The following is a 57671-nucleotide window of genomic DNA, read 5'->3' as shown; positions in this document are numbered from 1 at the left end:
CACGAAAGTGAACTAGAGGAAAAAAGTGAAAGTACAAATGAAACGGCGGCATTGGATTCTAGTGAGTTAATCGAAAATGATGAAAAGTGACCCTTTGATGTAGGGAGATGAAAGCTGTAGGAGGATTTGTTGATGGATGGTGAGATAACATGTGGGGGTTGAGAAGCTATATAAAGCCGTATTGGAAATCTGCTTTAATTGCTCCGTTATTTATGATTTTTGAAGTGTTTTTTGATTTGCTTCAGCCAAAATATGCGGCTGATATTGTTAATCTTGGTTTAGTAAAACATGATATCCATACGATTGAACAGACTGGTGCTTTAATGGTTTTGGTAGCTGTATTGGGGTTACTAGCGGGCGTAGGGTGTAATTACTTTGCAATTCGAGCATCTCAAAATTTTGGTGCAGATTTAAGAGATGGACTATTTACGAAAGTTCAAGCATTCTCTTTTGAAAATCTTGATTCGTATAAGACGGGATCGTTAATTACTCGAATGACAAATGATGTTGTGCAAGTTCAAAACCTATTAAGAATTGCATTGCAATCGCTTGTGCGTACACCGGGCTTATTAATCGGTAGTGTTATTATGGCGATATGGATCAACTCACGTTTAGGATTAATCCTTATGGGAACTTTATTTGTGTTAGTCATACTGTTAGTCATTTTAATTCGATTTTCTTACCCCCTATTTTCGAATGTCCAAGCAAAGCTTGATGCTGTTAATAGTCGCTTACAAGAAAATTTGGCCGGAATTCGAGTTGTAAAAGCTTTTGTGCGTTCTGATTACGAAACGAAACAATTTAAAATTGCAAATAAAGATTATTCGCAAAGTGCTATAAAAGCTGCGCGTGTGATTGCGATGAATACACCGATTGTTACATTTATTATGAATATGTGTCTCGTAGGAATTCTTTTGTATGGTGGAAATCTAGTTCGAATGAATTCAGTTCAAGTTGGAGATTTAATTGCATTTATAAATTATGTAACGCAGGTTCTTTCATCTTTACTGATGGTCAGCACAATTCTTGTAAATATTTCGCAATCTAGCGTGTCTGCAAAACGTATTCAAGAAGTACTTACAACAAGACCTACAATTGAAAATGCTCTAGAGCAAGATCACACTTCTGTCTCAGGTAATATGATTGAATTTCATCAAGTAGGATTTTCTTATGGAAGTTTATCAAATGAGGATGAAGCAATTTTGAAAGACGTGAACTTTGAGGCAAAGCAAGGTGAAACAATCGCAATTATTGGTTCAACTGGTTCTGGAAAAACTTCATTAGTTCAGTTAATCCCAAGACTATATGATGTTACAGTGGGATCGATTTTAATGGATGGAGTAAATATTCAAAGACTTCCTCTTTTAGAACTTAGGAAGAAAATTGGAATGGTACTACAAGAGTCATTTTTATTTACTGGTTCAATAAGAGATAATATTGCATTTGGAAAATCGGATGCGACTCAAGAGGAAATTGAAGCAGCTGCAACAGTCGCACAGGCTCATGATTTTATTTCCAAATTACCAGATGGTTATGAAACGAAAATCGGACAAAGGGGCGTCAACTTGTCTGGAGGACAAAAACAGCGAATTTCAATCGCCCGTGCATTACTAATTAAACCACCTGTTTTAATTTTAGATGACAGCACGAGTGCTTTAGACCTTAATACGGAAAAGAGGCTACGTGATTCTTTAAGTCATTTAATGAATGATAGCATTACTTTCTTAATTGCTCAGAAAATTTCTTCTGTCGTAAATGCAGAGAAAATACTTGTGATGGAGGATGGGGCCATTGTAGGAAGCGGAACTCATAAAGAATTAATGAAGACATGTGTGGTTTACCAAGAAATTTATAAATCGCAATATGGTGAGAGGGAGGTTTACAATGTCCAATAACAACAATTCGAATATGAAAAATTCACCAAACCTCTTTCAAAATAGTTTTCGCCCAGGACAACACCATCAGGGAATCCCTAAAGTAAGGTCTAAGAATGCAAAGACAACAGTATTTAGAATATGGAGTTATTTAAAGAAGCAGCGCCAAGGATTATGGATTGTCATTATTGCTACTGCTTTAACTTCTTGTTTTATGCTCTTAGCACCTTATTTAATAGGAAAAATCATTGATCTCTATATTGTTCCTCAAAAGTATAAAGGAGCACTTTTATTGAGTTTTGTATTACTTGTTGTCTATTTATTAGGCTCAGCTTCTACATGGCTTCAGCAATATGTCGCTTCAAGTGTATCGCAAAATACAGTGCGAGATATGAGGCAGGATTTATTTGAAAAATATCAAAGTTTACCAATTCCGTTTTTTGATCAAAAGACACATGGTGAATTAATGAGCCGAACGACGAATGACCTTGAAAATGTATCGAATACATTAAATCAAATAGTAGTCCAGTTAATTTCAAGTATATTTATACTAGTCGGCAGTGTTGCCATGATGCTCAGTTTGAGTGTTTGGATGACTTTGATTACACTTTTAACTGTACCGTTAATCACGTTTATTACGAAAAAAATTACGAAATATACTCGTCATTACTTTTCAGAGCAACAGAAGAGTTTAGGAGAAGTAAATGGGTTTGTCCAAGAAAGCATTTCAGGCTTAAGAGTAACGAAAGTTTTTGGACGTGAAACGAAATCAATCGAAGAATTTAAAGAGATGAATGAAAGACTACGAGTGGTAGGTTTAAAAGCTTTAAGTATTTCGGGCTCAATGGGACCAATCATGAATGCGATGCGAAATTTAAGTTTCGTTATTATTGCCGTAGTTGGTGGCGTATTTGCATATCATCACGTGATTACAATTGGAGTGATTGTTAGTTTTCTTAATTATTCAAGCCAATTTAGCCAGCCACTTAATCAGCTCGCTAATCAATATAATTTACTTCAATCAGCCATTGCTGGAGCCGAACGTGTATTTGAAATACTAGACTTGAAGTCTGAAACATTTGAAGAAACGAATCAAATCGTTGATAAAAAATTAACCGGTGAAGTTATATTTGATCACGTTCAATTTGGCTATACAAAAAATGTATCTGTTTTAAAAGACCTTTCCTTCCAAGCTTCTCCAGGTCAGATGATCGCTTTAGTCGGTCCAACCGGAGCGGGAAAAACAACAATTATTAATTTGTTGACGCGGTTTTACGATATCCAATCAGGTAGAATTTTAATTGACGGTGAAGAAATTAACAAATATGATAAACACTTTTTAAGAAAGCAAATCGGTTTAGTGCTACAGGATGCATATGTTTTTTCAGGAGCAATCCGAGATAATATACGATATGGTCGTTTAGATGCGTCAGATAAAGAAGTAGAAAATGCAGCTCGTTTAGCTAATGCGGACACGTTTATTAGAAAACTTCCTAAAGGATATGATACGCAATTAAATGCGGAAGGAAGTAACTTGAGCCAAGGTCAAAAACAGCTTTTGACAATAGCTAGGGCAGTACTTGCTAATCCATCAATTCTTATTTTAGATGAAGCAACAAGTAGCGTTGATACAAGAACGGAATTCCATATTCAAGAGGCAATGAAAACATTAATGAATGGAAGAACTTCATTTGTGATTGCTCATCGACTTAGCACCATTCGAGAGGCTGACGCAATCCTAGTCATTAACGATGGTCAAATTATTGAAAAAGGATCGCACGAAGAGCTCTTGAAGAAAAATGGCTTTTATTCAAATCTATATAATACTCAACTTGCAGAAGGACATGTGAGCTGAGGGTAGATGAATTTATAAAGATGATCTTCGATATAAAAAGGGGGTCATCTTTTTTCACAATAAATAAGCATGGCGGCAAAAAAATCGACGTATTTTCTTCCTCGGCTGCAACGTATGAGATACACCAGGTATTCGTGTAGCTGAAATTCCTAGTTTACTAAAGACTTAATTCATTCAAGCGAGGAGTTCTTTTACCCTGCTATCAGATTTATTAAAATAGTATAATTATTATTTTCAGAATAATCTAAATAGTGTATAATTCGGGATATATTTGCAGCTTGTATGTAAAACGAATATTTGAATCAAGGGGGAAATGAATGTGAATGTTGAAAAACGGACTTTAGATTTTATACCAGAGAATGAAAGACACGGAAATGCTCGAAGTTTGTTTTCAATTTGGTTTAGTGCAAATATGCAAATTACAACACTTGTAACTGGAGCTTTAGCAGTTGTATTTGGACTGAATTTTTTCTGGGGCGTATCAGCCATTGTAATCGGTAATCTATTAGGAGCAATTTTTATGGCCTCACATTCAGTTCAAGGACCAAAATTAGGGATTCCACAAATGATTCAAAGCCGTGCACAATTTGGTGTAATTGGAGCAGTTGTACCTCTTGTTATTGTGATCCTTATGTATATGGGATTCTTTGCTAGTAGTGGGGTTTTAGGAGCTCAAGCGATTAGCAGTGCATTTTCTTTACCAGTTAATGCTGGAATTGTTTTACTTGGTATTGTTACACTACTAATTACATTATTTGGCTATGACTTAATTCATAAAATGGAAAAGTATTTTGCAATTATTTTTACGATTGTTTTTTTAATAGTAACGTATAAGGCTCTAAGTCTACCTATGCCTTCAAAAATGTTCTCAATTGGACATGTTGAAATTGGTCCTTTTTTATTAATGGTTAGTATTGCAGCAACTTGGCAGTTAACATATGCACCTTATGTGGCAGATTATTCAAGATATTTACCAACGAATACTTCATCAGCAAAAACCTTTTTTTATACTTATGCGGGTACAGTAATCGGAACTGTTTGGATGATGTCATTAGGTGTTTTGTTAAGTCTTGCGATTCCTAAGTTTTTAGATAACTCAAGTACAGGGCTTGCTAATTTAGTTGGAAACCGATTCTCATTAATCATTTATATCGTTATTGTTTTAGGAGTTTTAGCTGTAAATGTACTGAATTTATATGGAGCGTTTATGTCCATTACAACAACTCTTGAAGCATTTACAAGATTAAAAGGTACAGAAAAAACACGTTTTTGGTTGGTGTTTATAACAGTAATTATAGGCACATCACTTTCTATTTGGGGTCAAGGGAACTTCTTACATAATTTTGAAAGCTTTATTTTATTGTTATCCTATTTTATGGTGCCATGGACTGCAATTAATTTAATTGATTATTATTTATTGAGCATGGGTGAATTTAACATACAGGACGTTTTTAATGTAAACGGTCAATATGGGAGATTTAATTGGACAGCTATTATTTCTTATTTCATTGCGGTGATTCTCGAAATTCCTTTCGTAAATGCTGAAATGTATGAGGGACCTATCGCTAAAGCATTAAACGGTACAGATATTGCTTGGGTGGTCGGTTTATTAATCCCTGTATTATTTTATTATTTACCTTCAAAACGAAGAAGAAAATCTTCAATTAATAGTAAGAAAATAAATGAAACGATATAAATAGTAAAGAAGGCTCCTCAAAAAATGAGGAGCTTTTTGTTACATATTAAGAAAGTATAAAATTGGTAACGATGAAAAAATGTCGGCTTAAGTGCAATTACGCCTCTGTATTCACCTGACGGCTCGCCAATCGGCGAGTTTTCTTTATGTGGAAATAACAAAATAAGAATGATCTCTTCTAATGGGAATTTTATTACTTTATTTTTCAACGTCAGTATGGCACTAAATTAAATTATTTTTGGCGAGGGAAAAAATTGTAAATCTAATAGTCTTGTAAACTGTATAATCAAAATGTACTATTTTAATATAGGACTGGGGGACGTCATGGAAGAAAAGAAATGGTCGATTATTTTAAGCGTACTTTTTTTATTGTTTGTTTATGTACTTATTCATTTTGAAATAAATGCTCGAAATATTGAAAACTCAGTTCAAAAATTACAGGATCGAGAAGTAGAGCCGAAGAAGAAACTTCATTTTGTCCTTATTTCACAAGAGTTCGATAATCCGTACTGGAGGAAAGTACAAGAAGGAGCAGATGTTGCCGCAGAAAAGTACGGCGTAAATGTTGAATACATTGGTCCTTTACGTACAAGTCCGGAAGAGCAAATTAAATTATTAGAAAAAGCAATTGCTTCTCAGGTCGATGGAATTATCGTACAAAGTCTTGATGAGAATACGTTTTCGCCCGTAATTAATAAAGCGGTTTCACAACATATACCGGTTATTACAATCGATACAGATGCGCCAAAAAGTAAGCGTATTGCTTATGTCGGTACTAATAATTTTAACGCTGGGGAGCAATTAGGAAGAGTTGTTGTAGAGGAAACAGGCGGAGTTGGGAAAATTGGCGTGATCATTGGGAGTGAAAAATCAGAAAGTCAGCAGGCGAGACTTAATGGTTTTTTAAATGTTGTTAACAAAAATCCGAATTTAGTAGTAAAGGAAATTGAGTCCTCTAATATATCAATCATTCAAGCAAAACTCCAAGCTGAAAATATGATGAGAAATAATAAAGATATTTCTATTATGGTTGGTACAAGTGCACTAGATGCAATTGGAATTTTAAATGCGTCAAAAAATTTAAAGCTAAATCAAGTTGAGATATTTGGATTTGATAATATTGAAGGTACACTTCAAGCAGTTCAAGATGATTCAATTAAAGCAACTGTCATTCAAAAGCCATATGAAATGGGCTATCAATCTGTTGGATTATTGATCGATTCATTACATGGAAAAGCTATTCATAAAGAAAATTTTACACCAACCGAGGTGGTGACGAAAGAAACGTTGATCAGGAGGAGAAACGTTGAAAATTAGAACGAAATTATTTATTTTTATCCCCATTCTCGTTATTTTATTGAATCTAGTTTCGTTTTTTGTTTTTGAAAATGGAAAGAAGGTTCAAGAGAGTTATAATTTAATGATTAATAAAATATTTTTATATAAGCAAATCTCTTTAGAAACCCAAGAAAATTTAAGCTTAGTTAGTAGTTATATTATAAATCCACAACCTAAGAACTATCGTTCAATTATCCAGCATAGAAGCAATCTGCAAAAATTAAAAAAGGAATTGTTAACGCATAATGCTACAAAAAATAATCAGCTCGTACTAGAGAATTTTACTCATATGATTGATTCATTTTTAGCGTTAGAATCTTCAATTACAGACAATCTTGTCTCTCAAAATTTTTCAAGCTATACAGATCAATACCGCGATATAGAGAAAATAGCAGGATTTATTAGAGAGGATAGTCAAAATTTAGTTGATTTAGAGCTTAGTAATTATCAGCCTATTTTTCGAAAGATTATTGCAAATACTCAGTCTATGAACCAATTAGGTGTACAGCTGTTTGTTATTACGACAGTCATTAGCATTGTTTTTGCGATTTGGCTCTCAAGAAGTATTGTTATTCCGATTAATCGTCTAGTTTATATGGCCAAGCAAATAGGAAAGGGAAATTTTAATGTAGCTCCTCCTACTTTGTATCAAAATAATGAAATTGGTATTCTTGGGAAAATCCTCAATGAAATGTCAAAGAATTTAAGTAATTTAATGATTAAAAATATTGAAATTGTAGAGAAGGATCGACTTGTGAAGGAGCTTGAATTAAAGGCCTTACAAAGTCAGATTAACCCGCACTTTTTGTTTAATACATTAAACGTTATCTCTAAGCTAGCTTATATCGAAGGGGCTGAACAAACGAGTGATCTAACTGTATCGACCTCGAATTTGTTGCGCTATAATTTACGAAAATTAGACGAGCCTGTAACTCTTTTGGATGAAGTAAGAAATGCAGAAGAATATTTTTCAATTCAAAAAGCAAGATTTAGAGATCGTGTACGTTTCGAATTGAATATTGAGGAATCTTGCTTAGGGCATAAAGTTCCTTGTTTAACATTGCAACCACTTCTTGAAAACGCATTTATACATGGTATTGAAGGGATGGAACAAGGTGCTGTAATAGGGATTACGATCAAGAATCTTGATAAGTATATTTTCATCGAGATTTATGACAATGGTGCTGGTATGAAGGAAGAAACTAGAGAAGCGCTATTAAGTTCATCTATGCCGATTATCTCTCAAAAAAGCTCAACAGGTTTAGGTACAACAAATGTTTTTAAACGCTGGCGCTTATTTTATGAAGAAGAAGATATTGTTGATATTAAAAGTGAAGTAAATAAAGGGACAACCATTATTTTAAAACTACCTGTCACATCATAATTTTATAATTGAAGGAGGTAACCTATGTATCGGTTATTAATTGTGGATGATGAACCATTAGAGCGTGAGGGACTTGAATTGATGATTAATCGCTCAATGCCTAATCAGTTTCAATTTGAACAAGCTAGTAATGGAAGAATAGCAATCGAAAAATCAATTGAATACCAGCCCCATATTATCTTTATGGATATAAAAATGCCAGGTATTCAAGGACTTGAAGCCGTTTCAGTAATCAAACAAAAACTGCCGGACACAAAAATATTCATTGTCACTGCATATGACTATTTTACATATGCACAAGAAGCAATCTCATTAGGTGTGAAGGATTATATTTTAAAGCCTGCTAAAAAGGACCATATCATCTCTTTATTGCAAAAGATGATCGATGAAATTGAAGATGATCATAAAAAGAGATTACAAGAATTAGAGGCTATTGAAAATTTATCACTTATACGACCTTTAACTGAAAATGAATATACATTAATGTTAATGTTTAATACTGTTCAAGAACTGAATGTGAATCAATTGTCTGGGATTCTAGGATTTGAGATGGAGTACGGTTATGCGAGTGTCATTAAATTGCCAAAAGAAATCATTCAAAATGATAAAGAACAAAGACGTGTTTATGAATGTGTTAGGCATTTTATAAAATCTTCGAGAGATTGTTTAATTAGTCCAGTTGTCGATGGTCAATTAGCTATATTTATACCAGTTCAACCGAAGCGTGAAGACAATCTCCAAAAGCTAGTATTCTATCAAGATGCTTTAAAAACGATTGAGTATATTGAAAATCAAACTGGTCATAAAACGGTAATTGGTATAGGGTCCTTAAATCAAGGAATTGAAGGATTTAAGAAATCATATAATGAGGCAATGCAAGCAAGCTTAGATTGCAATGAACTAGCGCGGGTTAGTCAATATTCAGAGAGAGTGTCTTTAAGTATATCAGATGATGAAAAGCAAATTCTTATCGATTCTTTTAGAAAAGCTGATTTAGAAGATGTGATGAACCAATTCAATCATTTATATGAAAGATTCGTTAATTATCATGTTTTAAAGGTGAGAACAGAATTAAATTCTCTTTTTAATCAAATTTTTCAATCTCTCCGCAATTCATCGATTGATGTTGAGAAATTCCATATCCCAGATATAGACGATCTCAATCAGTTGAAGATGATCGTGGAGCAACAAATCATTAATTTAATTACAAAAATCGATCGTGAAAAAGAAATTAAAACGAATCATATGATGGTATTGGCTAGAGAATACATGGCTCAACATTTCATAGAGGATATCTCGCTAGAGCAAGTGGCCAACTATTTAAAATTAAATCCAGTTTATTTTAGTAAATTATTTAAAAAGCAAACGGCTGAGACTTTCAGTGATTATTTAATGAACTTAAGAATTAATAAAGCAAAACAATTAATGGAAAATAGAGAATTGAACTTAAAAGAAATTTGCTACCAAGTTGGCTATAATGATCCGAATTATTTTAGCCGAGTGTTTAAAAAATGTACGAATGAATCTCCGAAAGAATATAGGAAGAAAGTTTTAATGAATATTTGAAGAATTACTGATAAATGTACTCATATATAATCTAAAAAGAGGGACAAACTTTCAATATGATGAAGTTTGTCCGATTATAAATACAATAAATTTATACTAGTAGAAGAGTAAGTTGCGACCTTTTCTTGACGTTATGTCGAGGAAAGGTTTTTTTATGGAGATGAAAACTCTAGGGTAGGCCAAGAATTCTAAAAAGCTTACAGCGTGGAGGTGCTAAACTATTTTTGGTCCGCCAACGCCGACCAAAATAGCAGCAGCTCACCACTTTATGAACCAAACTCCCACATTTATGAACAAATCCAGCTGCTTTAACCGACCGCTTGATCACAAGTGGTTATGTTTAATTTTTTCTAGTTTCTAGTATTTTTTAGTGTTTACAATCAGTCTATTACTTAATTAGAATTGAAAGTTTCTGCACTAATATGTCCTAAAGTTTAAAAAGTGCTAGTTTTAATATTCTGAATGTAACCGTTTTCTGTCATGAGGTAAATTAGTACAGGTAATAGACAAAAGAGTGAAGGAAATGGGTAAGCGTTTCCAATTGAAAACATGATAATCTTAATTTGTAAGCGTAACCAGAAAAAAAGGGGGAAATACTTTGAAAAAGTTAACAAGGATTTTTTCAATAATTTCAGTAATTTTAGTAATGACTCTTCTTGCTGCTGGATGTGGAACTTCTTCAACATCAGGTGATAGTAGTTCTGCTGGTAAGAAAAGCAAAAATGGTAAAGTTGATATCGGTATCGTTTTACCTACAAAAGATGAGCCTCGTTGGACTCAAGATGAAACTCGTTTTAAAAATGCTTTAAAAGATACAGATTATTCAGTTGAAATTTTATTCTCACAAGGTGACTCTGCTAAAGAAAAAGCAAACGTTGATTCTTTAATCGCAAAAGGCATCAAAGTTTTAATTATTTGTCCTCAGGACGGCGCTGCTGCTGCTGCTTCAGCTGAAGCTGCAAAAGCTGCTGGTGTTAAAGTTATTTCTTATGACCGTTTAATTACAGGTACTGACGCTGTTGATTACTATGTTTCATTTGATAGTGTTGCTGTAGGTGCTGCACAAGCACAATATCTTGTAGACCATGCTTCAGGTAAATCAGGTCAACCTTTATACCTATACGCAGGTGCTGCATCTGATAACAATGCATTCTTATTCTTCCAAGGTGCTTGGAAAGTTCTTCAACCAAAAATTGCTGATGGTACATTCAAAGTTGAAAACTCTGCTGCTGCAAATAGCTTAAAAGCTAAAGCTGATTTAACTCGTGATGAGCAAGCTAAAATTATCGGTCAAGTTACGACTAACTGGGACTTTAACGTTGCTAAAAACTTAACTTCATCTAACTTAACAAAAGCTACAAAAGCTGACAAAGGTGATGTATTAGTTCTAGCTCCAAATGATGGAACTGCTCGTTCAATCGCTGATACGTTTAAATCTGATAAAGATGTATCTTCATATATTATTACTGGTCAAGATGCTGAAAAAGCTTCTGTACAATACATCATTGATGGCAAACAATCTATGACTGTGTTCAAAGATGTTCGTACTTTAGTTACTGATGCAATCTCAACTGCAACTTCAATCTTAAAAAATGAAACACCTGATGCTTCAGGCGTTACAAACAATGGTAAAGCTGATATTAAAACAAAACAAACAGATATTATTGTTGTTGATCAAAGCACAGTGAAGAAAGACTTAGTTGATTCTGGATACTATAGTGCTTCAGACTTCACTGGATTGAAGTAATTAATATAAGAGACAATGCAAAATAGTGATGGTCTAACCGTCACTATTTTGTTAATTATTCAATTTAATCAAGACTGGATAGATGGCAAATTCGGGAGACGGATCATATGAGTGAATATATTTTGGAGATGAGAAATATCTCAAAAGAGTTTCCAGGCGTTAAAGCATTAAGCGATGTTAACTTCAAAGTTAAAAAAGGTGAAATACATTGCTTAGTTGGTGAAAACGGTGCTGGAAAATCAACCTTAATGAAAGTATTAAGTGGTATTTATCCTTTTGGAACATATACAGGTGATATTGTTTTTGGAGACGAAGTTCAAAAGTTTTCAAAAATAAGTGATAGTGAAAAAAAGGGAATTGGAATTATCTATCAGGAATTATCTCTTTTTCCGGAGTTGTCCGTTTACGAAAATATTTTTATCGGACATGAAATTAAAAAGGGAATCACTGTAGATTTCAATGAAACGATTGTAAAAGCAATCGAAATGCTAAAAAAAGTAAAATTGGATGTAAATCCAGACGTGCAAATAAAAGAATTAGGTGTAGGGAAACAGCAACTTGTTGAGATTGCTAAAGCACTTTGTAAAGATGTTAAATTGCTTATTCTTGACGAACCTACAGCTGCTTTAAATGAAGATGATAGTGAAAATCTACTTTTCTTAATGGAAGAGTTAAAGAATCAAGGCATTTCTTGTATTATGATTTCGCATAAGCTTAAAGAAGTAATTGCTATTGCAGATACTGTTACAGTACTTCGCGATGGGAAAACAATTTGTTCTTTAAATAAAGAAGAAATCACCGAAAACACAATTATTAAACATATGGTTGGTCGTGAGATTGACGATATTTATCCGAAACGTCCGAACCAGAAGTTTGGTGAAGTTTCATTAGAATTAAAAGACTGGAATGTATACGATCCAAAATTAGGTCGAAAGATTCTTCATGATATCAATCTAAATGTTCGAAAAGGTGAAATTATAGGGATTGCTGGATTGATGGGGTCTGGACGAACAGAATTAGCGAAAAGTATTTTTGGAAATCCAACAAAATTCAAACTTGATGGTTCTGTATTAGTAAAAGGTGAAGCGAAGCGCTTTAAACATCCAAAAGATGCAATAAAATCTGGTATAGCCTATGTAACAGAGGATCGTAAAGGCGATGGATTAATCCTTGAACAAGATATTAAAAACAATATTTCAATTACGAATTTATTCGAAATTTCCAAATCAAGTGTGATTAATCAACATGAAGAAATTGTCGTTGCTAATGATTACTTAAATAAGCTAAACATTAAAGCTCCTTCAATCACTTCAATCGTCGGAAAATTAAGTGGTGGTAATCAGCAAAAAGTATCATTGAGTAAATGGTTATTTACAAATCCGAATGTACTTATTCTAGATGAACCAACACGTGGAATAGACGTAGGTGCAAAATTTGAAATCTATAGCTTTATGAATCTACTGGTTGAGCAAGGCATGAGCATTATCATGATTTCCTCTGAACTTCCAGAAGTCCTTGGTATGAGTGACCGAATTTATGTTATGGCAGAAGGTAAAATAACCGGGGAATTATCAAGAGAAGAAGCAACTCAAGAGAGCGTTATGGCTCTAGCTACCGTTTAAGAGAGGTTGAATAAAATGAACTTTTTTCAAGAAGCAGGCATGTTATTAAGAAAAAACATCCGTGAATATGGAATGTATATTGCTCTTGCAGTAATAATGTTAGTATTTACTTTAAATACAGATGGACTATTTATGTCATCTCGTAACTTAAGTGACTTAATCAATATGACAGGTTATGTAGCAGTCCTTGCTGTAGGGATGACACTAGTAATCGTCATCCGTCATATTGACCTTTCAGTTGGATTCGTTGCAGGTTTTCTAGGAGCAGTAGTTGCTCTATTTCTAACACACGGCTTGCCAGTCTGGATCTCAATCATCGCAGTTCTAGTATTTGGTGCTGTTATTGGCTTAATTAATGGATTCTTTGTTGCTAATTTAGGAATACCATCATTCGTAGTTTCACTAGCTGGAATGTTAATATTCAAGGGACTGTTACTAATGTCTCTTGTTAAAACTGGTACGATCATCGTAGCTAACGAAAGCTTTAAAGCGATTGGAAATGGCTATATTCCTAGTTTAGGAGATTTGAACGGCTTACACTTATCAACACTATTAATTGGTGCGATCTCTATTATTCTTTTCATATGGAGTGACTTTAAAAAGCGAAGTGTAAACATAAAATATGGTTTTGAAGTACTTTCAATGTCAATGCAAATCATAAAATTATTATTTATTTCCGGTATCATTGGTTACATTTCCTATATTCTTGCAGGCTATCAAGGAATTTCTTGGACTGCTGTCATCATGCTTATTGTTGTAGCAGTTTATCATTTTATTACAACAAGAACTCCTTTAGGACGTCACATCTATGCAGTTGGTGGGAACCCTGAAGCTGCACAGCTAAGTGGTATTAGCGTAAAGAAAATCACTTACATCGTATTTGGTTCAATGAGTATGCTTGCGGCATTATCAGGCGTATTATTTACAGCTCGACTTGCATCTGCTTCTCCCCAGGCAGGTACAATGTTTGAGTTAGACGCGATTGCTGCAGCTTATGTAGGTGGTGTTTCTGCTGCAGGTGGTGTTGGTAAAGTAACAGGTACAATCATTGGTGCATTCGTTATGGCTTCATTAACAAGCGGTATGAACTTAATGGGTATCGATATTTCATACCAATACGTCATCCGAGGCGCAGTTCTTGTTCTTGCAGTTGTGTTTGACGTAATGACACGAAATAAAGGGAAATAATGATGAGAAACAGAAACGGTCTATGACTTGTTTCTGTTTTTTTATTTTATGGTTCTGTTAAGTTTGATGTTGATTTTGAGTTGGAAAAATGTTGAGTAATTAGAATTGGACTAAAGCATGCTTGAGCTACATATTTTTTTTGATTTAGACTCTATACTTGCCACTAAATCCTCTATTGTACCGAAGCATTTTTCGATTTCAGGCAAATGGTAAAATGTACTCGTAGTTTCAAAGTTATCTACTTCTTTGTTTGGTGAATATAAATAGACTTTTTTGCCACTTCCAAGAGCTATACCTAATTCAATATGGCTTCCTTTTCCTGCTGGAAATAAAACAACTACAAAATCAGCTTTCATTACAGCTTCCTTCTCTTCTTGACCTATTACTTTTAGTTCTTCAAGTGTTGCAACGTTTTCATTTGTTGTCCAATCATATGTATTAATGAATCCTTTTTCTATTAAAATTTTACTAACATACCTAACCAATTCAATATTTTTAAGACTTGATGCAAGATAAAACTTCATTATTTCCCCTCCATTTTATTCTAAATTTTATCATAAATTCGAATGACTCTTATTAAACAACCTGCCATTTTATTGAATAACAAAAGCGATCTTCTTATTGAAGAATCGCATTTGTTAGTTGGACAGCCAGTAAAATAATAATGAAACGATTATGTTTGGAAATCCTATTAAAGCTAATCTTATAGTTGTTTCAAGTCGCCCACGTCTATCTTCTTTTGATTCAGATGAATAATTTGCACGCATTCGATCACCACTAACCAGTGAACCTGAAAATAACATTGATAACACAATAAACACAACTCCAGTTGCTCCTGTAATTAGTGATGCGTTATTAATTCCAAATATGAATAAAGAGACCAAAACCCCAATTATTGAAAGTATGATACCAAAATAGAAATATTTCATAGATTTCTCCTCTTCCAATTTAATCCATATATAATTTTATTCAATGTTTATTAATAAAGTCCTTTTCTTATTAAACTATACTGGCGTTTACTTAAATAAAAAAAAGCTACCGAAGCAGCTTAAACGTTGTTTACTATAGCATGTGTTTCAATTACCTATTTCAAGAATAATTCTCCATAAAAAGGATAAAGGGTATCCAAATGCTATTAAAAATACAGTCGTAATAACCCATCTATATTTTTGGTTTTTTAGTTTTAAGTTTAAAACAACTAAACCGATTATGTATAATAATGTAATTCCATATGTTTCAACCATTTAATTTCTCCTTTTTAACTAAACAGCTTTTTATTCAATTATCAAATTAACTTCCCATGATAATCCGTATTGAACTAGCGCAATGCTTTAGTTGAATAAGAGTATATGTGTCAATTAAACATTTTGATAATTAAAGGGATCATGATATAAGAAACTAATGGACCAACCAATCCAAAACCAAGAAAAATTGCAACAAACTTGCCAAAAGTCGATAAACCTTTATTTCGTTCATCATTTAAACTTTCAAGTTTAGAATTCAGCGCTTTTAATTCTTTTAGAATTTCTTTATTTAGCTCTTCAGACATTATAATGATCTCCTTTAAATTAGTAATTTCTAATTTTAGTATAAAATAAATTGGAATATTTTGTAATTAATATTTTCTAGAAGTTTAGTTTTTTATTAAACTAGACTGTCATTTAGATGCTTAAGAATTTCAACAATCTACGCTAACAGAGCCTATTTTTAAAATTGGATTGTCTTTTGCAAAGGGTGAATGTATAGCGAAAAGAGGAAAAACAATTGTTTTCTAGAATAGTTAAGAAATGAATAAATTGTTAAATTTTGTAAAAAGGAGTGGGGTGCATGAAAGGCAATTCAGCAATTATAGGAGCATCAATTATTATTGGTTGTGCGATTTTAGGATTTTTCATACAGTTGACATTTTCAAATAATAAAAACGAACCATCCAAAATTTCGAAAGAATACAAATTTGAAATGATTCCAGTTAACGATAATAATGTGATTATTTTTAATAAAGAAACTGGAGAATATTGGAGAAAGTTTTTACCGAAAAATGAAGGACCTACAAACTGGGAAAAAGAAAAATCCCCGATTACAAATTAGTTTTTGGTATGGTTGGAAAAGGAGTAAAGCAACATGTTCTTTGGGAAAGTATTACTTACAATTGGAACAATATTTTTCATTTTAGCATTACCTGTGGCTTACTTTATTGGAGGCATGTCAACAGATGATCCAAGTTCCCCATGGTGGGCTTTTTGGGCTGGATTCTTTATTATTGAAGGAATACCAACATTAATCATCTTAAGTAGTCTAGTAATCATAAAGATTGTTAAGAGTGATGAGAAGAAATATAAGGAATCTCATTTGAAAGAGAAATAGTTGTAAAGATAGAATATAAGTTTACTAAGAATGTCTAATTAGGCATTCTTTTTTTATTTCAAAACAATATTTTAATTTTAAATTTTAATTATTTGAATATCAAAATATAAAAGCATGAGCTTCCTCCTTCACCTAATATAATAGAATATCTTTCGATTAATCCTTCTTGAATGGAGTGAGTTTTATGCTTGAAGTTAAAGGGTTGGCTTCTTATTCACCTTTAGGGCATTTGAATGAATTTCGGAAAAATCCTCTACAGTTTTTAATTGATCTTTATACAAACCATGAAACGATTGTTTCTTTTCGATTTGCTCATCGTAAAATGAATTTGCTATTAGATCCAGATCTCATAAGAGAAGTATTAGTAACGAAACAAAATTCCTTTCATAAATCAAAACCATTTCAGGAGATGAAAACCTTACTTGGAGAGGGTTTATTAACAAGTGAGGATGAAGTACATATGCGCCAGCGTCGTTTAATTCAACCTTCGTTTACGAAGCAACATATACAATCCTATGCAGAGGATATGACGATGATCACCGAGGAGTTTATTCGTTCTTGGAATGACGGAGAAGAGCGTCTAATTAGTAGAGATATGATGGAGCTTACATTAGCGATTATTGCTAAAACGATGTTTAGTATGGATATGAAACAAGGGCATGACCGAGTTGGGCGGCATTTCGATATTATTATGGATATAGCGACGAAGAGAATCCGGTCTGTATTAAAAACGCCTCTTTTGTTGAACACACCAAAAAATAAATCCTTAACGGAGGCTATTAAAGCGATAGATAAGGTACTATATGAAATTATTGAAAAAAGAAATAACTCGGATACTAAGGATGATTTACTTGGACTGTTAATGCGAGCAAGAGACGAAGAGTCAAAACAGGGAATGACTAATCAACAATTAAGAGATGAAGCAATGACAATATTCCTAGCAGGTCATGAAACAACAGCAAATGCATTATCATGGTGTCTTTATCTATTAACTCAGCATCCAAATAAGGCTAAATTATTATATGAAGAAGTAGATCGCGTTCTTGGAAAAAGACGTGCAAATTATCATTCGATGAAAGATTTAATTTATACGCAGCAAATTATTTGGGAAAGTATGCGTCTTTATCCGCCTGCATGGCTTATAAGTAGGAAAGCAGTAGAGGATGTTAGTATTGGGGAATACAGAATTCATAAAGGGGAAACCGTTATGATGAGCTCATATATTATGCAACATTCCGAAAAGTATTTCCAAAATGCAGGGGAGTTTATCCCAGAGCGCTTTAAAAATGGAAAGGTAGAAGGTGTACCTGAGTTTGCGTACTTTCCTTTTGGTGGTGGACCACGTGTTTGTATCGGGAATCATTTTGCAATAATGGAAGCAACTTTAGTATTAGCAACCATTGTGCAGCATTTTTTTATTGAACTAGCACCAAATCATCATAAAGTAGAGACAGAACCGCTTATTACACTTCGTCCGAAAAATGGACTTCGAATGATTGTAAAAAAGAGAAAATAAGCAGAATAAAGTACCTATAGCTATGTAAGTGTCTTTTCCTAGGTTTTCTCATAGAATATAACATTCTCTATACCGTATTTTTGGAAGGGGTTATATTACTTGGAAAAGACAAGACTTACTGGCCGGATTGTTACACAGGATGATGCGGACTATGAACAGGCCAGAACAAACAATACTTTAAACAATCCAAAATTTCCTAAAATTATCGTATTTTGTCAAAATAAGCATGATGTATTAAATGCTTTGAATTGGGTGAAGGAAAATAATATGCCATTTAGAGTCAGAAGCGGCAGGCATAGCTATGAAAATTTTTCACTCGTAAATGGTGGGCTTGTAATAGATGTTAGCGAGATGAATACAGTTACTGTTGATTGCAAAAAAATGACGGCTAAAATACAAGCCGGGGCTGATTTAGGGAAAGTTTATAATATACTTTGGGAAAATGGTACGACAATTCCAGCAGGAACAGAAAGCAGTGTTGGTCTTGTTGGTCTTACACTTGGTGGGGGCATTGGAATGCTGTCACGATTGTATGGACTTACATGTGATAATTTGCTTGAAGTAGAAATAGCTGTATCGAATGGAAAGGGAAAAGCTAAAATCATTAAGGCAAATAAGAAACAAAATAGTGATCTATTTTGGGCTTGTCGTGGCGGTGGCGGAGGGAATTTTGGCATCGTAACGTCTCTTAAATTTAAAGTGCATCCAATTTCAAACGTATCAATCTTTTCAATTATATGGGAGTGGGAAGATTTTGAAGCTGTTTTTGAAGCATGGCAAAATTTGGCAATTAGTACGGACAACAAATTAACTTCAGAAATTGAATTTAAATCAAAGGAAGTAAATCAAATTATTGCTCAAGGTGAATTTGTAGGCCCGGTATCGAAATTAAGAGAACTGCTCCAACCACTAACAGAAACCGGATCACCTATAAAAGTGGATATAAAGGAAGTTCCTTATATTGAAGCTGTTCACTTCTTTGACGATCCAAGTGGTAACATACCTGCTCTTAAAAAGAGATCAGGATCTTTTCTTAATAAAACTTTTCCAAAGAGAGCAATCTTAATAATGAAAAGTTTTCTAGAAAATACACCAAATGAAACATCTAGCATTTGGCATCAATCTCTTGGTGGAGCAGTAAAACGGATAAGACCAGATGAAACGGCGTACTATTACAGGGATGCCATTATTGCTCAAGAGTATCTTTCTAATTGGAGCACACCTGAAGAAGAAAGAAGTCATATTCGATGGGTAGAAGAGTTAAGGAGTGCTTTATCAAGTTACACTACTGGTGACTATGTGAATTGGCCTGATCGATTTATTAGAAACTGGCCAACGGCATATTATGGTGGAAATTTACAGCGTCTTAGAATCGTGAAACGAGAATATGATCCATACAATCTATTTAATTTTCCACAAAGCATTCCACCATTAAATTTTTGGTTTTGAACTGAACACATGCAAATGCATAACCGACCGATAAGATTTGTTAATTTGGTCGGTTATTATTTATGTCTAATTCTGTTTCTTATTTCCATTAATAAAGATAATATAATTCAATATTCCTGCTAAAAATAAGTACCCAAAACCGAATATAACGATTTGATAGTTTTTATCTACATAACCAAAATAACAACACGCCAAAGTTATAGGTAAAACCATTATAATAATGCAAAACTTAAGCACAAAACTAGGATAATCCATATGTTTTTCACCTTACAAAAGTATTTTTTATTTTAATTAGTTTTTCTTATTTATCATTAGATATTCTTTTTTATACAAAAATGAAATTCTCTTTTATGACTTATACTAAATTAAGAAGTAAAACTATTAAATAGAAGGTGTCAAAATGAATGATAAACAAATTGTAGGTGAAAAGGCAGTAGAGTATGTAAAAGATGGTATGATCGTTGGATTGGGTACGGGATCGACCGTTTTTTATACGATAAAAAAGCTAGGGCAATTAGTTAAAGACGGACTAAATATAAAGGGTATTGCAACCTCTGTTCAGACGGAAAAGCTTGCTAAAGAGGTTGGAATCCAACTCACAAGTTTTAGTGAAATTGAGCAAATTGATATTGCGATAGATGGGGCAGATGAAATTAATCCAGACTTGGAGCTAATTAAAGGAGGAGGAGGCGCGCTTTTAAGAGAGAAAATCATTGCGAAGGCAGCTAAAACATTTTTAGTAGTTGCCGATCCAAATAAGATGGTAGAGAAATTAGGTAAGTTCCGACTTCCGGTAGAAGTTATTCCATATGGCATGGAAATGACTATGAAACAGATTAGAGCAATTGGTTTATGCCCTGAAATTCGTTTAAATGGAACGACACCGTTTATTACGGATAATGGAAACTATATTTTTGACTGCAATATACCTAATAACGTTCAATCTGAAATAATAGAAAGAGAGCTTAACTTAATACCTGGTGTGGTAGAAAATGGATTATTTGTTGGTATGACCGATCTTGTTATTACCTTGGACAAAGATAAGAATGTAATATTATTAAGTAAATAGTACATAGTAAATTATCGCACTCAATGAAATGAAAAAGTATATACTTGCCCCTTCTTTCTATTTACCTAATAATAGGATTAAAAGAATAAATAGGAAGAGGGGGATTCCATGCAATTGAGAGTTTCGGCTGTTCAATATCATCTTCACACAATTAACTCCTTTGAAGAGTTTGAAAATCAAGTAGAGCATTATATTAAAACTGCAGAGGAATTTGAAGCGGATTTTATCATTTTTCCGGAATTTTTTACGACTCAGCTTATGTCTATTGGCAATGAAAAAGGTGAAGCGTTAACGATTCAAGATTTACCTAGCTTTACGGAGCAATATCGCTCTTTATTTATTAAGATGGCTAAACAATACAATGTCCATATTATTGGAGGAACTCATGTAATCCGTAAAGGTGATAGACTATTAAATGTTGCACATTTGTTTTATCCAGATGGTCGTATTGGTGAGCAGGCAAAGCTTCATATGACGCCAACTGAGGTTAATGAATGGAATATGAGTACAGGGGATGGCTTAGAGGTTTTCGAGACAGATAAGGGTACGGTTGCTATGCTAACTTGCTATGATATTGAGTTTCCGGAAATCGTTCGAATGGCAAAGGCAAAAGGTGCAGATGTTATTTTCTGTCCATCGTGCACAGATGATCGTCATGGATTCCATCGAGTTCGTTATACATGTCATGCAAGAGCAATTGAAAATCAAGTATATGTCGTCAATACGGGTACGGTCGGTTCACTTCCAACCGTTGATTTTATGCGTGCAAATTTTGGTCAGGCAGCAGTGATTACTCCTAATGATATTCCGTTTCCTCCGAAAGGCATTATGGTGGAAGGTGAAATTAATCAGGATATGATTGTGACAGCTGATCTTAATTTAGATTTATTATATAAAGTTCGTGAAAAGGGATCTGTTACAACATGGCGTGACAGACGAACAGATCTTTATCCAGATTGGTAATTTGAATAAGTTTACTCTTAAAGAGAAAAGAGGATTCAACATGTATCGAAAAGAATTTTTTGTTTTCGAACAAGACAAACCAGTCCCAGTAGTAATCCGAAATTATAATGAGAATGACTTTGCAGATTTAATTCGCATTCAACAAGAAAGCTTTCCACCGCCATTTCCATCAGAGTTATGGTGGAATGAAGAACAGCTAAAAAATCATGTGACTCTCTTTTCGCAAGGCGCGTTATGCATCGAAGTAAATGGTCAAATGGCAGGTTCCATGACTGGTTTGCGCGTCGATTTTAATCCTCAAAAACCGGACCATTCATGGGAAGAGGTTACAGATAATGGCTATATTCGTACCCATAATCCGAATGGGAATACCTTATATGTTGTTGATATAGGCGTCAGACCAACTTACCGGAAATTAGGTTTAGGCAAGTGGCTAATGTTTGCAATGTATGAAGTTGTCGTTCACCTAGGTTTGGAAAGATTACTAGGTGGAGGAAGAATGCCAGGCTACCATAAAGTCGCAAATAATCTGTCACCAGAACAATATGTAGATGCTGTAGTTAAAGGTGATTTAAAAGATCCTGTGATTAGCTTTTTACTACGATGCGGTCGCATGCCAGTTAAGGTTGTAGCTAATTATTTAGAAGATAATGAATCATGTAATTATGGGACTCTAATGGAATGGAGAAATCCATTTATACATTCTAATTAAAAGGAGATTATGAAAATGGAATATAGAAGAATTACGAATATTAATGACCCATTATTTAAACAAATGCATCAGCTAATGCAAGATGTATTTCCTCCAGAAGAAGTATTAGAATTCGATCTTTGGAAAGAACCCTTGGAGGATCCAGGAATTCGTGTTTTTGTTGCAGTCCATGAAGATAAAGTTGTTGGCGCTACAGAATATCGCTATTATGAGGATTTTAATGTTGCCATGACTGATTTTACAATAATTGGACAAGCCGGTTTAGGAATCGGTCCATATTTAGCACAAAATAGATTAGTAGATTTACAAACGTTAGCAGCTGAGAATAATAAGAAGTTATCTGGCATGTTTGCTGAAATATATAATCCTTATAAAGTAGAACACTATGAGTTTGGCGGCGTTAAACCAATGGACCCGTATGTAAGACGTGAAGTATTAGCTCACCTAGGCTATAAGCGACTAGATTTTGATTATGTTCACCCATCATGGAATAACGATGGTGAGGCTGTCACAGGACTTGATTTATGTTTCCTTCCGATGAACGAAGAAATAAATGAACTGCCATCAAGCTTAATCGTAAAATTTCTGAAGCGTTATTACACAGTATTATCAAATAGACCAGATTCATGGTATTCAATGATTGAAAACTTAGAAAAAAAAGAAAAAACTGCATTAGTGTATTTCTAATAACATTTAGCCACCAAAAAAAAGCTTGTCGATCAAGTCTATACATAGACATGTCGAGAAGCTTTTTTAATGTTCTATTTAGTAGACTTAATAAATGTCGAACAATGCTTTTATCGTAATCTTTAATCTGACTGTTTTTGTTTTTCTTTTTCCTCTTTTTTATTATTCACTGAAGTAGTATAGGTTTTGTTTTTTTCGGAACCTTTTATTAGCTTGTAAATATAATCAGAAGTGAGTTTATAGCTATCTTCAATCTTTGTCGTTAAATAACTTGCTCGTTCAAATATAATAGAACGGATATTGTTGAGTTGGTGAGAGACTCTTTCCAGTAACGCCTCTTGTGTATCAAGTCGATCTAAAACCCCATGTTGAAATTCTTCTTGCTGAAGTAAACTATGAGCCACTTCATTCTGTTTTTCGATTAACTGATTTAATTGTAAGGAAAGAGTTTGGTTATCAGATTCACTTTTTTCTAAACGTTTTGTTAAATCTGTATACGCTTTATTTAAACTAATCATTTGATCAATAAGCGTTTGTTTCTCTAGACTTTCATTTGCGTCTAATATTTGTAACCGTTGAATCATTGCGCTATCGAATTTTTCGCGCTCATGGTTACTAACTATGAGACTATTTATTTGATTTATAACATGATTCCATTGGTTTGTTTGCAATTCTTCTAATTGTTCATAATGCGGCTTCAAATCAGAAATTGATTTTTCTATGTTCATGTTATTCTTTTGTTGCTCTTCCATTAGTTCAGCTAAATAATTATGCCGAACAAGCCCTTGATTTGCTGTTTGAATTTTTTCATTGTTTTTAAAAACATCAGGGTGTTCATTCTTATTAATAAATAATCCCACTACTATTTCTCCCTTTCTTTATTTTTTTCTAATATTTTATGTTCAGGAATAGATGGGGGAACTTGGGTTTATTTAGTTGGGCTAACGTGTAGTTAGAAAAATGCTTTTCTAGGAAGTATGGATTAAATAGTGGTCTGGCTATTTTTAAATATAAATTTTAGTAAAAGAGTAACTGCCGATCAATATAAAGTGGGAATTTAACTTACTTTCATCTGAATCTCTTATTAAATTAATATGTTAAATACAAGGATAAAGACCTATCCAAATGACTTTATAACGATTTAAAAATGTTATCTGAAAATTAAGTTAATTTGTATCACCAGCCTATTATCTTTGAATAGTATGATGTAAGGTGGTGATAATTTATGGATTTAGGTTTCGGACTTGCGGATTGGATGCTATATACTTTATGGGCGGTTATGGGATTATTGATTCTTGATTTTTTAGTAGCATTTATTCGTTCTTTCTGGAAAGGTTCATTCGATACTTCTTTTATACTAGGATATTTAAAAGATATTCTTTACTTTGTATTCCCATTGCAGTTTTTAATATCGATGTATTCACTTGATCCTTCTGGTTGGATTCTAATTACATTTTATTTTATCTGCGGAATCGCAGTTGTTATTAAATATTTGAAAGACATTTTTAGTAAATTTCAATAAGTATTGAAAGCCCTCTCAATAGAGGGCTTTTTTATTTTCAAAATATAGTTTTTTTATACATAAATTTATAGGCACCAATGGGCTGATAACTTCATAGGATATTCAAAAAATTCCCTAAAAGGAAGTCATGTTTATGAAGAAATATCAATGGATAAAATGGCGAAGATTTATTATTTGGTTAGCAGTTATTGTAATTATTGGTACTGTGCTTACAGAAGGGGGACCAACTTATTGGCGTGTAGCAATATCAATCGCAAGTTTATTATTCCAGTTGCTCTTTGGGATACTGTTTGTGATTATACAGTTTGTAGCAATTTTCTGGTTTTTAGCTAGGGGACGTACTTATTGGATATTACCTGGTGAAACTGGTGCGACGTGGGATGATTATCGTGGAAACCCTGAGATTGTTGAAAATGCAAAACGAATCGTGACGCTATTGAAAGGTGTTAAAACATTTAAGGAGATGGGTGGAGAGGTAATACGTGGATTGCTGCTTTGTGGTCCTCCTGGTACAGGGAAGTCCTATCTTGCTCAAGTAATTGCCAATGAAGCTCAAGTACCTTTTGTTTATGCTTCGGCACCAAGTTTTCAAAACATGTTCTTTGGCGTAGGGAATTTAAAGGTAATGAGAATATACCAAAAGGCTAGAAAGTTAGCTAAAATTTACGGGTCGTGTATTATTTTTATAGATGAGGTCGATGCAATCGGAATGTCTCGCCAAGGCGGAGGTGCAGCTGGTGGCGGGGGAATGTTCGGTATGGGAATGGGCACTGGTTTATTAAATGAGTTGTTATTACAATTGGATCCTCCAAATATTGATAATTCTAAAATTGCTAAATTGCTTCGCTCACTTGGGTTGCGGAAAAAGAAAGCAGATCGTCCAGCGGTTCTGACGATTGCAGCTACAAATTTACCTGATGTACTTGATCAAGCGTTACTTCGACCAGGTCGCTTTGACCGAAAGCTCTGGGTAGATGCTCCAGATTATGACGGAAGAATCGACGTTTTCCAATATTATCTTAAAAAGGTGAAAAGTGACGATACTCTAACACCAGAGCGGGCTGCACTTGATACAATTGGCTACAGCCCAGCACAGATTAAACATATTGTGAATGAGTCTGTCGTAATCGCTCATCAGCGAGGCGCAGTGCTTACAAATTATACTGACTTTAGGGATGCAATGGAGACTTATGAGTGGGGACTTAAACAGCCACTTAGATCCATGAGTGAAGACGAAAAGACGAATGTAGCTTACCACGAAGCAGGTCACGCGGTTGCTCAATATTTACTAAAACCACATGATCGAGTATGGAAAGTCACAATTATTCGTAGAGGTGACGCTCTAGGTCTAGCAGCAACTAAGCCAACAAAAGAAAGATATAACCGAAGCGATAGTGAGATTCTCGCAGCGATCCAAGTTTGTTTAGCGGCTAGAGCAGTAGAAGAAGAATTTCTACACAAAAAATTAAACGGTGTTACTTCTGACCTGCAACAAGCTACACTTCTTGGTGGTGCATATCTAGGCTTAGTCGGTATGGGAGATGAACTTTTCAGCTGGAATGCATTAGGCTCACAAGCAGAAGGTCTAAGAGCTCTTCGACCTAAAATCAATCTTCTTCTAATGGATCAAATGAACCAAGTCAAAAAACTTGTAAAAGACCACGCTGAATTCGTACATTCAATTGCACAAGAGCTTCTAAAAAGAGGAGACTTAACAGGTGAAGAAATTGAAGATATATACGAAAGCATATATGACCGCACTCGTCCTGAGCCTCCTATTGTAACGGTGGGAAGTTATTACGAGAAGAATATTCAAAGATTGTTAAAGGACTTTGATCAGTTACCTGAAAGCGAGTAAATTTGCGATTGAGGTCAGAGTGACTATATAAATAAGTGAACCCACAAGGTAATTAATTTCCTTGTGGATTTTTTACGTTATTTCTTGAATGGTGGAAAAGTGCTACTGACTTAAGTACGATATCGATGAATTTTAGCGAACGATTAATAGTGAGTGATGAGATCTAAATGAGTTCTGGCTATATATCAACAGGAGATGGTGATTATTAAGGAGTTTTAGTCAGATATCAACAGAGGAAGGTGATTATTAAGGAATTTTAGTCAGATATCAGCAGGGGAAGGTGATTATTAAGGAGTTTTAGTCAGATATCAACAGAGGATGGTGATTATTAAGGAGTTTTAGTCAGATATCAACAGAGGGTAGTGAGATATCAACGAGTATTAGCAATATATCAACGGATAATAGCAATATATCAACGAGTACTAGCAATATATCAACGAAGTTCACAACTTTATCAACAATGTTCACAGAGCGTTCGTATTTTGAAGCACTAATTTGGCTTTAATTTAACAAGCAAAATGAGTTCTAGCGTTTTACGAACAAACTCACTGCGTTATGCACAAAAACCATTGCTTTACGCACAAAAAAAGCTACTTTATGAACAAAACTCTGCACTTTATGCACGAACCTCCACAAAGTGTCACCACCCAAAATAAAGGAATTCTCAATAGATAAACTGAATCAAAATAAAGTCCTCACAATTAAAAGTATCTTTTCAATCCCAGAAGCATATTGATTAACAAATCTTAAATAGCATACTTGTCACAATAGATAGGAGAGTGAGTAATGGACAGTCTTTCAAACAAGCTAGGAAACGCAAATACAATCGACGAAGTAATTAATCAATTAGATGAGATTATTTCTATGAGTAATCAAACAAAAAGTAAACTAGGATATTTTGCTTCTTTATATCGGATGGTTACTATTAAAGTAAAAGAAGGGATTTTAGCAGATCAATTTGAAGATGGTGCAAGAATGGAAAGTCTGGATGTAAATTTTGCAAATTTCTATTTAAAAGCACTCAAAAATTATTTAAATGGTGACGCTTGTAGCCTTAGCTGGCAGTTAGCGTTTCGACAAGCGGAGGGCCGTAAATCTATTTTGCTACAGAATTTATTACTCGGTATTAACGCACATATTAATTTGGATTTAGGGGTAGCAGCTGCAATGGTATGCCGAAATACTGATATTTCATCTCTCTACAATGACTTTATGAATATAAATCGTATATTGGCATCTTTAGTGGACGAGGTAAGGGATGACATGGATCGAATATCGCCATGGATTGGTTTTTTAGACCGTATTGATCCAAAGGCTTCTAAGGCGATTATAAATTTCAGCTTAGAGAAATCACGGAATTATGCTTGGGATTTTGCAAAAAAGCTTGCAGGAGCCAAAGAGGCAGAGTGGGAGGGGCTAATTAAATTACATGATAATGAAGTTTCATCGATTGGCAACATGGTAGCACAGCCAAATGGTTGGATGCTAAAGACTGGCTTGTGGGCAATTCGTTTACGTGAATCTAAAAATATTGAAAGAAATTTAGATCTTTTAAATCATAATCGATTTGAAACTGCAACAACAGATGCTATTCAATTGTAAGATAAGGATTGTCATTTTTAGACCTTCATAGAAGAAATTTCGATTGCATAAATTGTATCGTTATTTGAAGCAATTGTGTAATCAGTACATATTAAAGGAGTGAATAAATTTGGAGGAACGTCAAAAAAGCTATGGACTTCTAGTTCGCCCAAGAGGATTAGTTGAAACAGATTTACCTCACAATTGGTTTAAAAGGATGCGAGAAAACTCTCCTATTTCTTTTGATCCGGATCGAAATTGTTGGGACGTATTTTGCTATAAGGATGTCCAAAATGTCTTACAAAACTATAAGCAATTCAGCTCAAATAGAAATGGATCATTTCCAACATTACTAAGCTTGGATCCTCCAATCCACCGAAGATATCGTAATATTGTAAGCCAAGCATTTACTCCTAAAGCAATTCAAGCACTCTCTCCAAGAATTAAAGCTCTTACAAATGAATTATTAGCATCACTAAAGGGAAAATGTGAGATTGATATTGTTGCGGATATTGCTTTTCCACTCCCTGTTATTGTCATTTCTGAAATGCTCGGAGTACCAAGTGAAGATCGTGAAAAATTTAAGGAATGGTCTAATATTGTAGTATCGGGTACTCAAACTCTCTCTCCTGATGAAATGAATGAGTTGAAGGCAAAACAAGGTAAAGCGATACAAGACTTACGAAACTATTTTTATCAAATAGTTGAAAAAAGGCGTGATGATCCTAAAAATGATTTAGTGTCTACTTTAATTGCTGCAGAAGTAGATGGTGAGAAATTATCAGTTGAAGAGCTATTAAGCTTCTGCTTCCTTCTACTCGTTGCAGGTAATGAAACCACTACTAATCTAATTGGTAATACAATGCTTACGTTGTTTGAGCATCCAAATACACTGGATCAAGTATACAAAGATCCTTCATTGGTAGCTGCTGTTATTGAAGAGTCTCTTCGTTACCGTTCTCCTGTACATAGCATGAATCGTTTTGTCACCGAAGATATGAATTTTAATGGAATAAATCTTAAAAAAGGGCAAGAAGTTTTGGCATGGATCGGTTCAGCAAATAGAGACGAAACTGTATTTACCAGACCTGAGAACTTTGATGTTAATCGCTCTCCAAATAATTATCTATCATTTGGTTCAGGTGTGCACTTTTGTTTAGGATCGCAGCTTGCAAAACTAGAAGCGAAAATTTGTATTACAGAAATGCTAAAAACTTTACCAAATATGAAATTGGATAAAACGAGAGAGCTTACTATCATATCAAGTACATTTGTATATGGGTATAAAGAGCTACCAGTTACTATAGGCTAAAAATTTAAGACAATACTCATTAACAAGAGTGTTGTCTTTACTATTTAAAAAATTAAACTTCTTCTGTTATATTATATAATTAGATAGATTTACGATGAAAAGTTAACGATAGGTGATCAAATGATACATACATACTTAGGAGAGACAATTAGTTTTAATGTACTTTATAAAAAGAGGAAATCAATTGGTATTTATATAGACTCTTATGGGAATGTTGAGGTTCAAGCTCCTAAAGATACCCCAGACAAAAATGTCATTGAAGTATTAGAAATCAATTGGGAGTTGATTCTTCAGAAATCAAATGAAATGAAGGAGCGACTTCGAGGTCCAAAGGAAAGGACATATGAGTTCGGCGAGACATTTCTTTATTTAGGAAGCTCATATCTTATTCAAATTTCGCACGATGAAAGTATTCAGCAAGATCAAGTGGTTTTAAAAAAAGATTGTCTAAATATTATTGTAAAACAACTAGATGATGAACGAATACAACAGGCACTTAAAAGGTTTTATTATCAGCAGTGTAAAGCAATCGTTGAAAAGAGTATCAAAAAGTATCAAAGTAATTTTAAAGTAAAACCTTCTTCGATTCGTATTACTGATAGTAAAACGAACTGGGGGACTTGTGATTCAAAAAGGCAATTAACGTTTAATTGGAAGCTAGCTATGGCTCCACAACAAGTAATTGACTACGTAGTCGTTCATGAAATGTGTCATCTCATTCATATGAATCATGATCGTTCGTTTTGGAGACTAGTAGGTAAAATAATTCCTGATTATAAAGAAAGAGAAAATTGGTTAGCGTTATCTAGTTGGAAAATGACTGTATAGTAGTAGTCTAAATTTCTTATTTAAAATGGGACGACTTTTGTCGTCCCATTTTTTTAAAAGTCTGCCAACCATCTTATCAACAAAAAATCCGATATATCAACAAAAATCAGTACTATATCAACAAAAACCAATGCTTTATCAACAAAGTTCACAGCTTTATCAATAAAGTACACAAAGTGTTCGCCATTTCCAAATAACAACTAGATCCAACCGTTTTCTTTATTTCTTATATAAAAAATCAGCTAATTCCTTACTTTTTAGTCTTCTATTTTTACGGATTTTAGCGCGATCTTCTCCGCCTTTGTATAAGAATTTTTCTTCTTCAGTTTCCGGAATAATTTGTGGAACTTTAATTAAACTTCCGTCTTGATTCAAGGCAACAAAAGTTAAAAAGGCAGTTGCTGCGATTTTTTCTTCACCTGTTTTTAAGTTTTCTGCAGTTACTTTAACGAAAACTTCGAATGATGAGGTACCAGTCCAAGTTACATAACTTTCGAATGCTACAGAATCTTTCATCGTGATCGGGTGAAGAAAATCTACTGAATCTGTAGAAGCAGTTACAATTGATGATCTACAGAATTTCATTGCGGAAATACTCCCGATTATATCTAAGTCATTCATCAGTTTTCCACCGAACAAAGTATTATGACTATTTACATCATTTGGTAAAACCAAATTTGTTCTAATGACTCTTGTTTCTTTACAAGTTACCATATGTTTTTCCCCATTCTTTAATTTTCTATAAATTGTACACTATTTATTGGAGAAATTATCAAACTTTATTTAAAAAAATACAATTATGGTCTTCCAACTGCAGAATGCTTATTAATCCTCAATTCTTAAAGATGCTATTTAACATCGCTTAGTTAAAAGTAAATTTGTCAATGAAATTTGTGGGGAAATGTGCAAATTTAAATAAGTTTATTTGGGTCGTTTACATTGACTTTTACTTCTTAAGTCGGTATATTTATATCTTGTTGAGACGGGATAAATACTACATATGGGTGTTATGATGAAAGTGAACACCTATATATCGATATATGGTAAAATCGATATAATCTATACGAGGAGGAACAGGTGATGATAAATACAATAATTGATGCTGAATTACCTGCGAATATACAGAAATTAAACAAAGACATAATGCATTTTCCAATGATTACACCTATTAATCCTGAAATGCATAAAACGACATTTAAAGGTGTATCTAGAACGGTTATGTTAGATCGATATGCATTTAAAGATATTAAGCTTAAAACTTTAGGAACAGGTGACTTAGTTGTTTTAACATATAAGGATGATCCAAAGTTTCCTCGTCGTGGATATGGTGAAGTAATTGCAATTGACTATAATAATGAAGAAGTAACTGTTCAATTAGATTCTCAATTTGAGGATGGGGCAATGATTACAGTTGCATTTAATAAAGTCGACAAGCCACTTGAAATCTTCTATGAACAAATTGCAGACCGTGTAGCACGTGGACTTGCATCTGCAGAAACTCCAGAAAAATTCTCCGATGTAAAAGATATGTTTTATGAAATTTTAGCGAACAAAACATTTGTACCAGCGGGACGTGTGTTGGCTGGTGCGGGCACAGGGGCTTCGACTACATTTTTTAACTGTTATGTTATGCCTCATATTCACGATTCTCGCGATGGGATTGGTGAACACCGTAAGAAGGTAATGGAAATTATGTCACGTGGTGGTGGCGTAGGGACGAACGGATCAACTTTACGTCCAAGAGATACAATTGTATATAGTGTGAACGGACGATCAAGTGGATCAGTTTCTTGGTTACACGATTTATCTGAACTAACAAACTTAGTTATTCAAGGTGGTTCAAGACGTGGGGCACAAATGATTATGATGAATGTAAATCATCCTGATATCGTAGAATTCATCGTATCGAAGAACCAGAATCCAAAGGTTTTACGTTATATAGCGCAAACAACAAAATCGAAATTAATTCGTGAAGAAGTAGAGCGTAAATTAAAGTTTGAGCCAATTAGTACAACTGAAAAGGCTGCTTTTGAAGCTTTAATTCAACTTGCAACAAATGAAGGAAAGTTGGATACACCTGAAGTAGAGCAAGCAAAAGAACTTCTTAAAGATGGCGGTAAATATTCAGTTCATAACCCTGAGTTTTTAACAGGTGCAAATATATCTGTTTGTTTAACTGATGACTTTATGGAAGCTGTTGAAAATGACGGAGAATACAAGCTTCAATTCCCAGATTTAGAAAATTATGATGATGAAATGCGATTAATTTATGATCAAGAATGGCAGGAATGTGGAGACGTACGTGAATGGGCAGCGCGTGGATACGGTGTAAAAACATATAACACAATAAAAGCAAAAGAGCTTTGGGATTTAATTAATGTGTGTGCTACTTATTCTGCGGAGCCTGGTATCTTCTTCTTAGATAATGCAAACAAAATGACAAATGCTGTATCGTATGGTCAAAAAGTAGTTGCAACAAACCCTTGTGGCGAGCAACCACTAGCTCCATTCTCGGTTTGTAATTTAGCAGCAGTTAACTTAGCGGAAATGACTGAAAATGGTAAAGTTAACTGGGAAAAGTTAAAACGAACTGTTCAAATCGGGACGAGAATGCAAGATAACGTAATTGATGCAACTCCGTATTTCTTAGAAGAGAACACGAAGCAAGCAAAAGGCGAGCGACGTATTGGCTTAGGAGTAATGGGATTACACGATTTATTAATTCGTTGTGGTTTAGTATATGGATCTGAAGCTGGAAACAAGCTTGTCGATCAACTTTTTGAAGCAATTGCTACTGCTGCTTATGAAACTTCAATTGAGTTAGCGAAAGAAAAAGGTGAATTTCCTTTCTTATCAACATTTGAAGATGGAAGAGAACGTTTTATTAACTCAGGATATATGAAAAAAATGCCTGAAGAAATTCGTGAAGCTGTATTAGAAAATGGTATTCGTAACTCCCACTTATTAACAATCGCTCCTACTGGAAGCACTGGAACGATGATGAATGTTAGTACAGGGCTTGAACCTTATTTCAATTTCGTATACTTCCGTTCAGGACGTCTAGGTAAATTCATACCAGTCGTAGCAGATATCGCGTTAGAGTGGTTAGAAGCTAATGGTTATGAAGTAACGGAAGAAAATGTTTATGAGATGATTGAACATTTACCAGAACAATTTGTTGGAACGATGGACCTTTCTCCAGAAGCTCATGCGGATGTTCAATGTATTATCCAAAGATGGATTGATTCTTCAATCAGTAAAACGGTTAATGCTCCTAAAGGTTACACTGTTGAACAAGTAGCGAAAGTGTATGAAAGATTGCATAAAGGTGGTGCGAAAGGCGGAACGGTTTATGTAGATGGTTCTCGTGACGCTCAAGTGCTATCACTAACAAACGAAGAAAATGATTTTACAACTGTAGAACTAGAAGCAGTTGAAAATGTTGATACGCAAAATCATCAAGATCAAATATCTCCAACGAAAACAGGTAATGTAGGTGTAGAAAACGGAGATACTTGTCCAATCTGCTTGGTTGGTACTGTAGTTGAGCATGGTGGTTGCAATACATGTGATAACTGTCAAGTACAGCTAAAGTGTGGAATATAAGGTATGGAAAAAGAAGCCAATTGAGGCTTCTTTTTTCATACTTTTTTACTCAGTGAATAGATTGAATTGTATGGTAGACACTAAATTGAGATATAGATTGTGAAGCAAAATCATAGTCAATCTATGGTTTTTTTGATATATGTAGAGAGAATATAATGAAGAAAAATATGGAAAAGGGGGATTAGATGACACAGGGAAATGGCGCAGGATGGAATTTTGATAATAGTTATTCAAAGCTACCAGAATTCTTTTTTGCTATTCAAGACTTAAATCCAGTCAGTTCACCAGAATTAGTTGTTTTAAATAAACCATTAGCAGAATCTCTTGGTTTAGATGTTCAAGCACTTCAAAACGATGAAAGTGTAAATGTTTTTGCTGGGAATCAAATTCCAGAAGGTGGATTGCCGCTTGCTCAAGCGTACGCAGGTCATCAGTTTGCTCATTTTAATATGCTTGGGGACGGAAGAGCATTATTGTTAGGCGAACAGATTACTCAGAACAATGAGCGATATGATGTACAACTTAAAGGGTCAGGTAGAACGCCTTATTCAAGAGGTGGAGATGGTCGTGCAGCACTTGGGCCGATGCTTAGGGAATATATAATTAGTGAGTCAATGCACGCCTTAGGGATTCCTACAACACGGAGCCTAGCGGTAGTAACGACAGGTGAACGGATTCAGCGTGATACTAGACTACCAGGTGCAATCATGACTCGAATTGCTGCTAGTCATATTCGTGTAGGTACGTTCCAGTATGTTTCAAGATGGGGCAGTGTAGATGAGTTAAAAGAACTTGCTGATTATACGATACAAAGGCATTATCCAGAAATAAAAAGTGATGATCCGAATCGTTATCTTTTATTGTTAAAGGGAGTTATTAAAAGGCAGGTTTCATTAATTATCAAATGGCAAATGGTTGGCTTTATTCATGGAGTAATGAACACTGACAATATGACAATTAGTGGAGAAACAATTGACTATGGTCCATGCGCATTCATGGATACGTATGATCCTGCAACGGTTTTTAGTTCAATTGATCTCCGTGGTCGATACGCATACGGTAATCAACCAAAAATGGCAGGTTGGAATTTGGCGCGTTTTGCTGAAACAGTTATACCTTTATTGCATGATGATCAAGAAAAGGCGCTAGAAATAGCACAAGATGCAATTTCTGAATATCCTATTGCTTATGTTGATAATTGGGTAGCTGGAATGAGGAAAAAAATAGGATTATTTAATGAAGAGGAACAAGATAAATCATTAATTGATGAATTACTTGAAATAATGGAAAAGAATAAAGCGGATTATACGAACACGTTCAGAGCATTATCATATGGGCAGAAAGATGAACCATTATTCGAATCGGCTGAATATAAACAATGGGAAAAGCAGTGGCATGAGAGATTAAATAGACAATCAGAATCAAAAGAAGAATCTCTTCAACTGATGAAAGACAACAACCCTACGGTCATTCCGAGAAACCATCGTGTAGAAGAAGCATTAGAAGCAGCGACTAAAGACGGAGATTATAGTGTAATGGAGAAGTTGGTTAAAGTACTTTCTAATCCATTTGTTGAGTCTAAAGAACAGGTGAGTTATTGTTCACTTCCACCTGATCCGGACCGTCCTTATCAAACTTACTGTGGAACTTAATTAAACTTTACTATATAAAAGTGCTACCTTTAATTTGGAGGTAGCATTTTTTTATAATCATTTAAGAATTTGAGCATACATTTTGAATATATCTTTAAAATTTACTATATTGGTAAAAGTATATTAAAAGTTCTCGGATTCATAAAATTAGAGGGGAAGCATTTCCCTCTTTTTATTTTTAATCGATAGGCTAAAGAGAAAGAAGTGGAGAAGTTGAAGAAGCAACAAATTTACATCATTTTATTTTGTATTATGGTGGTATGGGGATTTAATGTTATTGCTACAAAAGTTCTAGTAGAAAACTTTATGCCTGTTACGATGACAGCAATTCGTGTATTTACTGCTGGGGTAAGTGTTTTTGTTATTTTATTTTTAATTAAAAAAGTTCGATTGCTTACTAAGAAGGAATTTGGGTATGTTTTTCCTGCGATGCTTTTAAATGTAGTCGCACATCATTATTTTTTATCGATTGGTCTTTCTCAAACTTCAGCATCAAACGGGGGCCTAATACTCGGGATGGGGCCACTTTTAACAGCCTTACTGTCAGTTTTCTTTTTAGGTAGTGTAATGACCTTTGTTAGAATTTTAGGCGTTTTATTTGGATTTGCAGGAGTTGCTTTTATTGTTTTCCAAAGTGGTGGCGGGTTTCATGGAGTGTCACATGGAGATTTTTATGTGTTTTTAGCAATTTTAGCTCAAGCTTCAAGCTTTGTGTTAATTAAAAAAGCTTCTAAAACTTTAGACCCAAGATTAATGACTGGATACATGCTAGTAATGGGATCGATCATTTTATTTGGAATCAGTCAAATACTTGAGCCAGGTGGATTGGCAAGTATGGTACATCATTCTGCTGGAATTTGGGCGGTATTTTTTGCATCTGCAGTTGTTGCTACAGCTATGGGGCATATGCTATATAACTTTGCACTTGGCAAGGTTGGTACAACAGAGGCAGCAATATTTTTAAATCTAAATCCATTTTTTTCTCTAATTGGAGCGGTATTATTTTTAGGAGAAAAAATCGTTTTAACACAAGTTGTTGGCTTTATTTTAATTTTAATCGGTGTGCTGTTCGGTTCAGGGGTTTACGAAGATCTATCCCGTAAAATTAAAAGGGATAATCAATTTCAAGCTTAATTCAATATGATTACTTCAGACAATTACCTAAAGGTGATTGTCTTTTTTATTTTGTCTAGGAAAATGATATATAATCTTCAGCATTTCATGAAAAAAAACTTGCTATTTAGGGCATATTAAAGAGTATTCATACTATTTGGAAGGACCTCTTGATTATGACAACAATCGATCCTAGCTCTCAGTCGTTAAATTCAGAAATAAATGAATCAGAAATTCCTAGTTGGTTTTTAAAACTAAATAAGCTTAAAGCTAATTTTAATCATATTGAAAATGAATCGCAGTTTTACGAACAGTTTTTAACTTTCCTAACTAATGAAGAAACAGCGCTAGAGCTGCAATATAAAAATTTAAAGCATATTGAAAAATTGGAGAGAGAAATCCAATTATTAGAAGAGCGTTATTCGAAAGTAATGCAATCAAAGCTTGGAAAAATAATTCGATTTTATTGGAAGTTAAAAAGATGGGCTATAAGAAAGATAAAAGGTAGGTGAGTTATTTTTGAACAAGTTTGAAATTCAACAAAGACTAGAAGAAATTGAAAAAATGAAAATCGAAATATACCAACGAATGAATAGAGAAATCCCTGAGGACTCTAACTTTTCAAAATATCATTTCAAAAAGTTAGTAAATGGTATTAGCGTAATTGTCCCAACATATAAAGGCGAAAAGGTTATAACTAAGTGCATTGAATCATTAAAAGAACAAACCCTTTCATCAAAATATTTCGAAGTCATCTTTATTATTAACGGAGAAAAGGATCAAACGGAAGAGATTTTGATGCAATTTATAAAAGAGCAAAGTATAAATCACTTCAAAATTCTTTATTCAGAAGTAGCTAGTGTTTCGGCGGCAAGAAATATGGGGATTCAAGAAGCATCTAAAAAATATATTACTTTCTTAGATGATGACGATTATATTTCTACTAATTATCTTGAGAAACTGTTTAATCACGCTGATGAAGATTCAGTAGTGATTACACAAGTTGTCGATGTGGATCTAAATGGAAACATGAACCCCAATAACCCTATTAACTCCCAAATTAAAAAAGCGCTGGATAATAAACTTTATACTTATAATGACTTGAATAGTGTTTTAACTATGAACGCTTGTAAACTGATACCAACAAAGAATGTAAAAACCCAACACTATTCTGTCGGATTAAAAAGTGGAGAAGATGTAGTATTTTTTACTAAATTATTTACTTCACATTACTTTCATCTTAAAGTTGTTCCGTTAGAAGAGCATGCAATTTATTATCGAGTTTTAAGAGATAACTCGGTTTCTAGACGTGAAAATTCATTTGAGTTTAGTGTAATTGAGCGTCTTCAAGTAATGAAACATCTTGATATTTTACTTGGAGAAACAAATAGTCCTACAATTCAACAATTCATTAAAGGGAAAATACACGCTCAATATGGATTTATAGATCGGTATATAAACAATAGCAATGAATTGAGAGAAAAAGTAACTGAAGAAGTAAATAAACACCGTTTTGTCTATTTCCCTTATTTTAAACTATACAATGGTGAGGCACGTTCTTTAATAATTTCTTATTGTTTTCCACCATATGTTGATACAAGTGGCACTGTGATGGCTAAGCGTATTATCGAAAATAATGAAGTAGTGGACGTCATTTATAATGATATGTCAAAGGTAAGGGAAACTGATTATCGTCAAAATGCAATGGTGGATGGGTTTATTCTTAATAGAATGGAAATATCATCTGCTAGTAGTTTTAAACAATGGAAATCAATGAAAGATTTTATAAAAAAATCTCTAAAGGAAATTAAATTTAAAGAAAAAAGAAATGGTACATATCATAAAGTTTATAGCCGAGCACTTTGGCCAGCTTCACACTTTTTGGCATTTGAATATAAACTAAAAAATCCAAAAGTAAGATGGGTTGCAGAGTTCTCTGATCCGATCCTTTTGGATATTCAAGGAAATGAGCGTAAGTCTGCAATTATTGATTTAGGGTTTTATAAAAAGGTTAATGCCCTTTTAAAGAAAAATAATTTCCCACTAGCGTTTAATAATAATATGTTTTTTTGGTGTGAATATATTGCTTATGCATTTGCAGATGAAATTGTGTTTACAAATGAAAATCAGATGAAATACATGTCCGATATGTTCCCGTTGCAAGAAATGAAAGAGGTCATTTTAAATAAAGCAAGGATTAGTAATCAACCGACATTACCGAAGCAATATTATCACGTTAAGGCAAGTAAATATGGAATTGATTCAAGTAAAGTAAACCTAGGTTACTTTGGTACATTTTATCAAACGAGAAAATTAAATGAATTAATAGAAGGGCTTAAAATAACGAAGCCTGAATTAAGAGATAAAATTAAACTTCATATTTTTACTTCTGATCCAAAGGCTCTAGCAAATGAATTATCAGGAGAGACAATTGAACAAAATATTAAAGTTAATCCGTACGTTAACTTTTTAGAGTTTTTGAATTTTACAACTAAATTTGATTGTCTAGTCGTAAACGATGCATTCACGAAAGATTATAAAGATATTAATCCTTATTTACCGTCGAAATTGAGCGATTATAAAGGTAGTGGGAATAATATTTGGGGGATTTTTGAAAAAGGTAGTATATTAAGTAGATTTGATACGAAATACAAATCAGAAATTGGTGATACAGAAGGAGCCGCTAAAGTTTTTGAATCTTTAGTTATGGAGAAAATCATTCAACAAATCAACCAATTTGATGAAGAATTACCAAATGAGAAATTAAATTAAAACCGACGATATTTTTTATGAAGCTACTTCTAAATTGAGAGTAGCGATTAATTATAAAGGGTAGATGTTTAATGGTTAAAAAAAGCTTTCATTTTCTAGGACCAATTCTTATAGGGTTGGTCTGTAGTTATTTACTTGTTATCTGGTCTCATAATTATTTGTGGAAAAACGATGTAAAACTTTATCAGAATTGGATGCTAACAGATACTTTAAAATGGAACTTTTTGATTGTATCAGTTATTGTTTCCATCATTGTGATCGGTCTGTTTGCCCTTGGCTATAACGTTTGGTGGATTTTAGTGACGATTGTCGGGGCATTAGGAATATTCTCTTATGCACTATCGGAAAAAATAAAATATACTGGAGAGCCATTTCATCCAAGTGATTTACTTTTTCTGCGTGATCCAATCGTCTTTATTCAATTTTCAAAACTTCCTTTTATTCTAAAATGGAGTGGCCTATTTACAATTATAGCTTTTCTAGGTTTAGGCACTTATTTTGCATATAAAAAATGGAGAAATGCTTCTAAAAGGAAAAATGCTTTCCGCTTCCTATTAATCGTATCACTAGGCGTGTTTTTTTCATTTGGGACTAAAGAAGGGTATGCCTATTTTGTTAAATATTCAAATGTACAATATATTCCTTGGAATTACGAAACTAGCGTAGAAAGATATGGTATGTATCCAACATTTTTAGTTACGTATATAAACAGTAAAAAGGAAGAGCCTAAGCTAGCTCCTAATGTAAAAGATGGAATTATTAAAGAGTTAAAATCAACGAAACCACTAACGAAGCCTGCACAATTACCGGATATTTTAGTGATCCAAAGTGAGGCTTATAATACTTTTGATGGTACGAAATTAACATGGAATACCGATCCAAATGCACCCCTTCGTTCAATAAATGAAGGGATTCATGGTACTTTAATCAGTAACACATTTGGAGGCCGAACAGCTAATGAGGAATTTGAGATCTTAACTAGCCTAAAATTAAAACGGAAATTGGAAGAGCGTACTCCATATCAAGAAGGAAAAATGGGAAATAGAGAAATGCCTAGTCTCGTTCAGGATGTTAGAAAATTAGGTATGGATCCAATTGCGCTGCATCCTTTTAAAACATCCTTTTTTAACAGAAAAGAAGTTTATCCTCATTTAGGGTTTAATCAGTTCTTGTCTGAAAAAGATTTAACGTCATGTGAAAAATTTGGTTCTTATATATCTGACGACTGTAGCTCCAAAAAAGCATTATCCTTAATTAATAAAAAAGGGAGTCAGTTTGTTTTCTTTGTGACAATGCAAAACCACTTTGATTGGCATAAAGGTCGCTTTCCGGAAGAAAATATTAAAGTAAGTGGAGTTCCAATGGATGACGCGTTAAAAGAAAAAGTGGGAAGCTATGCAAGCGGTATTTATAAAAGTGGAAATTCGCTTGTCTCAGTATGGCAGGAAATCAAAAAACGTAAAAATCCTACAATCGTCCTTTTTTACGGTGACCATCGTCCAACATTTGGTGATAAAAAAGAAACTTACGAGCAGTGGGGAGCGCCGATAGAGAAGAGCGAAGAAGAAGATTGGTATAATGAAACTCCTATGTGGATATGGAGTAATGACAAAAATACAATGGACAAGATTAAGAATTATTCAAAGCCATTTTTACAAAATGGTAATCTTACATTAGAATCATATGAAATTGGACCACTTCTAATGAAGATTCTTACGAATAACCAGATTGAACAATCTTGGTATGATTGGGTACTTAAAAATCACTCAAATGATGTTTGGGATTGGATCATTTATGATCGAGTATTTGGTGAAGGTATTACTTTTAATAATAGCATTCATCAATAAAATAGTATCCGAAAAATCCATTTTTTGACTTTATACAGAAAGGGCCAAAACGGTCCTTTTTTTTTGTGATAATAAATTGGCATTATACTGATTTACAAGTGATTCTTTAGGATTTTAAAAAGAATTTTACATAAAATGGTTCGTTTGGAAATATATACAAAATACGAATCATACTTTGGTAAAAAAATCAAATAATATATTTATTTTTTAACAAATAATGAGTTTTTTTGTAGTATAATCTTCTGGTTGACAGTTTAATAGATTGTCAGATTAGGAGGAACTATGAAAAAATTAAGTGCAATATTCTTAGCAGCCATTATGTTATTTTCTACTACTATTCATTCATTTGCAGAAGTAAATAAAGAAATTTATTTAACGAAGAGAAGTCAAGTGTCAAATGATTCAGCAGCTATTGCTGATCGCATCTTAGGGGGAGAATTGTATGTTTCTCCAACCTATTCTTTTTATAAAACGACTAAAAAGATTACTTGGAAGGAGGATCCCTTTCATAGTACAACATGGCGTTTGTATTATCAAAGCCTAGATACTTTAAGTTTTTTAACAAATGCATATGAAAAAACGAATGATACAAAGTATTTATTATACGCTTTAAATTTAATCAAGTCATTTTGGAGTGTAAATTCGAATCCGGCTAAACCATCGGATTACTATACATATAATGCACATACTATTGCGAATCGCACGAATAATTTAATGTATTTTTATCATTATTATGCAAATTCATCAGTAGCAACCCAAACAAATGAAGACTACATAAAGAATATACTTCGATTACATGGCAGCTTGTTAAATAGCTCTAAGTATTATGATACAAAAACAAACTATGGTTATTTTCAAGATCGTGCCCTTATTCAATTTGCGGCCTATTTCCCTGAAGAAGCAACGAGTTCAACATGGAGAGTAAATGCACTAAATCGAACGAAGGCTCATATAAAAAAGGATTTCACGGTAGATGGTCTTCATAAAGAACATAGTCCACAATATTTTGACGTTGTTATGACTTTGATTGGGGATATAAATAAGATTGCAAATGATCGTGATTTGACGAATCTTTTACTAAAAGCACAAAATGCATTTGCGAAGCTTGTTTTATCAGACTTTTCGGTTCCTAGATTAGGTGATACAGACTTTCGTTATTTACCAAAGCCGAGTCAATATTCAGTATTAGATCCTGAATTCGAATATGTAATTACAAAAGGAAAAAGTGGTGTACAACCACCATTAGTAAGTAATATATCTAACGCAGTTGCAGTTGTTAGGGATGGTTGGGGAGTAAATACTTCATCATTATTATTTACAGCTAGTAATTTTAGTACCTCGCATAAACATGCTGATGATTTATCATTTATCTATTCTCAAAATGGTAAGGAAATCTTTACCGATGGGGGTAAATATAATTACAATACAAGTGATCCTTATCAAAAGTACTTAAGAACAACATTTGCTCATAATGTAGTTACGATTGATGGAAAGTCATATCCAATTTCAGTTAGCAATGTTGGAAAATCGAAAATGACGAATTTTATTGATAGCCCAGAAAGTGTCATTATTACAGGAGAACATACAATTTATAGCGGTGTTCGAGTTTATCGTACAATCGTGTACTTAAAGGAGAACAAAGTAACACTCATTCAAGATGAAATTCTTTCAAATACTAGTCATAAAACAGAACAAATTTTTAATATTGGTCAAGGAATCGAGAATTCAAAAATTGATCCAAGTTCTTTTTTACTGAATCAATCGATTATGTTCAAACAGCATACCCCTTCTAGCGTAAAAGAGTATTTTGGTCAGAAGACACCAATTAGAGGATTTGCTTCTACAGTATTTAATAGCATTTATCCTATTAAACAATTAGATTTTCAATCTAGTGGAAAAAATATTCAATATTTTACAAGTATAAGTAATAATGCTAATTCTGTGATGAATTTTTCATTAAATGAAGATACATACAAAATAGACATGTCGGATGGAACATCATTTAATGTGATAAAACCACTAGGCACACCATATGTTTATAATGTCTCTGATCAAGACAAAGTATTGAAAGGATTCACACAAGGTGGAGCATTAATAAGTGTAATGGATGGAACAAAGCAGATTGCAAGTGGACAAGCTGATCTTACTGGTAATTTTACGATTAGTTTACCACTTCAAAAAGCGGGCAAAAAGCTAAATATTGTTGTAACTAGTAAAAATAAGCAATATAAGAATTCTGCGGTTACTGTGGTGCTGGATAAAACACCACCTAATACGCCTACAGTAAAAACTGCTTCTAGTAAAACAAAAATAATTAGTGGAACAACTGAAAAATCCATCAGCATATTAGCTAAAAACGGTAGTACATCATATACAACTACATCTGATAAATATGGAAATTATCAACTGAAAATTCTTGCTTTGAAAAAAGGAATCACTATATCGGTATCGGCAAAGGATAGTGCAGGAAATATAAGTAAAGCAAAGCTAGTTAAAGTGAGTTAGTTTCACGAAAGAACAGTCATAATATTATTCAAGACAATTTACCATCACGGTGAATTGTCTTTTTTTTATTAAAAGAAACAGCTATCTCATTACAATCAGATGGATCTATAAAATTCACTTTTTATTTTTTTTTACATAAATTGGGTGTTCTTGAAAAAAATACAAAAAGGGATATTTATACTTTAGGAGGTTTGAAATGAGGAAACTAGTTTTCTTAAAGGGTCCGTTAATTTTTTGGATCGTTTTTATGAGCATTTTCTGTAATGTTCAACTCAATAATGTACAAGCTTTTACAAGCCAAGTGTTACAAATGGGTGCTACTGGAGAGGATGTTATTGAATTACAGTCTCGCTTAAAATACAACGGTTATTACACTAGTAAAGTAGATGGTGTCTTTGGATATAACACATACTGGGCCGTAAGAAACTTTCAAAACAACTTTGGGATGCCAGTTGATGGAATTGTAGGTGCAAAAACAAAAGCAATGCTAGTAAAGGCTACAAAATATGAAAGCTCCGGAAATACAGGTAATTCTGGATCAAATGTACCAAATGGTTATTCGCAAAATGATATTCAGCTAATGGCAAATGCAGTTTATGGAGAATCGCGTGGCGAACCGTATATCGGTCAAGTGGCTGTTGCAGCAGTTATTTTGAATCGCGTAAGTAATTCTTCATTTCCAAATACAGTTTCAGGTGTCATTTTTGAACCAGGTGCCTTCACTGCAGTATCTGATGGACAAATCTATTTAACACCAAATGAGACTGCAAAAAATGCAGTTTTAGATGCGGTAAATGGATGGGATCCAAGCGAAAATGCTCTATATTATTTTAATCCTGACACAGCGACTAGTGCTTGGATTTGGAGCCGACCGCAAATTAAGCAAATTGGTAGACATATATTTTGCCGATAAGAAAGGAGTGTTTGTGTGATTAAAGAAGCTGCAATAGGCGTTTTAGCAGTAGGAATTTTAGGAACTTCATATTGGGGTTATACAGAGCATAAAGCTAAAAACGAAATTAAAGTTCAGGCAGAAAACAATTATCAACGTGCATTCCATGAATTGACTTATGAATTAGATTTATTACACGATAAAATTGGTGACACTTTGGCAATGAAGTCAAAGTCATCCATCTCACCAGCCCTCATTGAAGTATGGGGTATTACTTCACAAGCGCATTCTAATGTAGGACAGCTACCACTGCGACTTTTACCAATTAATAATACAGAAGAGTTTCTAACCGATATAGGTGATTTTAGTTATCGAACTGCAGTAAGAGATTTGGATAAAGAACCATTGACTGAAAACGAATACGCAAAGCTACAAAAATTATATGAGAACTCAGCTGATATACAAGGTGAGATTCGAAAAGTGCAGCATATGGTTTTTGAAAATAAACTGCTTTGGATGGATGTTGAACTCGCTTATGCAAAGGATCAAAATCCAAAAAATAACGCAATTATTGACGGATTTAAAACAGTCGAAAAGAATGTAATGACCTATTCGGATGCAAATACAGATCCTTCACTGACTGATTTTAAAGTAAATCGGTCAAACCTAGCGAATGTAAAGGGTGAAAAAGTAACAAAAGAACAAGCAATCGACATAGCCAAGAAATTTCTAGAATTAAATAGTACTGCACAAATAAAAGCTCAACTCACAGGCGAGAAATTAAAAGATCGATACTATACTTTAGAGATTAGGGAACCAAAAACAAATAGTGAAATTTATATGGATATTACTGAAAAGGGAGGCTATCCTGTTTGGGTAATTGATAGCCGAGCTATAAAACCACAAAAAGTCGACTTGAATCAAGCTTCAATTAATGGCCTTAAATTTTTAGAAAGAAATAAATTCTCAAATATGGAGCTTACCGAAAGCTCACAATATGATACTGTCGGTGTATTTACTTATGTTTCAAAGCAGGATGGTGTCAGAATATATCCTGAATCCGTTACGATGAAGATAGCACTTGATGACGGAAGTATTGTTGGATTTTCATCAAGAAATTATTTATCAGCATTTGCGAAAAGAACGATTCCAAAGCCAAAAATATCAGTTGAACAGGCGCGAAATAATATCAGTTCAAATATAAAAATAATGGAAGAGCGCAAAGCGATTATTTTAAATAAATTAAATCAAGAAGTGCTCTGCTATGAATTTGTTGGAATTAGAGGGAATGATACATATCAAGTATTTATTAATGCAGATACTGGTATGGAAGAGCAGATTAAAAAGCTAAATGTTCTTGTTGAGAACTATGACTGATTTAAGCAGTTGTCTGAAGTTCTCAGTAAGAGCCTTAAGTATAAGACTTATATCATTTAGAATGGAAATTTATAATTGACAATTTTAGTAAGGTACCTTATTATCTACCTTAATAAGGTACCTTACTTTTTTGAATGAAGTTATAATTTTTCAAAATACTATTTGGAGGAACTAGTATGAGCGAACTAAATGAGAATGATCTAATTGAACAATTTTTTAGACTTGAAAATCAACTTCGAAAATATTTAATTATTAAATCAAGAGAAAGCGGAGTATTACGCAACAAGCTTTTAGGTCAGGGACGTATATTGAGTTTACTAAAATTAAAACCAAAAACGACGCAAAAAGAACTTTCTTATTTATTAGATATGAGACCGCAATCCTTGGGTGAGCTGCTAGGTAAACTTGAAAAGAAAGGGTATCTTACTCGTGAACCATTAGAAAATGATCGTCGTATATTGTCCATTCAGCTAACAGAAGCAGGATTAGAAGCAGCGAATGAAAACGAAAAACAACAAGATAAATTGCATGTTTTTGATATTCTTTCAGATGAAGAAAAATTTAGTTTTTCCGAGATCACTTTAAAGTTACTAGATGCATTAGAACAAGAATTGTCACAAAACGATGGTGAATATCGAAGAGTCAGAAGTCATGATGAAAGTGAGTTTGTTCAACGACTTCGTGGATCTAGAGATGAACATCCTCTTCGTAGATTTAAGCGTGAACATAGTCTTAGAAGCGCTAGACACGAACACGAATCAAGAGAATTTGAATCTGGCCAAGACCAAAGAGGATTTGAACAAGAACATGACCAAAGAGGTGTTGGACCAGGACATGGCCGAGATGGATTTAGAACGGGACGCGATCCACGTGGTTTTGGGCCAGGTGAATCCCCTCGCGGATATGGACCAGGTTTAGACCCACGTGAATTTAGACCACATGAAGACTCGCGTGGCTATGGGCGAGAACAAGCCCAACGCGTATTGAGACCCGAACATGACCCACATAATTACGAATTTAATCAAAGCAGTATGGAAAAAAATTCACTGGATCATGACGATAAAAACTCATAATAAGTAAAAGGAAATGGCTTTGTTATCTAGCCATTTTTTTTGTTCTTGAATAAGGCAAAGGCGGGAAGATGGAGAAGAGTAGTTGAAAAAGCCGAGGTGCAAATAAGAACGATAAACGTGCAAATACATTTGTGAAAGGTGCAAATAAGTAATCAGGAACTGCAAATAAAGGTCGAAGTGCAAATAAAAAGAGCGAATCTGCAAACAAAATTAGCAAAACTGCAATTAAAAATAGCAAAACTGCAAATAAATTTCCTAGAATCCGATATTAGATAAGATAGTACCTATACTGGTAAGGGTATCCGACCTTAATAATTGTACAAAAGTAGATGCACTAAAATGGAAAATCATTAAATTGCTCTAATTCTTTCTAAAACGACTAAAAAAATGAAGAAATCTACTAAATATCCATAAATTTGAACTATAAAATCAAATCAAACTGAAAAACCTTTCTAAGATACCCTCCCATTTTCCTTCTAGACAAGCAAAGCGCAACAATTTTCTCGAGCGGGGCTACCTATCTGACAATTAAACTGACTTTTAATTTCTTTTTTTCTAACTTCCTATAGCCAACCACATCCAGCTTCCTTTACATGGAAAAATACTATTGACTAATTGGTCAGTTGATTTTTTAACAGTCTAAGAAAATGGTTTAGTGATCTAACCATTTCTTTTTTTATGAATAGTAGTTTTCGCATTTCTAGTTCAAAACACTAGTCAGTTTATTACGAATATGAGACTTTAGTTTTGATATCTGATCATCATAATCTTGTTAATTGAGTTTAGTAAGACAATCTACCCAAAGCATGAGTAGTGCTTAATTTGAAGCGACTTTACATGTAAAAATCTATGGTTTCGATCAGTAAAAAAATTTTTTTATATTTGTCCTATTGTCCAAAATGGTGAATATATATTTCTTGAGATTAAAATTTTAGGGGAGAGAGGTAAGTTCGTAAGGTCTGCTTGTTAGTAGAAGTTTAATTGTGTTGTAAGCGTTTTCTTTAGAGAGAAGGGGGGATTTAATGAACATTTTATTATGTTGTGCTGCCGGTATGTCTACAAGTTTATTAGTTACAAAAATGGAAGCTGCTGCAAAGTCTGAAGGGATCGAAGCAAGGATTTGGGCAGTAAGTGCGAATGATGTTAAAAATCATCTTGATCAAGCAGACGTATTACTCGTAGGTCCCCAGGTAAGGTATCTACTCCCACAATTAAAGAAAGAAGGTTCACAAAAAGGAATTCCGGTTGATGCGATAAATCCTGTTCATTACGGGATGTGTAAAGGAGCAGAGGTCCTGAAATTTGCAATCGATTTAATAGGTTCATAATTTCATATAGGGGTGATTTGTAATGGCCAACTTTACTCAGATGTTGGAAGAGAAAGTAATGCCTGTTGCTGGTAAAATTGCGGGTCAACGACACTTGCAAGCATTACGTGATGGAATTATTTTAACGCTGCCTCTTATCATTGTCGGTTCTATTTTCTTAATTTTAGGCTTCTTACCTTTTGACAGTTATCCGGAATTTATGGCAAAAACGTTTGGTGCTGCTTGGCAAACAAAGCTGCTCTATCCGGTAAGTGCTTCGTTTGATATTATGGCGCTTATTGCAGGATTTGGTATCGCTTATCGACTTGCTGAACATTACAAAGTAGATGCATTGAATGCTGGTTCGATTTCAATTGCTTCGTTTATTTTATCAACACCATACTTTACAATGTTTACTCCTACTGGTGCAACTGCAGCAATCAAAGTAGGTGGAGTACTACCTATGGCGTTTTTAGGAAGTAAGGGTCTGTTTGTTGCTATCATTATTGCTTTATTCTCAACCGAAATTTATAGATGGGTAATTCAAAAGAATTTTGTCATTAAGATGCCGGATGGTGTACCACCAAGTGTAAGTAAGTCATTCGTCGCATTATTTCCAGCTTTTTTAGTTATTCTTTGCGTATGGATTATTCGTTTATTAATTGAACACACACACTACCAAACTTTACACAATGTTGTAGGTGATTTATTACAAGATCCACTTAGTAAACTTGGTGGATCATTAGCAGGTGCCTTAATAGCGGTATTATTAATTCAATTATTATGGTCAGTTGGTTTACATGGTGCGGCAATTGTTGGTGGCGTAATGGGTCCAGTATGGTTGGCATCAACTGATGCAAACCGTATGGCTTTACAAGCACACCATGCAATGCCAAACGTTGTTACACAACAATTCTTTGATATCTTCGTCTATATGGGCGGTTCTGGTGCAACTATTTGTTTTGCACTTATGATGCTACTATTTGCAAAGAGTCAGCATGCAAAGCAATTGGGAAGACTATCGATCGGTCCTGGTATCTTTAATATTAATGAACCAATTACTTTCGGGGCGCCAGTAGTAATGAACCCATTACTTCTAGTTCCATTTATTTTGACTCCATTAGTTCTTGTTGTAACCACATATATAGGAATGAAGACCGGTTTTGCACCAAAAACTCACGGTATTGCCATTCCTTGGACGACTCCACCAATTATCGGCGGTTGGCTTGCAACTGGAGGTGACTGGAGAGGATCTGCAATGCAATTGATTAACCTAGTTATTGCATTCTTAATCTACTTCCCGTTCTTCAGAATGTGGGATAAACAAAACTTAAAAACTGAAAATAGTTCTACTAACTAAAAGGTCTTTCCCCAGACTGTTTACAAAATCAGTCTGGGTATCTTATTTATTATATTTTGTAAACACACTGGAAGCTTGCCCTGTGGCAGGCTCTTGGTATTGTTTTCTTCAAATCTATTAAAGGGTGTGATTCTAGTGACAAAGGAAGAGTTGTACAACCTATCTTTTCAACTAATATTGCATAGTGGAAATGCTAGGAGTCTAGCAATGGAGGCGATTTATACAGCTAAGGAGAAAAATTTTGATTTAGCGTTTGAAAAGCTTTCAGAGGCAGATCGTGAATTTAGTCATGCACATCGTTTTCAAACTCAATTGATTCAGGCAGAGGCTGGAGGAGAGGATTTTGATACTCCAATCCTATTAATCCATGCCCAAGATCATTTAATGACAGCAATGACGTTAAAGGATTTAGCGAGGGAAATTATTGAGCTACGGCAAGAAGTTAACAACAAATAAAAGGAGGTTTACATAGTAATGAGTAAAACAATTAAAATTACGACAATTGGTGGAGGTTCTAGTTATACTCCAGAGCTAGTAGAAGGATTTATTAAGCGGTACAACGAGCTTCCATTACGAGAGCTATGGCTTGTAGATATTGAGGAAGGTAAGGAAAAATTAGAAATCGTTGGCCAATTAGCAAAGCGAATGTTTCAAAAGGCGGGTCTTCCTGTAGAAGTTCACTTGACGCTTGATCGTCGAGAAGCGCTTAAAGATGCTGATTTTGTAACAACTCAATTCCGCGTTGGTTTATTAGATGCAAGGGCAAAGGATGAAAGAATTCCTTTAAAATACGGAGTACTTGGCCAAGAAACAAACGGACCAGGCGGTTTATTTAAAGGTTTAAGGACAATACCCATTATTTTAGATATTGTGAAGGATATGAAGGAGCTTTGTCCTAATGCCTGGTTAGTTAATTTTACAAATCCTGCAGGCATGGTTACTGAGGCAGTTCTTCGTTATACTGACCATCGAAAAGTTGTTGGTTTATGTAATGTTCCGATTGGAATGGAAATGGGAATTGCTAAATTATTAAACGTTGAGCATTCTCGTGTACGAATTGATTTTGCTGGATTAAATCATATGGTTTATGGATTAGATGTATTTGTTGATGGAGAAAGTGTAAAAGATCAAGTCATTGAACTTTTAACGAATCCGGAAAATTCTAGCTTTGTTAAAAATATTCAAGGCTATGGCTGGGAACCTGAGTTTCTTCGTGCGCTAAATGCACTACCTTGTCCATATCATAATTATTATTATAAAACTCGGGATATGGTTGAAAAAGATATTAAAAATGCTGAAACTGTCGGTACACGTGCTGAAGTTGTTAAAAAATTGGAAGACGATCTTTTTGAACTTTATAAAGATCCAAATCTATCAATTAAACCGCCACAGCTTGAAAAACGCGGGGGAGCATATTATAGTGATGCTGCTGTTCGTTTAATTTCTTCTATTTATAATGATAAAGGTGATATACAACCAGTTAACACAATGAATAATGGATCGATTGCTAGTATTCCAAATGACTCAGCAGTTGAGGTTAGTTGTGTCATTACTAAGGATGGTCCAAAGCCAATCGTAATGGGAGATTTACCTGTTTCTGTAAGAGGTCTTGTACAACAAATCAAATCATTTGAAAGAGTGGCATGTGAAGCAGCAGTCACTGGTGATTATGACTTAGCAATTCTAGCATTAACGATTAATCCTTTAGTCGCATCAGATAAAGTGGCCAAACAAATTGTTGATGAAATGCTAGAAGCTCATAAGAAACACTTACCTCAATTTTTTAAAGAGGTGAATGTCAATTGATAAAATTAATTGTTAACGCAGATGACTTTGGCTATTCAAGAGGGATTAATTATGGAATAATTGATGCGCACAAAAATGGAATTGTTAATTCAGCGACGATGATGATGAATATGCCTGGTGTAAGTCACGCAGTTGAGCTGGCTAAAGAAAACCCTGGGCTTCAAGTTGGGATCCATCTTGTTTTAACTTGTGGAAAACCTCTTTTACATGATGTTCCAACGCTTGTTAATGAAGAAGGAAATTTTAAAAGTAGGAGTGAATTCTTCGAGCATAAAAATATCTCCCTAGAAGAATTAGAAAGAGAATGGACTAAACAAATTGAAACATTCCTAGAATCAGGACTAAAACCAACACATTTTGATAGCCATCATCATGTTCATTCCATTCCTGAATTCTTACCAGTCGTACAGAAGTTATCGAAAAAATATAATTTAAGTGTAAGACGTATTTCGGAAAATGCCTTACATGGGGTAACCCCATTCACTGATGTTTTTCTTCACGGTTTTTATGGAGAAGGTGTAACTGAAGATTATTTTGAAAAGGTGTTAACTCATGTTCAAGATGGTCAATCAGTTGAAGTAATGTGTCACCCAGGTTATCTAGATCATGAAATTTTAAACAATTCCTCATATGCTAAAGATCGTGTAAAAGAAACGCTAGTTTTAACGGCTGTCAAATTACCTAAAGAAATTGTTTTATTATAATATAAAGTACTAAATAGTTTAATTGATTAGCATAAAGACCATCTTTTGGTGGGATTTATGCTTTTTTATTTCTATAATTTTATTAATTAGCGTTTTATAATCTTGGGAAAAAATGTAAGATGAAAAAAGGATAGATATACATTATAATGAATATTAACAATATTAAAATAATATTTAAGGAAAATACTTATGAAAATAGGAAAAATCATTAATTACCATCGTAAAAAACACCAGATGACACAAGAACAATTATGTGATGGGATATGTTCCGTTTCTCATTTGAGTAAAATTGAGAATAACACAAAAGAAGTTAATATTGAAACTTTAAACCTACTATGCTTGAAATTAGGTATTTCAGTTGAAGATGAAAAAAATAAAGTAAATCGTTTAAAAATTAAACTACAAGAGTTTTATGATGCAATTGAACGATTACACCATAAAAAGGCAGATACTCTCTATTTAGAACTATCTAAATATAAGGAGTATGTCCAATATACGGAAATGCTATATGTATATGAATTATATATGTTAAGGTATATTTTGTTTTTAAATCAGCTAGATTTAGCAGAGAAATTAATTAATAATATAATGAAAAGCACGAGAATGTTTTCTGAATATGAATTATTTGTTTGGAATGTATTAAATGCAATTTTTAATCATAAAAAGGGTAACTATCAAAAAGCTTTAGAGTTACTAGATGAAGTAAATGATTTGAGAAAGCTTTATCGTGATGAAATTACAGAATATTATTATTTAAAATCCTTAATGCACTGTCAATTAGGACAATCTGCATTAGCGATCTATTTTGGTAATAAGGCCCTTGAAGTGTTTAAAAAAAGGAATAATATTATTAGAACATTAGATGTGAAAACAATTTTATCCATTCATTTAACTGAAACTGGTGAATACGAAAGAGCTGAAAATCTACTAAAAGAAATACTAGATGATGCGGAATTAATTCAAAACACAACAAATGTTGAAATGGCTTGGCATAATTTAGGGTATTTGTATGGTACTCAAAACCTTTCTGAAAAAGCGTTGGAGTGTTATTATAAATCACTTCCATTAATTGAGAAATATACTGAAGGGTATTATCTTACTATAGGAAATATTGCTAATCATTTACTAAAGCTACAAAAAAATGAACAAGTAATAGATCTATTAGAGCATGAACTAGAACTATTTAAAGATACAACAAGAGTAGAGTATGTGAAGTTAAAAGTACTATATTACGAAGCAAAAAGTGAAAAAGAGACATTAATTCACTATTTAATGAACGACGGCATTCCAATAATGGAGAAGCATGGTAATCGAATGAAGATACATGAATATAGTGAGCGAGTTGCTGAATATCAACAAGAGCAAGGCGACTTACTTTTAGCTAGTAAATATTTAAAAATTAGCTTGAAACAAATGAAAAAGACACATAATATGGGAGTTCTCAGATGAAAAAAATGATTAAAGTTATTAGCCTTTCTCTAATTATCGCAGTGCTTACGAATACTGGGATTCATACGATTCAAAATCAGCATTTATCAAACAATGCATCATATGTAGCTGCAAATACGACTGATGATGATCCAAAACCACCTGGAAGCTGATTTAGGTTACTAGAGTGAACCACAAGGAATAATTTCCTTGTGGTTTTTTATTTTACTTATAACGATATGAATGGGTTGTGTTGATTTATCAACGGATGTTAGTAATATATCAACGAGTTTTGATGATATATCAACAGGTCTTGCTAATATATCAACGAGCTCTACCAATATAACAACCAAGTTCACAACTTTATCGTTATTGTTCAAATACTGTTCGCGTTTTTCATTCCTATGTCCAGACAAAAAGGGAAGTCTCAAATGATAACGAGACTTCCCAATTTTATTTATAAACTAACTGGTTTATTTGTATCCTTTTGATTGCGTTGTTTTTTAGATTTTCTAAAGTAAAGTAACTCGTATATAACTGGGATTACAATTAGTGTTAATAATGTTGAAACAGTTAATCCGCCAATTACTACTACTGCAAGGCTTTGAGATACGAGGCTACCAGTTTCAGCTTTTTTGAATAATAGTGGAAGCATTGCGCATATCGTAGCGACTGCAGTCATTAGTATTGGTCGAATTCGTGTGACGGCAGCGTCAACAATTGCTTCACGAAGTATCATTTGTTTTTCTTTTTGTTTTACGCGGTCTAGTAATACGATTGCGTTTGTCACGACAATTCCGATTAACATCAGTGCCCCTAATAAGGCAGTGGGTTCAACAGATATGCGACTAATGATTAATCCAAGTACAGCTCCAATTGCAGCTAAAGGTAAAGAACATAGGATCGCAATTGGTGCACGGAATGTTTTAAATGTGATAATCATGATTAGGAATACTAATCCAATTGAAACGAGCATGATCATATATAAATCTGAGAAATCTTGTGATTGCTGTGCAAGTGCACCACCAATATATACATTTACACCATCAGCGAGTTTCATTCCTTTTGATTTTTTGTCACCGAATATAACTTTATTTAAATCTGCATTAATTTTTGAAAGTTTATCAGGTTTTACTTCGGCTGTAATACTTAAATACGGATCACCGTCTTTATGATATAGATTAGTAGGCTTTTCATCTACCTTTAATGCGGCAATTGATGATACTGGAACCATCCCTGTTTTCGTCATTATTGGGATTGATTTAAGATCCTCTGGGGTTTTAGGATTCAAAATTGGTTCAAGATAAACATCAGTCGGTTGCTGATCGATTGTAACTGAGCCAAGTGGAGTTCGATTCAACATAACAAATAACTGTTGTGATAACTGCTCTGCATTACCTTTTGAAGGATCAACCTCTAATGAATAAACAGTCTTTTTATCTTCTTCATTTGTTGTTACTTTTTTAATTCCATCAATATTTTTTATTTTATCTTTAATATTGCTAGCAGTGGCTTCTAAGTTATTTAAATTATTACCGATAATATCAATTGTAATTTGAGTTTGTGCACCGCCAAATAAACTAGATGCCATCGTATTTAATTCGGCATCGGCATAGTTAGATTTTTGTGTATTGATTTGTTTTACAATCTTGTCAGTAAGCTTTTTATCGTCAAGTGTAATTAAAAAGATTGCTTGCGTAGAAGAGCGAACATCTCCATATTTCGCAGCATCAGCCGTACTTCCCAATTGAGTATACACACCTTTTATGCCTTTTTGATTTAAAATGTAATTTTCTAATTTAAGAGTGTTTTCTTTTACTTTTTCAACTGGGGTATCACTAGGATACGTTAAAGTTGTTTGAACAAAGTCTGAAGATGAATTATCGGTCGCACCTTTTGGCATTGCGAAGTAAGTACCGATTGAGCCGACAAATAATAAAAATGAAACAACTACAATGACCCATTTATGATTTAATGACCAAGTAAGAATTTTTTTGTAACGCACTGATGGGTTGTGAGCTTTTAATTTAGCCTTTTTAAGGAAGAATGCACTTAGTAATGGTACGACAGTTAGTGCTACAAATAATGATGCTAATAAAGAGTAAGTAATTGTTAAAGCAAATGGAAGCATGAAGTCTTTAAGACCAGTGCTAATGACTCCGATTGGTAAAAATACCGCAACAGTCGTTAAAGTAGAGGCTGTAATTGCACTACCAACTTCTTTTGTTGCATCAATAATCATTTGAACTGAAAATTTTTCTGATTGAGTTTTTCTAAAAATATTCTCGATTACTACGATACTATCATCAACTAATCGACCTACTGCAACGGCTACTCCACCGAGCGTTAAAACATTCAGTGTAATCCCTGATTGAGCAAGTAAAAATAATGTTAAACATAGCGATAAAGGAATTGAAACAATTGTGATTAGCGTCGAGCGCACATTTCTTAAGAATAGCATGATCACAATTGTAGCAAATAAAGCACCAAGTAAAACCTCTTTAATCATTGCATGTACAGAAGCCTTAACCATATCTGATGTTGCGACCATGACATCTGAATTCATATTTTTATATTTTTTGTTTAAGTGTTTAGTAGCATCTCTAATATCCTTTGTAATACTCACTGCATTGGAATTACTATCCTTCGTTACGATTAATAATAATCCGTCTTTTCCATTGATTCTTGTTAGATTGTTTGAAGGCTTTTGCACTTCAACTGTTGCGATATCAGCTAATTTAACATTTTCTGAGACCATAAGATTTTTTACTTTATCGATATTATCTAAATTCCCAACAACTTTTATATTACTAGTTTTATCATTTATGATTCCTTCGCCAACTGATACGGCAGAATTTTGGCCACGAATGATCCCCATGATTGTTTCTAGTGATATTTTATTTTGTGCGAGCTTCGCATTATCAACTTTTACAGAAACAAAAGATTTTTCCGTTCCGTAAGTTTGAACGTCTGCTACACCTTTAATGTCTTTAAAATATGGAATAATTTTTTTGTTTGCGAAATCAATATTATTCGGACTTAAGCCGTCCTCGAACGTGATTGCAACATCTGCGATTGGAATCATTGAAGTGTTTAATTGAACGATTGTAGGTTTACTAACATTTTGAGGCAGTGTGAGATTACTTAAAGATTCTTGGACTTCTTGCTTAGCGTCCTTCATATTTGTTCCGGATTCATAATAGACATCGACTTTTGAAAAACCATTACTTGTACTTGAATAAATATGACTTTTACCTTTTACACCAGAGACAGCATTTTCGATTGGAGTTGTTACTTGATCCTCCATTGTTTTTGAATCAGTACCTTGGCCCATAACAATGACTGAGACGATTGGTTGGTCTGCAGCAGGTAGAAATTCCATTGGAAGCTTATTATAGCTGAGCACCCCAATTAACAAGATGAGAACGGATAGAAAGGTAATGGCGGCTTTATTATTAAAGGCCCATTTTGTAAACCAAGACATCAAACTTTTCCCCCTTTTATGGTAAAAATATCCAGTAACACACAAGTTGAATCGTAACATACTAAACTTGAAAATTAAATACATTTTATTTAGAATTTACAAAAAAATTAAAAGCATAATTCGACAATACAGAAGATAAAAGAGGTAAATGAACAAGTACATACTTTACTAAAATATGAGACAATTTGTCTTTTATACTTGTTTGATGATTTATGTAGATGATTTTAAAACTCAGTTTTATCAATTTCGTTGATGTTCCTAACTAACCAAGCGAATGGATAGTATAAAGAGTCCCCGAGATTATAGTTGAACGATTAACGAAAAAGAGCCATCATTGATAAAAGTTAAACGGAATTATTAAGCAAAGCTACTAGCTATCAATGGTGAATATAATGAACAGGTGAAAAAATGTTAAAATGAAATATTTGCCGTACGGGAGAAATATGAGGAGAAAATCTCAAAATTAATAAGATTAGTTGGATAATAAGGAAAAATAGAAAGCTATTAAAAAGCTGCCACTAAAATGGCAGCTTTTATTATTACTTTTTTAGACGATCGATTCAATTGTAGATTTAAATAAAACACAACTAGCTCTTGAAGTGCACCCCAAATGT

General features: G+C 33.8%; 47 protein-coding genes (1 of these 47 running past the window's edge). 40 read left to right on the top strand and 7 right to left on the bottom strand.

The features are described 5' to 3' along the window. The 10 genes from CN601_RS09310 to CN601_RS09265 all read left to right on the top strand — a co-directional run. Positions 1 to 90 carry the 3' end of a hypothetical protein gene (locus CN601_RS09310; protein ID WP_098170879.1) on the top strand. 264 nt of this gene lie to the left of the window's left edge, so the window shows 90 of its 354 coding nt (coding positions 265–354); its start codon lies beyond the left edge, outside the window; its stop codon occupies positions 88 to 90. A gap of 59 nt (positions 91 to 149) precedes the next feature. Then, a complete protein-coding gene (locus CN601_RS09305) occupies positions 150 to 1895 on the top strand; it encodes an ABC transporter ATP-binding protein (RefSeq protein ID WP_098170878.1) in 1746 nt (581 codons plus the stop codon). Continuing rightward, positions 1885 to 3729, top strand: coding sequence for an ABC transporter ATP-binding protein (locus CN601_RS09300; protein WP_098170877.1), 1845 nt, complete (start codon positions 1885 to 1887; stop codon positions 3727 to 3729). Before CN601_RS09305 ends, CN601_RS09300 begins: the two co-directional genes overlap by 11 nt. A 319-nt stretch (positions 3730 to 4048) precedes the next feature. After that, complete coding sequence (locus CN601_RS09295; RefSeq protein ID WP_098170876.1) at positions 4049 to 5425, top strand: purine-cytosine permease family protein; 1377 nt, start codon at positions 4049 to 4051, stop codon at positions 5423 to 5425. Between the two features lie 324 nt (positions 5426 to 5749). Further along, positions 5750 to 6742 (top strand): sugar-binding protein, encoded by a 993-nt coding sequence (locus tag CN601_RS09290; RefSeq protein ID WP_098170875.1) that lies wholly within the window; start codon positions 5750 to 5752, stop codon positions 6740 to 6742. Next, positions 6732 to 8147 carry a sensor histidine kinase gene (locus CN601_RS09285; RefSeq protein ID WP_098170874.1) on the top strand — a complete coding sequence of 472 codons (1416 nt, stop codon included), beginning with the start codon at positions 6732 to 6734 and terminating at the stop codon, positions 8145 to 8147. The genes CN601_RS09290 and CN601_RS09285 overlap by 11 nt, the downstream gene beginning before the upstream one ends. 24 nt (positions 8148 to 8171) lie before the next feature. Next, entirely contained in the window at positions 8172 to 9713 is a 1542-nt protein-coding gene (locus tag CN601_RS09280; RefSeq protein WP_098170873.1) for a response regulator, read from the top strand. A gap of 598 nt (positions 9714 to 10311) precedes the next feature. Then, complete coding sequence (locus CN601_RS09275; RefSeq protein ID WP_257131660.1) at positions 10312 to 11460, top strand: sugar ABC transporter substrate-binding protein; 1149 nt, start codon at positions 10312 to 10314, stop codon at positions 11458 to 11460. 107 nt (positions 11461 to 11567) lie between these two features. After that, positions 11568 to 13082: an ATP-binding cassette domain-containing protein gene (locus CN601_RS09270; protein ID WP_098119378.1), complete on the top strand. Its 1515-nt coding sequence runs from the start codon at positions 11568 to 11570 to the stop codon at positions 13080 to 13082. A 15-nt stretch (positions 13083 to 13097) separates the two neighbouring features. Continuing rightward, positions 13098 to 14270, top strand: coding sequence for a sugar ABC transporter permease (locus CN601_RS09265; RefSeq protein WP_098170872.1), 1173 nt, complete (start codon positions 13098 to 13100; stop codon positions 14268 to 14270). A 110-nt stretch (positions 14271 to 14380) separates the two neighbouring features. On the opposite strand, the gene CN601_RS09260 is transcribed toward CN601_RS09265, so the two are convergent. The 4 genes from CN601_RS09260 to CN601_RS09250 all read right to left on the bottom strand — a co-directional run bounded on the left by CN601_RS09260 (position 14381) and on the right by CN601_RS09250 (position 15819). Next, a complete protein-coding gene (locus CN601_RS09260) occupies positions 14381 to 14794 on the bottom strand; it encodes a nucleoside 2-deoxyribosyltransferase (protein WP_098170871.1) in 414 nt (137 codons plus the stop codon). A gap of 114 nt (positions 14795 to 14908) precedes the next feature. Next, positions 14909 to 15199, bottom strand: a complete 291-nt coding sequence (locus CN601_RS09255) for a DUF5316 domain-containing protein (protein ID WP_098170870.1) — start codon at positions 15197 to 15199, stop codon at positions 14909 to 14911. A gap of 147 nt (positions 15200 to 15346) precedes the next feature. After that, positions 15347 to 15514 carry a hypothetical protein gene (locus tag CN601_RS26915; RefSeq protein ID WP_179865503.1) on the bottom strand — a complete coding sequence of 56 codons (168 nt, stop codon included), beginning with the start codon at positions 15512 to 15514 and terminating at the stop codon, positions 15347 to 15349. 110 nt (positions 15515 to 15624) lie between these two features. Continuing rightward, entirely contained in the window at positions 15625 to 15819 is a 195-nt protein-coding gene (locus tag CN601_RS09250) for a hypothetical protein (RefSeq protein WP_098119374.1), read from the bottom strand. A gap of 278 nt (positions 15820 to 16097) precedes the next feature. Here CN601_RS09250 and CN601_RS09245 point away from each other — a divergent pair, with 278 nt between their 5' ends. The 8 genes from CN601_RS09245 to CN601_RS09205 all read left to right on the top strand — a co-directional run bounded on the left by CN601_RS09245 (position 16098) and on the right by CN601_RS09205 (position 23030). Further along, positions 16098 to 16358, top strand: coding sequence for a hypothetical protein (locus CN601_RS09245; protein WP_098170869.1), 261 nt, complete (start codon positions 16098 to 16100; stop codon positions 16356 to 16358). A gap of 33 nt (positions 16359 to 16391) precedes the next feature. Then, positions 16392 to 16634 (top strand): hypothetical protein, encoded by a 243-nt coding sequence (locus CN601_RS09240; RefSeq protein WP_098170868.1) that lies wholly within the window; start codon positions 16392 to 16394, stop codon positions 16632 to 16634. A gap of 184 nt (positions 16635 to 16818) precedes the next feature. Then, a complete protein-coding gene (locus CN601_RS09235; RefSeq protein ID WP_098170867.1) occupies positions 16819 to 18150 on the top strand; it encodes a cytochrome P450 in 1332 nt (443 codons plus the stop codon). A gap of 99 nt (positions 18151 to 18249) precedes the next feature. After that, on the top strand, positions 18250 to 19599 hold the full coding sequence (locus tag CN601_RS09230) for an FAD-binding oxidoreductase (RefSeq protein WP_098170866.1): 1350 nt from the start codon (positions 18250 to 18252) through the stop codon (positions 19597 to 19599). 400 nt (positions 19600 to 19999) lie between these two features. Further along, the gene (rpiA, locus tag CN601_RS09220) at positions 20000 to 20668 is read left to right on the top strand and encodes a ribose-5-phosphate isomerase RpiA (RefSeq protein ID WP_098170865.1); all 669 of its coding nucleotides are present in this window, start codon (positions 20000 to 20002) and stop codon (positions 20666 to 20668) included. 108 nt (positions 20669 to 20776) lie between these two features. Then, on the top strand, positions 20777 to 21631 hold the full coding sequence (locus tag CN601_RS09215) for a carbon-nitrogen hydrolase family protein (protein ID WP_098119367.1): 855 nt from the start codon (positions 20777 to 20779) through the stop codon (positions 21629 to 21631). A gap of 40 nt (positions 21632 to 21671) precedes the next feature. Then, positions 21672 to 22343, top strand: a complete 672-nt coding sequence (locus tag CN601_RS09210) for a GNAT family N-acetyltransferase (protein WP_098170864.1) — start codon at positions 21672 to 21674, stop codon at positions 22341 to 22343. A 15-nt stretch (positions 22344 to 22358) separates the two neighbouring features. Continuing rightward, positions 22359 to 23030 (top strand): GNAT family acetyltransferase, encoded by a 672-nt coding sequence (locus CN601_RS09205; protein ID WP_098170863.1) that lies wholly within the window; start codon positions 22359 to 22361, stop codon positions 23028 to 23030. A 122-nt stretch (positions 23031 to 23152) separates the two neighbouring features. On the opposite strand, the gene CN601_RS09200 is transcribed toward CN601_RS09205, so the two are convergent. After that, complete coding sequence (locus CN601_RS09200) at positions 23153 to 23890, bottom strand: hypothetical protein (RefSeq protein WP_098170862.1); 738 nt, start codon at positions 23888 to 23890, stop codon at positions 23153 to 23155. A 365-nt stretch (positions 23891 to 24255) separates the two neighbouring features. Between CN601_RS09200 and CN601_RS09195 the strand changes: the two genes are divergently transcribed. The 5 genes from CN601_RS09195 (at position 24256) to CN601_RS09175 (ending at position 30131) form a co-directional block, all read left to right on the top strand. Then, positions 24256 to 24552, top strand: a complete 297-nt coding sequence (locus CN601_RS09195; protein ID WP_098119363.1) for a hypothetical protein — start codon at positions 24256 to 24258, stop codon at positions 24550 to 24552. 133 nt (positions 24553 to 24685) lie between these two features. Beyond that, a complete protein-coding gene (locus CN601_RS09190) occupies positions 24686 to 26410 on the top strand; it encodes an AAA family ATPase (protein ID WP_098119362.1) in 1725 nt (574 codons plus the stop codon). Between the two features lie 786 nt (positions 26411 to 27196). After that, complete coding sequence (locus tag CN601_RS09185) at positions 27197 to 28012, top strand: DUF5995 family protein (RefSeq protein ID WP_098170861.1); 816 nt, start codon at positions 27197 to 27199, stop codon at positions 28010 to 28012. A gap of 109 nt (positions 28013 to 28121) precedes the next feature. After that, the gene (locus CN601_RS09180) at positions 28122 to 29303 is read left to right on the top strand and encodes a cytochrome P450 (RefSeq protein ID WP_098170860.1); all 1182 of its coding nucleotides are present in this window, start codon (positions 28122 to 28124) and stop codon (positions 29301 to 29303) included. 120 nt (positions 29304 to 29423) lie between these two features. Continuing rightward, a complete protein-coding gene (locus tag CN601_RS09175; RefSeq protein WP_098170859.1) occupies positions 29424 to 30131 on the top strand; it encodes a M48 family metallopeptidase in 708 nt (235 codons plus the stop codon). 219 nt (positions 30132 to 30350) lie between these two features. On the opposite strand, the gene CN601_RS09170 is transcribed toward CN601_RS09175, so the two are convergent. After that, positions 30351 to 30845: an acyl-CoA thioesterase gene (locus CN601_RS09170; RefSeq protein ID WP_098170858.1), complete on the bottom strand. Its 495-nt coding sequence runs from the start codon at positions 30843 to 30845 to the stop codon at positions 30351 to 30353. A 366-nt stretch (positions 30846 to 31211) separates the two neighbouring features. On the opposite strand from CN601_RS09170, the gene CN601_RS09165 reads away from it, so the two are divergent. From CN601_RS09165 to CN601_RS26910, 17 genes are all read left to right on the top strand, one after another. Then, a complete protein-coding gene (locus CN601_RS09165) occupies positions 31212 to 33737 on the top strand; it encodes a vitamin B12-dependent ribonucleotide reductase (RefSeq protein ID WP_098170857.1) in 2526 nt (841 codons plus the stop codon). Positions 33738 to 33922: 185 nt separating this feature from the next. After that, positions 33923 to 35389 (top strand): protein adenylyltransferase SelO, encoded by a 1467-nt coding sequence (locus CN601_RS09160; protein ID WP_098170856.1) that lies wholly within the window; start codon positions 33923 to 33925, stop codon positions 35387 to 35389. Positions 35390 to 35593: 204 nt separating this feature from the next. After that, positions 35594 to 36523 carry a DMT family transporter gene (locus CN601_RS09155; RefSeq protein ID WP_306659818.1) on the top strand — a complete coding sequence of 310 codons (930 nt, stop codon included), beginning with the start codon at positions 35594 to 35596 and terminating at the stop codon, positions 36521 to 36523. A gap of 155 nt (positions 36524 to 36678) precedes the next feature. After that, on the top strand, positions 36679 to 37014 hold the full coding sequence (locus tag CN601_RS09150) for a hypothetical protein (protein ID WP_098170855.1): 336 nt from the start codon (positions 36679 to 36681) through the stop codon (positions 37012 to 37014). A 7-nt stretch (positions 37015 to 37021) separates the two neighbouring features. Continuing rightward, positions 37022 to 39274 (top strand): glycosyltransferase, encoded by a 2253-nt coding sequence (locus CN601_RS09145; RefSeq protein WP_098170854.1) that lies wholly within the window; start codon positions 37022 to 37024, stop codon positions 39272 to 39274. 71 nt (positions 39275 to 39345) lie between these two features. Next, a complete protein-coding gene (locus tag CN601_RS09140; protein ID WP_098170853.1) occupies positions 39346 to 41121 on the top strand; it encodes an LTA synthase family protein in 1776 nt (591 codons plus the stop codon). A 282-nt stretch (positions 41122 to 41403) separates the two neighbouring features. Next, on the top strand, positions 41404 to 43626 hold the full coding sequence (locus CN601_RS09135) for a heparinase II/III family protein (RefSeq protein ID WP_098170852.1): 2223 nt from the start codon (positions 41404 to 41406) through the stop codon (positions 43624 to 43626). A gap of 196 nt (positions 43627 to 43822) precedes the next feature. Next, complete coding sequence (gene sleB / locus CN601_RS09130) at positions 43823 to 44539, top strand: spore cortex-lytic enzyme (RefSeq protein ID WP_098170851.1); 717 nt, start codon at positions 43823 to 43825, stop codon at positions 44537 to 44539. A gap of 15 nt (positions 44540 to 44554) precedes the next feature. Next, a complete protein-coding gene (gene ypeB, locus CN601_RS09125) occupies positions 44555 to 45895 on the top strand; it encodes a germination protein YpeB (RefSeq protein ID WP_098170850.1) in 1341 nt (446 codons plus the stop codon). Between the two features lie 176 nt (positions 45896 to 46071). Then, positions 46072 to 46968 carry a MarR family winged helix-turn-helix transcriptional regulator gene (locus tag CN601_RS09120; protein ID WP_098170849.1) on the top strand — a complete coding sequence of 299 codons (897 nt, stop codon included), beginning with the start codon at positions 46072 to 46074 and terminating at the stop codon, positions 46966 to 46968. 1022 nt (positions 46969 to 47990) lie between these two features. Then, positions 47991 to 48296: a PTS sugar transporter subunit IIB gene (locus CN601_RS09115; RefSeq protein ID WP_098119347.1), complete on the top strand. Its 306-nt coding sequence runs from the start codon at positions 47991 to 47993 to the stop codon at positions 48294 to 48296. A 22-nt stretch (positions 48297 to 48318) separates the two neighbouring features. Further along, positions 48319 to 49635: a PTS cellobiose transporter subunit IIC gene (gene celB, locus CN601_RS09110; protein WP_098119346.1), complete on the top strand. Its 1317-nt coding sequence runs from the start codon at positions 48319 to 48321 to the stop codon at positions 49633 to 49635. A gap of 135 nt (positions 49636 to 49770) precedes the next feature. Next, positions 49771 to 50091 (top strand): PTS sugar transporter subunit IIA, encoded by a 321-nt coding sequence (locus CN601_RS09105; protein WP_098119345.1) that lies wholly within the window; start codon positions 49771 to 49773, stop codon positions 50089 to 50091. Between the two features lie 18 nt (positions 50092 to 50109). Then, on the top strand, positions 50110 to 51441 hold the full coding sequence (locus CN601_RS09100; protein WP_098170848.1) for a 6-phospho-beta-glucosidase: 1332 nt from the start codon (positions 50110 to 50112) through the stop codon (positions 51439 to 51441). Further along, positions 51438 to 52145 (top strand): chitin disaccharide deacetylase, encoded by a 708-nt coding sequence (gene chbG, locus CN601_RS09095; protein WP_098119343.1) that lies wholly within the window; start codon positions 51438 to 51440, stop codon positions 52143 to 52145. Before CN601_RS09100 ends, chbG begins: the two co-directional genes overlap by 4 nt. 189 nt (positions 52146 to 52334) lie before the next feature. Next, complete coding sequence (locus CN601_RS09090; protein WP_098119342.1) at positions 52335 to 53594, top strand: helix-turn-helix domain-containing protein; 1260 nt, start codon at positions 52335 to 52337, stop codon at positions 53592 to 53594. Continuing rightward, positions 53591 to 53746: a hypothetical protein gene (locus tag CN601_RS26910; RefSeq protein ID WP_179865502.1), complete on the top strand. Its 156-nt coding sequence runs from the start codon at positions 53591 to 53593 to the stop codon at positions 53744 to 53746. The genes CN601_RS09090 and CN601_RS26910 overlap by 4 nt, the downstream gene beginning before the upstream one ends. Before the next feature lie 284 nt (positions 53747 to 54030). On the opposite strand, the gene CN601_RS09080 is transcribed toward CN601_RS26910, so the two are convergent. Further along, the gene (locus CN601_RS09080; RefSeq protein WP_098170846.1) at positions 54031 to 57057 is read right to left on the bottom strand and encodes an efflux RND transporter permease subunit; all 3027 of its coding nucleotides are present in this window, start codon (positions 57055 to 57057) and stop codon (positions 54031 to 54033) included. Between the last annotated feature and the right edge of the window lie 614 nt (positions 57058 to 57671).

This window comes from Bacillus sp. AFS017336 (assembly GCF_002555445.1).
Lineage (GTDB): Bacteria > Bacillota > Bacilli > Bacillales > Bacillaceae_G > Gottfriedia.
Note: the sequence above shows the minus strand (reverse complement) of the source record. Positions and strands in the feature narration are given on the sequence as shown.

What these genes read in the sequence shown, in the direction of transcription:
- CN601_RS09170 (WP_098170858.1), bottom strand. Translation starts at nt 30,845, where the DNA reads ATGGTAACTTGTAAAGAAACAAGAGTCATTAGAACAAATTTGGTTTTA.
- CN601_RS09300 (WP_098170877.1), top strand. Translation starts at nt 1,885, where the DNA reads ATGTCCAATAACAACAATTCGAATATGAAAAATTCACCAAACCTCTTT.
- CN601_RS09255 (WP_098170870.1), bottom strand. Translation starts at nt 15,199, where the DNA reads ATGAAATATTTCTATTTTGGTATCATACTTTCAATAATTGGGGTTTTG.
- CN601_RS09215 (WP_098119367.1), top strand. Translation starts at nt 20,777, where the DNA reads ATGCAATTGAGAGTTTCGGCTGTTCAATATCATCTTCACACAATTAAC.
- CN601_RS09305 (WP_098170878.1), top strand. Translation starts at nt 150, where the DNA reads ATGTGGGGGTTGAGAAGCTATATAAAGCCGTATTGGAAATCTGCTTTA.
- sleB (WP_098170851.1), top strand. Translation starts at nt 43,823, where the DNA reads ATGAGGAAACTAGTTTTCTTAAAGGGTCCGTTAATTTTTTGGATCGTT.
- CN601_RS09270 (WP_098119378.1), top strand. Translation starts at nt 11,568, where the DNA reads ATGAGTGAATATATTTTGGAGATGAGAAATATCTCAAAAGAGTTTCCA.
- CN601_RS09245 (WP_098170869.1), top strand. Translation starts at nt 16,098, where the DNA reads ATGAAAGGCAATTCAGCAATTATAGGAGCATCAATTATTATTGGTTGT.
- CN601_RS26910 (WP_179865502.1), top strand. Translation starts at nt 53,591, where the DNA reads ATGAAAAAAATGATTAAAGTTATTAGCCTTTCTCTAATTATCGCAGTG.
- CN601_RS09100 (WP_098170848.1), top strand. Translation starts at nt 50,110, where the DNA reads ATGAGTAAAACAATTAAAATTACGACAATTGGTGGAGGTTCTAGTTAT.
- CN601_RS09290 (WP_098170875.1), top strand. Translation starts at nt 5,750, where the DNA reads ATGGAAGAAAAGAAATGGTCGATTATTTTAAGCGTACTTTTTTTATTG.
- CN601_RS09195 (WP_098119363.1), top strand. Translation starts at nt 24,256, where the DNA reads ATGGATTTAGGTTTCGGACTTGCGGATTGGATGCTATATACTTTATGG.
- CN601_RS09235 (WP_098170867.1), top strand. Translation starts at nt 16,819, where the DNA reads ATGCTTGAAGTTAAAGGGTTGGCTTCTTATTCACCTTTAGGGCATTTG.
- CN601_RS09165 (WP_098170857.1), top strand. Translation starts at nt 31,212, where the DNA reads ATGATAAATACAATAATTGATGCTGAATTACCTGCGAATATACAGAAA.
- CN601_RS09260 (WP_098170871.1), bottom strand. Translation starts at nt 14,794, where the DNA reads ATGAAGTTTTATCTTGCATCAAGTCTTAAAAATATTGAATTGGTTAGG.
- CN601_RS09135 (WP_098170852.1), top strand. Translation starts at nt 41,404, where the DNA reads ATGAAAAAATTAAGTGCAATATTCTTAGCAGCCATTATGTTATTTTCT.
- CN601_RS09120 (WP_098170849.1), top strand. Translation starts at nt 46,072, where the DNA reads ATGAGCGAACTAAATGAGAATGATCTAATTGAACAATTTTTTAGACTT.
- CN601_RS09265 (WP_098170872.1), top strand. Translation starts at nt 13,098, where the DNA reads ATGAACTTTTTTCAAGAAGCAGGCATGTTATTAAGAAAAAACATCCGT.
- CN601_RS09280 (WP_098170873.1), top strand. Translation starts at nt 8,172, where the DNA reads ATGTATCGGTTATTAATTGTGGATGATGAACCATTAGAGCGTGAGGGA.
- CN601_RS09205 (WP_098170863.1), top strand. Translation starts at nt 22,359, where the DNA reads ATGGAATATAGAAGAATTACGAATATTAATGACCCATTATTTAAACAA.
- rpiA (WP_098170865.1), top strand. Translation starts at nt 20,000, where the DNA reads ATGAATGATAAACAAATTGTAGGTGAAAAGGCAGTAGAGTATGTAAAA.
- CN601_RS26915 (WP_179865503.1), bottom strand. Translation starts at nt 15,514, where the DNA reads ATGGTTGAAACATATGGAATTACATTATTATACATAATCGGTTTAGTT.
- CN601_RS09175 (WP_098170859.1), top strand. Translation starts at nt 29,424, where the DNA reads ATGATACATACATACTTAGGAGAGACAATTAGTTTTAATGTACTTTAT.
- celB (WP_098119346.1), top strand. Translation starts at nt 48,319, where the DNA reads ATGGCCAACTTTACTCAGATGTTGGAAGAGAAAGTAATGCCTGTTGCT.
- CN601_RS09185 (WP_098170861.1), top strand. Translation starts at nt 27,197, where the DNA reads ATGGACAGTCTTTCAAACAAGCTAGGAAACGCAAATACAATCGACGAA.
- CN601_RS09160 (WP_098170856.1), top strand. Translation starts at nt 33,923, where the DNA reads ATGACACAGGGAAATGGCGCAGGATGGAATTTTGATAATAGTTATTCA.
- CN601_RS09250 (WP_098119374.1), bottom strand. Translation starts at nt 15,819, where the DNA reads ATGTCTGAAGAGCTAAATAAAGAAATTCTAAAAGAATTAAAAGCGCTG.
- CN601_RS09240 (WP_098170868.1), top strand. Translation starts at nt 16,392, where the DNA reads ATGTTCTTTGGGAAAGTATTACTTACAATTGGAACAATATTTTTCATT.
- CN601_RS09090 (WP_098119342.1), top strand. Translation starts at nt 52,335, where the DNA reads ATGAAAATAGGAAAAATCATTAATTACCATCGTAAAAAACACCAGATG.
- CN601_RS09190 (WP_098119362.1), top strand. Translation starts at nt 24,686, where the DNA reads ATGAAGAAATATCAATGGATAAAATGGCGAAGATTTATTATTTGGTTA.
- CN601_RS09115 (WP_098119347.1), top strand. Translation starts at nt 47,991, where the DNA reads ATGAACATTTTATTATGTTGTGCTGCCGGTATGTCTACAAGTTTATTA.
- CN601_RS09210 (WP_098170864.1), top strand. Translation starts at nt 21,672, where the DNA reads ATGTATCGAAAAGAATTTTTTGTTTTCGAACAAGACAAACCAGTCCCA.
- CN601_RS09140 (WP_098170853.1), top strand. Translation starts at nt 39,346, where the DNA reads ATGGTTAAAAAAAGCTTTCATTTTCTAGGACCAATTCTTATAGGGTTG.
- CN601_RS09150 (WP_098170855.1), top strand. Translation starts at nt 36,679, where the DNA reads ATGACAACAATCGATCCTAGCTCTCAGTCGTTAAATTCAGAAATAAAT.
- CN601_RS09080 (WP_098170846.1), bottom strand. Translation starts at nt 57,057, where the DNA reads ATGTCTTGGTTTACAAAATGGGCCTTTAATAATAAAGCCGCCATTACC.